General features: G+C 63.7%; 40 protein-coding genes. 23 read left to right on the top strand and 17 right to left on the bottom strand.

Features of this window, described 5'->3' with window-relative positions; translation table 11 throughout:
- Positions 1–76 precede the first annotated feature (76 nt).
- A complete protein-coding gene (menD, locus tag RIN13_RS13695) occupies positions 77–1,801 on the top strand; it encodes a 2-succinyl-5-enolpyruvyl-6-hydroxy-3-cyclohexene-1-carboxylic-acid synthase (RefSeq protein WP_309107892.1) in 1,725 nt (574 codons plus the stop codon).
- A gap of 144 nt (positions 1,802–1,945) precedes the next feature.
- Positions 1,946–2,941, top strand: coding sequence for a hypothetical protein (locus tag RIN13_RS13690; protein ID WP_309107891.1), 996 nt, complete (start codon positions 1,946–1,948; stop codon positions 2,939–2,941).
- 59 nt (positions 2,942–3,000) lie between these two features.
- On the opposite strand, the gene RIN13_RS13685 is transcribed toward RIN13_RS13690, so the two are convergent.
- From RIN13_RS13685 to RIN13_RS13670, 4 genes are all read right to left on the bottom strand, one after another.
- The gene (locus tag RIN13_RS13685) at positions 3,001–3,798 is read right to left on the bottom strand and encodes an amino acid ABC transporter ATP-binding protein (protein ID WP_309107890.1); all 798 of its coding nucleotides are present in this window, start codon (positions 3,796–3,798) and stop codon (positions 3,001–3,003) included.
- Between the two features lie 11 nt (positions 3,799–3,809).
- Positions 3,810–4,601: an amino acid ABC transporter permease gene (locus RIN13_RS13680; RefSeq protein ID WP_309107889.1), complete on the bottom strand. Its 792-nt coding sequence runs from the start codon at positions 4,599–4,601 to the stop codon at positions 3,810–3,812.
- A 118-nt stretch (positions 4,602–4,719) separates the two neighbouring features.
- On the bottom strand, positions 4,720–5,523 hold the full coding sequence (locus RIN13_RS13675; RefSeq protein ID WP_309107888.1) for an ABC transporter substrate-binding protein: 804 nt from the start codon (positions 5,521–5,523) through the stop codon (positions 4,720–4,722).
- Positions 5,524–5,717: 194 nt separating this feature from the next.
- Entirely contained in the window at positions 5,718–7,061 is a 1,344-nt protein-coding gene (locus RIN13_RS13670) for an isochorismate synthase (protein WP_309107887.1), read from the bottom strand.
- A gap of 122 nt (positions 7,062–7,183) precedes the next feature.
- Between RIN13_RS13670 and RIN13_RS13665 the strand changes: the two genes are divergently transcribed.
- From RIN13_RS13665 to RIN13_RS13650, 4 genes are all read left to right on the top strand, one after another.
- A complete protein-coding gene (locus RIN13_RS13665) occupies positions 7,184–7,969 on the top strand; it encodes a demethylmenaquinone methyltransferase (RefSeq protein WP_309107893.1) in 786 nt (261 codons plus the stop codon).
- 6 nt (positions 7,970–7,975) lie between these two features.
- Positions 7,976–9,295, top strand: coding sequence for a geranylgeranyl reductase family protein (locus RIN13_RS13660; protein ID WP_309107886.1), 1,320 nt, complete (start codon positions 7,976–7,978; stop codon positions 9,293–9,295).
- Positions 9,292–10,392, top strand: coding sequence for a polyprenyl synthetase family protein (locus tag RIN13_RS13655; RefSeq protein WP_309107885.1), 1,101 nt, complete (start codon positions 9,292–9,294; stop codon positions 10,390–10,392). The genes RIN13_RS13660 and RIN13_RS13655 overlap by 4 nt, the downstream gene beginning before the upstream one ends.
- Before the next feature lie 474 nt (positions 10,393–10,866).
- A complete protein-coding gene (locus RIN13_RS13650; RefSeq protein WP_309107884.1) occupies positions 10,867–11,706 on the top strand; it encodes a type IV toxin-antitoxin system AbiEi family antitoxin domain-containing protein in 840 nt (279 codons plus the stop codon).
- A 105-nt stretch (positions 11,707–11,811) separates the two neighbouring features.
- Here RIN13_RS13650 and RIN13_RS13645 read toward each other — a convergent pair whose 3' ends face one another.
- Together RIN13_RS13645 and RIN13_RS13640 are read right to left on the bottom strand one after the other, a co-directional pair.
- On the bottom strand, positions 11,812–12,234 hold the full coding sequence (locus RIN13_RS13645; protein WP_309107883.1) for a hypothetical protein: 423 nt from the start codon (positions 12,232–12,234) through the stop codon (positions 11,812–11,814).
- Between the two features lie 14 nt (positions 12,235–12,248).
- Positions 12,249–12,914: a TRIC cation channel family protein gene (locus tag RIN13_RS13640; RefSeq protein WP_309107882.1), complete on the bottom strand. Its 666-nt coding sequence runs from the start codon at positions 12,912–12,914 to the stop codon at positions 12,249–12,251.
- A gap of 62 nt (positions 12,915–12,976) precedes the next feature.
- Between RIN13_RS13640 and RIN13_RS13635 the strand changes: the two genes are divergently transcribed.
- From RIN13_RS13635 to RIN13_RS13585, 11 genes are all read left to right on the top strand, one after another.
- A complete protein-coding gene (locus RIN13_RS13635) occupies positions 12,977–13,714 on the top strand; it encodes a CbiX/SirB N-terminal domain-containing protein (RefSeq protein ID WP_309107881.1) in 738 nt (245 codons plus the stop codon).
- A gap of 166 nt (positions 13,715–13,880) precedes the next feature.
- Positions 13,881–15,623: a nitrite/sulfite reductase gene (locus RIN13_RS13630; RefSeq protein WP_309107880.1), complete on the top strand. Its 1,743-nt coding sequence runs from the start codon at positions 13,881–13,883 to the stop codon at positions 15,621–15,623.
- Positions 15,620–16,390, top strand: a complete 771-nt coding sequence (locus RIN13_RS13625) for a phosphoadenylyl-sulfate reductase (RefSeq protein WP_309107879.1) — start codon at positions 15,620–15,622, stop codon at positions 16,388–16,390. The genes RIN13_RS13630 and RIN13_RS13625 overlap by 4 nt, the downstream gene beginning before the upstream one ends.
- The gene (gene cysD / locus RIN13_RS13620; protein ID WP_309107878.1) at positions 16,387–17,349 is read left to right on the top strand and encodes a sulfate adenylyltransferase subunit CysD; all 963 of its coding nucleotides are present in this window, start codon (positions 16,387–16,389) and stop codon (positions 17,347–17,349) included. The genes RIN13_RS13625 and cysD overlap by 4 nt, the downstream gene beginning before the upstream one ends.
- A complete protein-coding gene (locus RIN13_RS13615; RefSeq protein ID WP_309107877.1) occupies positions 17,349–18,782 on the top strand; it encodes a GTP-binding protein in 1,434 nt (477 codons plus the stop codon). Before cysD ends, RIN13_RS13615 begins: the two co-directional genes overlap by 1 nt.
- A 233-nt stretch (positions 18,783–19,015) precedes the next feature.
- The gene (locus RIN13_RS13610) at positions 19,016–20,143 is read left to right on the top strand and encodes an ABC transporter substrate-binding protein (RefSeq protein ID WP_309107876.1); all 1,128 of its coding nucleotides are present in this window, start codon (positions 19,016–19,018) and stop codon (positions 20,141–20,143) included.
- Positions 20,144–20,188: 45 nt separating this feature from the next.
- Positions 20,189–20,914 (top strand): ABC transporter ATP-binding protein, encoded by a 726-nt coding sequence (locus RIN13_RS13605; RefSeq protein ID WP_309107875.1) that lies wholly within the window; start codon positions 20,189–20,191, stop codon positions 20,912–20,914.
- Positions 20,904–21,851, top strand: a complete 948-nt coding sequence (locus RIN13_RS13600) for an ABC transporter permease (RefSeq protein WP_309107874.1) — start codon at positions 20,904–20,906, stop codon at positions 21,849–21,851. Before RIN13_RS13605 ends, RIN13_RS13600 begins: the two co-directional genes overlap by 11 nt.
- A gap of 99 nt (positions 21,852–21,950) precedes the next feature.
- Complete coding sequence (locus tag RIN13_RS13595) at positions 21,951–22,889, top strand: cysteine synthase family protein (RefSeq protein WP_309107873.1); 939 nt, start codon at positions 21,951–21,953, stop codon at positions 22,887–22,889.
- A 150-nt stretch (positions 22,890–23,039) separates the two neighbouring features.
- On the top strand, positions 23,040–24,323 hold the full coding sequence (gene cobA, locus RIN13_RS13590; RefSeq protein ID WP_309107872.1) for a uroporphyrinogen-III C-methyltransferase: 1,284 nt from the start codon (positions 23,040–23,042) through the stop codon (positions 24,321–24,323).
- A 23-nt stretch (positions 24,324–24,346) separates the two neighbouring features.
- Positions 24,347–25,813: an FAD-dependent oxidoreductase gene (locus tag RIN13_RS13585; RefSeq protein WP_309107871.1), complete on the top strand. Its 1,467-nt coding sequence runs from the start codon at positions 24,347–24,349 to the stop codon at positions 25,811–25,813.
- 43 nt (positions 25,814–25,856) lie between these two features.
- On the opposite strand, the gene RIN13_RS13580 is transcribed toward RIN13_RS13585, so the two are convergent.
- Genes RIN13_RS13580 through RIN13_RS13570 form a run of 3 tightly spaced genes read right to left on the bottom strand, consistent with a single transcriptional unit; the run spans position 25,857 to position 28,281 of the window.
- Positions 25,857–27,146, bottom strand: a complete 1,290-nt coding sequence (locus tag RIN13_RS13580) for an SRPBCC family protein (RefSeq protein WP_309107870.1) — start codon at positions 27,144–27,146, stop codon at positions 25,857–25,859.
- A 2-nt stretch (positions 27,147–27,148) separates the two neighbouring features.
- Positions 27,149–27,976, bottom strand: a complete 828-nt coding sequence (locus RIN13_RS13575) for a DUF1206 domain-containing protein (protein WP_309107869.1) — start codon at positions 27,974–27,976, stop codon at positions 27,149–27,151.
- A gap of 20 nt (positions 27,977–27,996) precedes the next feature.
- Positions 27,997–28,281, bottom strand: coding sequence for a hypothetical protein (locus RIN13_RS13570; protein WP_309107868.1), 285 nt, complete (start codon positions 28,279–28,281; stop codon positions 27,997–27,999).
- Between the two features lie 211 nt (positions 28,282–28,492).
- Here RIN13_RS13570 and RIN13_RS13565 point away from each other — a divergent pair, with 211 nt between their 5' ends.
- Positions 28,493–29,032, top strand: a complete 540-nt coding sequence (locus tag RIN13_RS13565) for a hypothetical protein (RefSeq protein ID WP_309107867.1) — start codon at positions 28,493–28,495, stop codon at positions 29,030–29,032.
- Positions 29,033–29,091: 59 nt separating this feature from the next.
- On the opposite strand, the gene RIN13_RS13560 is transcribed toward RIN13_RS13565, so the two are convergent.
- The 6 genes from RIN13_RS13560 to RIN13_RS13535 all read right to left on the bottom strand — a co-directional run bounded on the left by RIN13_RS13560 (position 29,092) and on the right by RIN13_RS13535 (position 36,423).
- Positions 29,092–30,264 carry an AI-2E family transporter gene (locus RIN13_RS13560; RefSeq protein ID WP_375164775.1) on the bottom strand — a complete coding sequence of 391 codons (1,173 nt, stop codon included), beginning with the start codon at positions 30,262–30,264 and terminating at the stop codon, positions 29,092–29,094.
- Between the two features lie 103 nt (positions 30,265–30,367).
- A complete protein-coding gene (locus tag RIN13_RS13555) occupies positions 30,368–31,060 on the bottom strand; it encodes a FadR/GntR family transcriptional regulator (protein WP_309107865.1) in 693 nt (230 codons plus the stop codon).
- Entirely contained in the window at positions 31,057–32,397 is a 1,341-nt protein-coding gene (locus RIN13_RS13550; protein WP_309107864.1) for an MFS transporter, read from the bottom strand. Before RIN13_RS13550 ends, RIN13_RS13555 begins: the two co-directional genes overlap by 4 nt.
- Positions 32,398–32,480: 83 nt before the next feature.
- Positions 32,481–34,370 carry a VWA domain-containing protein gene (locus RIN13_RS13545; protein ID WP_309107863.1) on the bottom strand — a complete coding sequence of 630 codons (1,890 nt, stop codon included), beginning with the start codon at positions 34,368–34,370 and terminating at the stop codon, positions 32,481–32,483.
- 217 nt (positions 34,371–34,587) lie between these two features.
- On the bottom strand, positions 34,588–34,818 hold the full coding sequence (locus RIN13_RS13540) for a hypothetical protein (protein WP_309107862.1): 231 nt from the start codon (positions 34,816–34,818) through the stop codon (positions 34,588–34,590).
- Positions 34,819–34,977: 159 nt separating this feature from the next.
- Positions 34,978–36,423: a PucR family transcriptional regulator ligand-binding domain-containing protein gene (locus RIN13_RS13535; protein ID WP_309107861.1), complete on the bottom strand. Its 1,446-nt coding sequence runs from the start codon at positions 36,421–36,423 to the stop codon at positions 34,978–34,980.
- Positions 36,424–36,606: 183 nt separating this feature from the next.
- Between RIN13_RS13535 and RIN13_RS13530 the strand changes: the two genes are divergently transcribed.
- Both RIN13_RS13530 and gabT read left to right on the top strand, forming a co-directional pair.
- Positions 36,607–38,037 (top strand): gamma-aminobutyraldehyde dehydrogenase, encoded by a 1,431-nt coding sequence (locus RIN13_RS13530; protein ID WP_309107860.1) that lies wholly within the window; start codon positions 36,607–36,609, stop codon positions 38,035–38,037.
- Positions 38,038–38,192: 155 nt separating this feature from the next.
- On the top strand, positions 38,193–39,548 hold the full coding sequence (gabT, locus tag RIN13_RS13525) for a 4-aminobutyrate--2-oxoglutarate transaminase (RefSeq protein ID WP_309107859.1): 1,356 nt from the start codon (positions 38,193–38,195) through the stop codon (positions 39,546–39,548).
- A gap of 95 nt (positions 39,549–39,643) precedes the next feature.
- Here gabT and rarD read toward each other — a convergent pair whose 3' ends face one another.
- A complete protein-coding gene (rarD, locus tag RIN13_RS13520; RefSeq protein ID WP_309107858.1) occupies positions 39,644–40,621 on the bottom strand; it encodes an EamA family transporter RarD in 978 nt (325 codons plus the stop codon).
- A gap of 218 nt (positions 40,622–40,839) precedes the next feature.
- Between rarD and RIN13_RS13515 the strand changes: the two genes are divergently transcribed.
- A complete protein-coding gene (locus RIN13_RS13515) occupies positions 40,840–41,838 on the top strand; it encodes a DNA topoisomerase IB (protein ID WP_309107857.1) in 999 nt (332 codons plus the stop codon).
- A gap of 72 nt (positions 41,839–41,910) precedes the next feature.
- Entirely contained in the window at positions 41,911–43,359 is a 1,449-nt protein-coding gene (locus RIN13_RS13510; RefSeq protein ID WP_309107856.1) for an FAD-dependent oxidoreductase, read from the top strand.
- Positions 43,360–43,636: 277 nt separating this feature from the next.
- Here the strand turns inward: RIN13_RS13510 and RIN13_RS13505 are convergent, their stop codons facing one another.
- A complete protein-coding gene (locus RIN13_RS13505; protein WP_309107855.1) occupies positions 43,637–44,539 on the bottom strand; it encodes a hypothetical protein in 903 nt (300 codons plus the stop codon).
- Positions 44,540–44,678: 139 nt separating this feature from the next.
- Between RIN13_RS13505 and RIN13_RS13500 the strand changes: the two genes are divergently transcribed.
- On the top strand, positions 44,679–45,819 hold a 1,141-nt coding region (locus RIN13_RS13500; protein WP_309107854.1), incomplete at its 3' end, for a sigma-70 family RNA polymerase sigma factor.

Below are 45,819 nucleotides of genomic sequence, written 5' to 3'. Positions count from 1 at the left end.
GGGCGAAAGGTGAGGGAGGGTTTGGGTTTTGGGGGCGAAAGGTGAGGGAGGGTTTGAAGGGTGGCAGACTGGTTCGGTGACTTCTGAGAACACTGGTTCGGCCCGGAACATCCTCACGTCGCTCGCGGCGGCCCGGGTTGCTGTTGCGTCGCTGGTCGAAGGCGGGGTGCACTACGTTGTAGTCGCGCCGGGTTCGCGGTCGGCTCCCATGGCCTATGCACTGGCTGAAGCCGACGCCGCGGGCCTGGTTGAACTGCTGGTCCGAATAGACGAGCGAAGTGCCGGCTTCACAGCTCTTGGGCTCGCGTTGTCCACCGGAGCTCCGGCCGCCGTGCTGACGACATCGGGAACCGCTGTCGGAAATCTGCTCCCGGCCGTGATGGAGGCTAACCACGCAGCCGTCCCGCTGATGGTCATTTCGGCGGACCGGCCAGCGGAACTGCGGGGGACCGGTGCCAACCAGACCACCATCCAGCTGGACCTCTTCGGCGAACACGTGCGTTTCGCCGCCGACGTTCCCGCAGGCGACAATCCCCAGCGCGCCGTCGAAACCGCCCTGAGCGCGGCCACGGGGGCGTTCGACGACGTCGCGCCCGGTCCCGTTCAGCTCAACCTCGCCTTCCGGGATCCGCTGGTGCCCGCAGAGGGGGAGGGGCTGCCCGTTAGCCCCGACCGCCGCCACTATTCGGTAGGACGATCCCCGGAAGCCCTGGTCCTGCCGCCCGCCCCCACTGAGCTGCCGGAGCGGAGAACTGTGGTCCTTGCCGGGCACGACGCCGGCCCCGTGGCCGAGGCCTTCGCCCGCGCCCACGGGCTGCCCCTGCTCGCTGAACCTTCCTCTAACTCCCGCTTTGGGCCAAACGCGGTGGGACCTTACCGTTTGCTGCTCGAGCACTTCGGACCGGACTCCCCGCTGCCCCTCGAGCGCGTCGTCGTCTTTGGCAGGCCCACCCTTTCCAGGCCTGTTGCTTCCTTGCTGGCCCGCCGCGACGTTCCCAGCGCGCTCTACCAGCCGGTCGCCGTGGCCTGGTATGAGTCAGGGCGCCGGCGCGAAACACCCATCGACAACCTCACCGACCTGGCGGAATTCTCGGGACGTGGCTCGTCGGAGTGGCTGGACGCGTGGCTGCTTTCGGGGGCCTCGGCTCAGCACGCCCTGGACGAAGTCCTGTCGGCGTCAGATGCTGCGACTGGCCCCTCCGTTGGCGCAACTGTGTGGAAGCATTCCCGCGGACAGCTGGTCCTCGGATCCTCCAACGGCATCCGCGACGTCGACCTCGCCGGCCAGCCGGGCCCGGAACCGCTTGCCACCGTCTTCGCCAACCGGGGCCTTGCCGGAATCGACGGAACTGTTTCCACGGCTACCGGAATCGCCAGGGGCGGGCGGCAGGAGACAACCCTCCTGGTAGGCGATGTCACCTTCCTGCACGACGCCGGCGGCCTCCTCCTGGGGGCAGGGGAACCCGAGCCTCAACTGCGGATTGTGGTGCTCAACGACGGCGGCGGCGCTATCTTCGACCTCCTCGAGCACGGTTCTGTCCGGGCTGCCGGACAGTACGGAGACGTCGTCGAGCGTCTCTTCGGCACCCCGCACACAGTGAACCTTTCCGCGCTCGCCGCCGCGTACGGCGTCGACCATTGCTCAGTGACGACGACGGCGGGACTTGCCGAGGCGCTGTCCGCCCGGCCGGAGGGGCGCCAGATTGTGGAGGTGCGCACGGACCGGGTGGCCCTGCGCGAGCTACATGGCCGGATCAAGGCCGCAGTGGCTGCTGCGGTGGCCGGCGTGCTCGCCCCGTAGTTACCCCCTGAGGACGCGCAAACGGTCGGAGGACACCCGTATTTGCGTGTCCCTGAACCGTATGCGAGTCCTGGGCCCAGAAAGTTGTCCACATAGCCGCGCTTGACCCTCCAGGAGCAGGCATATTGGTGCGATGTTGGCACCATGAATGAGCTTCCCCAGCTGATCCTGGCCAGGAACCTGACAGAAATCGGTGCCAGCCCACGTCCGCTGTCTGTCGCGCTCAAGGCCGGGAGTCTGGTGCGGATCCGCCATGGTGTCTATGTGGATGCCGCGGAGTGGGGCGGGCTCAGCAGCTGGGAGCAGTACAGGCTTCGGATCGGTGCCGTGGCCGAAACGTGCCGGGCTCCCACGATCTTCTCGCATCATTCCGCCGCGTCGGCGTGGGAGATACCCACCATTCTGCGCAGGCAACCCGTTCATGCGCTGACCACGTTTCGGGGCGGTGGCAGATCCCGTACCGGAGTCCGGCGGCATCTGGTTGATCCCGCGAGCATGGATGCCGAGGAGCTGGACGGTCTGCTGGTCACATCCCGCATCCGGACAGTCCTGGACCTCGCCGCCTTCGTGCCGTTTGCAGAGGCGTTGGTCCCGCTGGACCACGTGCTGAAGCCCGACGGCGCCCGCGGACTTCCGGCTCTGACCAAGGAGGGGCTGCTCGGTGCTCTGGGCGGGCGATACCCCATGGCAGCAGAACGGCGCGTGGTCGCGGCCATAAGATTCGCGGACCCGGCCTCTGCCTCCGCCGGCGAATCCTATAGCCGAGGTCTGATCCACGCAGCAGGGTTTGCCGCGCCCGTCCTGCAGTATGAGGTGCGCAGCGCGGCAGGCAGGATTGCGTACTCCGACTTCTACTGGGAGGAGAGCCGGACCGTGGGGGAGTTCGACGGGATTGCCAAATACCAGAACCCCGAATACCTCAACGGCAGGACCCCGGGCCAGGTTGTGGTCGACGAAAAGCTGCGTGAGGACCGCATCCGGGCGACGGGCCGGAACGTCGTGAGATGGGTCTGGGCCGATCTCTGGAAGGCGGGCGAACTCGGCCGCAGGCTGACGGCGGCAGGGGTCCCCCGCCGTTGTCCGCTCTCCTCAGGACACGGAAACGGTGGCGGGACACAGAAACGGTCCAGGGACACCTGAATATGAGTGTCCCCGGACCGTTTGCGCGTCCCGAGGGCGTCCCAGCGCGTCCAGCGGCCCTAGGAGAGGTCGATGTGCGTCGGATCGAGGACCCGGCGCAGGAACTCCTTGGTACGGTCCTGGGTGGGGGCGCTGATGACCTGTTCGGCCGAGCCCTCCTCCACTACAACCCCGCCGTCCATGAACACCACGCGGTCCGCCACTTCCCGGGCGAAGCCCATCTCGTGCGTCACCACCAGCATGGTCATGCCCTCCTTGGCGAGGTTGCGCATGACGGACAGAACGTCGCCCACGGTCTCGGGGTCCAAAGCGGAGGTGGGCTCATCAAACAGCATGAGCTCCGGATCCATGCTCAGCGCCCGGGCAATCGCGACGCGCTGCTGCTGTCCGCCGGAAAGCTGGTCAGGGTACCGGTCTGCCAAGTGCCCCAGACCCACGCGGTCCAGGTTGGCCTGCGCCACCTGATCGGCCTCGGCCTGAGAGCGCTTGAGTACTTTGGTCTGCGCCACGGTGCAGTTCTGCAGCGCGTTCAGGTGCGGGAACAGGTTGAACTGCTGGAACACCATCCCCACCTTGCGCCGCATCCGGTCAATGTCCACGTCCGGGTGCGTGGCCTCGAAGCCGCCCACATGGACCGTGCCCTCGTTGGGCTGTTCGAGGAGGTTCACGCAGCGCAGCAGGGTGGATTTGCCGGAACCGGACGGTCCGATCAGGCACACCACTTCGCCCGGCGCCACATCCAGGTTGATGCCCTTGAGTACTTCGTTGGAGCCATAGGACTTGCGGAGACCAGTGAGGGAAACACCGGCTGCCCGTACGTGCGCGGCTTTCGGGGAGGAATTTACGACGTCGTTCATGACTGTCCTGCCTATCGCTTCGTCCGCGCGGAGCGGCTTTCGAACTTCCGGGCCAAAAGGCTCAGCGGGATGGTGATCACCAGGTAGAGTGCGCCGGCAACCAGGAGCGGGGTCAGGCCTGCACCCAGGCTCGAGATACCGTCGCGGCCGAACTTGGTCAGTTCGAACTGCGAAGCGGTGAGGCCCAGGACGTAAATCAGTGAGGAGTCCTTGGTGAGCAGGATGACTTCGTTGGTCAGCGGCGGCAGCACAATCTTGAACGCCTGCGGGATGATGATGGTCACCATGGCCCGCCACTGCGGCATGCCCAGGGACCGTGCGGCTTCGAGTTGGCCCTTGGGAACGGCCTGCAGGCCGGCCCTCAGCGTCTCGGCGATGTAGGCCGCAGCCACCATGCCGAGGGACACCATGACCACAACGGTCACGTTCCAGGAAACTCCGAATGCCAGGGGAACGCCGTAGCCGAAGGCAATGAAGACGAGCAGGGCCGGGATGCCGCGGAAGAACTCGATGTAGCCCGTGGCAATCCAGCGGTAGAGAGGGAAGGTGGAGAGCTTCATGAGGGCCAGGAGCAGGCCGCCGGAGAGGCCTACGATGAAGCCGAGGAAAGTGTAAACGAGGGTGTTCGTCAGGCCGACCAGGAAGATGTCCGGGAACATCGGGCCGATCTTGCCAAAGTTGAAGACGCTGGCGCCGATGGTCTCCCAGTCCGTGGCCAGGATCAGTGCGGCCACGGCCACAATGAAGATCCCCGCTTGGACGTTCAGGCTGACTCTGGCTCGTTGAGTTGCGGTCATTGCCATGATGTACTCACATTCATTTTGCGCAGTCTTGAGGACCCCGTGCCGCCCTTGGTGTCGGGACTTCTTTCAGGACGGTACGGGGCCTCAGCTGCTTAGGTCTCAGGGACTGGGGCGCCGGCTATTTGGCGGCGTCGCCGAACCACGTGGTCTGGAATTTCTTCAGGCTGCCGTCATCCGTCAGGCGCTTAAGGGTGGCGTTGACCTTTTCGGCCATAGCAGCGTTGCCCTTCTTGATGGAAATACCCAACTGCTCGCCGGTGGAGTAGTCCTCAACGGACTTGAGCTTGGAGTCGTCCTTGATGGCGTAACCCAGAACAGACTGGTTTCCGAGGGCTGCGTCGATGGTGCCGGCCTGTAGAGCCTGGACCAGTAGTCCGGTGTCTTCGAACTGCTGGGCGTCGATGCCCTTTTCCTTGGCGTAATCGGCGCCGGTGGTGGCCTGCTGGACGCCCACCTTCTTGCCCTTGGCATCATCGAGGTTCTTGACGCCCGAGTCCTGGGAGGCCACCAGCGCGAGGTCGTCGTCCATGTACGGCGTAGAGAAGTCCATGACCGACTTGCGGGTATCGGTGATGGAAATCGAGGAGATGGAAACGTCGCACTGGCTCAGAGCCGTGCCGGTCTCGATGGCCTCGAAGGAGCTGTCCACAACACTCAGTTCGGCGTTGAGGTCCTTAGCGACCTGCGCAGCGATGTCCATATCGAAGCCGACAATCTTGCCGTCCTTCTGGAACTCAAAGGGCTCGTAGGGGACGTCAGAGCACACGGTCAGTTTGCCCGACTCGATGAGCTGGATTCCGTCTTTTGCGGCCGGGGTGGCGCCGCTGTTGCCGCCGCAGGCAGTGAGGGTGAGTGCTCCGACGGCGAGGATTGAGGCTGCCTTGACGGCCAATTTTGCCGTGGCAGGGGACTTCGGCTGCATAGTTTTCTTACCTTTTGTTGCTGGGGGATGTGTTCTGAGACGGCTAATAGTGTATCTGCTGAAAGAGAGATGTGCGTCACAGGAAACTTTGTTTCACTATTGGATAACTATTGCAGTGCAAAACACAAGCCTGTTTTCGGCGAAGGTGTCTTAGATACCGGACAGCACTCGGGATGGACCTGCAGAAGGTGCAGTCAGCTGCTGATGCCCAGGGACTCGAGCATGGGGCGGAATTTGGCCCACGTTTCAGCAAGTTCCGCTTCGGGCTGCGAGCCTTCGACGATCCCGCACCCGGCGTACAGGCGGACCGTATCCGGAGCCTCGATCACGGCGCCGCGAAGGGCGATGCCCCACTCGCCGTTTCCTGCAGCGTCGAGCCAGCCCACCGGTCCCGCATACGGTCCGCGGTCCATGTGCTCAAGCTTCCGGATGAGCGCACCGGCCACAAGGGTTGGGGTTCCGCACACAGCAGCGGTGGGGTGGAGTGCGTTGATGAGGGCAAGGCACGTCGGCACGTGGCCCTCCACCTCGCTGAGCTCTGCCTTCACATCGGAGGCGAGGTGCCACACGTTGGGCAGCTCGAGGATGAAAGGTTCGATGTGGGCGTTCATGGCTTCTGAGAAGGGCGCCAGCTGCTTGGTCAACGACTGGATGGCGATCTCGTGCTCATGCCGCTGCTTCTCCGAACCTGCCAGCACCCGCTCGGCAAACTCGAGGGGCGAGCCTTCCATTCCATAAGCGTCGCGCCGGTCCAGCGTCCCTGCCAGAACACGGGCCTGCGCCGTGCGGCCCTCCACCTGGATGAGCATTTCCGGCGTGGATCCAACGAGGCCGTCCACCCCGTACGTCCAGCATTCGCGATACCTGATGGCCAGTTGCCGAAGGATCTCCGCAGCGTTGACGCCTTCCGGGAGTGTGGCCACGATGTCACGTGCCAGCACCAGTTTTTCCAGCTTCCCTGTGCGCACTTCGGCCACTCCCGCGGCCACAGCGGCCATCCAGTCGTGCTCGGTGAGCGACCCGGTTTCAAGCTTTGTTTGGGGCACGACGGCAGCGCCCGGATCTGCGGGCACCGCACCAAGCGGCTCCCCCTCGGGCACCTCCTCGGAGCCTTCAAGCCATCCCTTCAGCGCGGCGAAGGCGCCCGCTTCGGTGAGCTCGACGTCGTCGAACGTTAGCTGCGTAAGCCAGGCCTTGCCGTCCCTGACGCCCACCACAATCTCGGGCACAATCAACCGCGAGCGGTGAGTAGACAGCTTTGAGAAAGCGAAGGAGCCGAAGGCTACCGGGCCTGTGCCGGGGCACTCAACGAGGTCCGTGACGTCGGCCTCGAGCACCAGATGGCGCCACCAGATATCGGCTTCCAGGAAACGGTCCGGGCCGGTTGCGCTGAAGCGGGTGAGCTCCCCGAAACCCACGAGGCCTGCTTCGCGGCGGGTCCAGCAGAGGACGTCGTCCCGCGTGAGAAATGACGGCAGCCCCCGTTGCGCTGATCCTGCGTCCAGGGGGACTGTTAAAGTACGGAACGTGCTCGTCATGATGGGTCAAGAGTACTTGAAAGTACTGTGGTCCTTGGGTGCTTTCGGGTATCGCCATCTTCCGCCGCCCCCAGGCAACCCCGTGGTTCGTGAGCCTGCCTAACATTTGAGACAATGGCATGGTGAACCGAGCATCCTTGGATAAGCGTCCGGACGAAGTAGCCACGATGTTTGACGACGTCGCCCCCAAATACGACGTCGTCAATGATGTCCTCTCGATGGGGCAGACCCGCCGTTGGCGCAAAGTGGTGGTGGAGGCCGTTGATGCCCTCCCGGGCCAGCGGGTGCTGGATTTGGCTGCCGGAACCGGAACGTCAAGCGAGCCGTACGCCGACGCCGGCGTCGACGTCGTGGCCTGCGATTTCTCCCTTGGAATGCTCAAGGTCGGCAAGCGCCGCCGCCCGGATATCGACTTCATTGCCGGTGATGCGACGCGCCTCCCTTTCGCGGATAACTCCTTCGACGCTTCCACCATTTCCTTCGGCCTGCGCAACGTCAACGAGCCCAAGAAGGCACTGGCCGAGATGCTTCGCGTTACCAAGCCCGGCGGCAAGCTGGTGATCGCCGAGTTCTCGCAGCCCGTGGTTCCCCTGTGGCGCACCATGTACACCGAGTACCTCATGCGCGCGCTCCCGGCCATCGCCGTCAAGGTCTCCTCCAACCCGGACGCCTACGTGTACCTCGCCGAATCCATTCGCGCCTGGCCGGACCAGGACCACCTCGCCGCCTGGCTGCAGGAGGCGGGCTGGGAAACGGTCACGTACCGGAATCTCAGTGGTGGAATCGTGGCAGTGCACCGTGCCCACAAGCCGCTTGATTCAACGCCCGACGGCGGTGCTGCCGCCATCGCTGCCCACACCGGCCCGGTTGCCAAACTGCGACGCAACATTTCGCGCAGCACGCGCTAGCTCTCTGTGAAAGTTCTGATAGTAGGCGCAGGCCCTGCCGGATCCACCGCCGCGTACTACCTTGCCCAGGCCGGCATTGAGGTCACGGTGCTGGAAAAAACGAGCTTCCCGCGCGAAAAGGTCTGCGGCGACGGCCTGACCCCCCGGGCTGTCAGGGAGATCCGGAAACTCGGCCTGTCGCACCCGGAAGAGGACGGCTGGCGTCGGAACAAGGGCTTGCGGCTCCTCGCCGGCGGCCGCAGTATCGAGCTCCCGTGGCCGGAAGTTTCTGATTTTCCGCAATACGGCCTGATCCGCACGCGCCTCGGGTTCGACGAAGAGCTGGCCCGTCACGCCCAAGCCTCCGGCGCCGTCATCCTCGAGCGTCACAGCGTCACCGAAACACTTCGCGCGGAAGACGGCCGTGTCATAGGTGCCCGCGCCGCGATCCTGGACGAGTCCGGGCGGAAGACGGGGGAGTCGCGCGACTTCACTGCCGACGTCGTACTCGCCGCGGACGGCAACTCAACCCGCACCGCCGTTTCCCTGGGGATCCAGAAGCGCGACGACCGCCCCCTCGGCGTCGCCGTCCGCACGTACTTCACCTCGCCCCGCACCGACGACGACTGGATGGAAGGCTGGCTCGAGCTTCCCGGACGCGACGGCAAACTGCTGCCCGGCTACGGCTGGGTGTTCGGCGTCGGCGACGGCACCTCCAACGTGGGCCTCGGAATCCTGAACTCGTCCAAGGAATTCGGCAAGCTGGACTACAAGCAGGTACTCCGCGAATGGACCGCCGGCATGCCCACTGAATGGGGTTTCACACCGGAAAACCAGGTGGGGGAGATCCGCGGTGCGGCGCTGCCCATGGGCTTCAACCGCACGCCGCACTACTCGCCTGGGCTCCTGCTGCTGGGCGACGCCGGCGGGATGGTGTCGCCGTTCAACGGTGAGGGCATCTCCTACGCGATGGAGTCGGCCCGCTTCGCCGCCGAGTTCATCATTTCCTCCGATTCAGCGCACGACGCCGACTCCCACCTTGCGGGGTACGCGGACTATGTGCGGGGCCAGTGGGGCTCGCACTTCACGCTGGGCCGGGCCTTTGCCGCACTGATTGGCAAGCCGGCCATCATGAAGCTCGCCCTGCGGACCGGTATGCCAATTCCTGTGCTGATGCGGTTTGTAGTGCGGCTGCTGGCCAACCTCACCGATCCTGCCGCCAAAGGGTTTGAGGACAAAGTGATCCGCGTGCTTGAAGCGCTGGTCCCGGCAACGTCCAACACCTCGAGCCCGCCCTTAGCCACCAAACAGCGGTTTCCGCAACAAAAAGTTAGGGTTAACCCGTGACCAACTCTGCAGACCAAAGCTGGACGCATGCCGGACACGGCCTGCCGAGCTCTGAACCCGATCTAAATACGACTGCAATTGCCACGGGGCTCCAGCTGCCTACTGGCTTCGCGGCCATCGCCGAAGACCCTGAACTGGGCCCGGCGATCACCACCAATCTGGCGCGGGTGGAAAAGAAGCTCCGTGAGGCTATAGCCAACTCCGATCCCCTCGCCGACGCAACGTCACGTCATCTGGTGGAAGCCGGCGGCAAACGGATCCGCCCCCTGCTCACGCTGCTGTGCGCCCATCTCGGTGATGCTTCCCTGCCAGCGGTGGTCCAGGCCGCCGTCGTAGTGGAACTGACCCATCTCGCCACGCTGTACCACGACGACGTCATGGACTCGGCGCCCTTCCGCCGCGGAGCTCCCACGGCCCACGAGGTCTGGGGAAACTCGGTGGCCGTCCTCACCGGCGATCTCATCTTTGCCCGCGCTTCCATCCTGGTTTCGGAACTGGGCTCCCGGGCCCTGGGAATCCAGGCACGCACCTTCGAACGGCTTTGCCTGGGCCAGCTTCACGAGACCGTGGGCCCGCGTCCGGACGAGGACCCCATTGAGCACTACCTGTCCGTCATCTCCGACAAGACGGGGTCCCTGGTGGCTGCGTCCGGCCAGCTCGGCGCCATCTTCGCCGGTGCTGATGACAAATACGAAGAAGTGCTCGTGGAGTACGGCGAAAAGGTGGGCGTCGCCTTCCAGCTTGCCGACGACGTCATTGATGTCACTGGAATCAAGGTGAAGTCGGGGAAGTCGCCGGGCACGGACCTGCGCGAAGGTGTGCCAACGCTGCCTGTTCTGCTGCTTCGGGAAGCTGCTTCGGCTGGAGACCAGTCGGCTGTGGAGCTCCTTGACCTCATCGACGGCGACCTGTCCTCCGACTCCGCGTTGGCTGCTGCTGTGGCGGGCCTCCGCGAGCACGCTGTCACCGCTGAATCCTGGATCGTGGCGCGCCGCTGGGCTGACGAGGCGATTGCTGCCCTGGCTCCCTTGCCTGAAGGCGTGGTCAAGACCTCGCTGAGCAACTTCGCTTCCGCCGTGGTGGACCGCAGCAGCTAGCCTGTTTGGCTTTTCGTTTCTGTTGGGACGTTTGGCTTTGGGGCTGCCGGCTTTTTGTGGGGCTTGGCGCTCGGGTTCTTTTGGAGCGCCGGGGCATTGACGTGCCGCAGATTTCAGCTGGGCCTTAACGGAACAGCCCCGGTCCCTGCACAACGTTCGTCATCCGCTGCACTGAACCGGGGCCATTTCTCCGTTCGCATCAGATCCACCGGAGGCAATTAGTGGATCCGTGAATGAGTCTATGACAGATATGTCATGTTGGCTAACCAGTGTGTAAACGGCGTGTCACATTTCTTCGCCGCCCCTTGCAATGCCGTCCTGACCCGATATGGCTGCCCCTTTGCAGCAACACGCCGGGGTGGCAGCGTGTCCCTGCACCTGCGGGCGGAATCAAGGTCAGGACGGCAGTGCCCTTCATCCACATACGACTCCTGGCCTGTATCTACCTCGACAAAGTGCCGCAACCATTGCCTCATGGACCCTGATCATTTTCTGCGTATACGAGGCGGCGTGGCACGAGCCGGGGACTTCAGGCGAGCCGGATTCAGCCGCTCGGAGCTCTCGGCATGGGTCCGTAGCGGGAGGCTGATCCGTCCGGTGCGCGGTGTGTACGCCTCTCCGGCTGCTGACAACGACGTCCTTTCCGCTTACCGGGAAAACGGCAGGCTGACCTGCGTCTCCGGGGCGAGGTTTTATGGGCTTTGGGTCCTCCACCGGGCAGACGTCCTGCACCTCAGCTGCGGGAATGGAGTGCCTCGTTATGGAGTGGTGGACCATGCAGCCTGTGATTTCCCAAGCTACCCCGGCCTTCCTGTGGCAGGTCTGGCTGATGTGCTGGTGCACTCCCTGCGCTGTCTCCCGGAGCTGGAGGCGCTGGTCATGGTGCAATCAGCGGTTGGCCGGGGCGACATCACAGCCGGATTCCTACAGCGTGCCCTGGTGGGAAACCGCAATGGGAAGGCCAGATCGGTGCTGGGGTTGGTTCTCCCCAGGGCCGATTCACTGCTGGAGGTCCTCGCGCACACCCACTTTGTCCGGGCAGGCTTCCGGGTTCGTATGCACGTGGTGCTGGAAGGTGTGGGTGAGGTCGATTGCCTGATTGATGACTGCCTGGTGGTCGAGCTGGATGGGTCAACCCACTTCGAGCCGCGGCAGGTCAAGAAGGATCAGCGCCGTAACAACGCCAGCACGCTGGGTGGTTACCTGGTGCTGCGTTACTACTATGACGACGTCGTACATGCTCCGGAAGCGATGGTGGCAGAGATCCGGGCCGTCCTCTGGCAATGGAAGCTGGGGACCTTCGCGCCGTCATGACCCTCTTTGCCGCCGGAGGGCCGTTGACACGCCTGGTTCATGGCGTGTCGCAAGGGAATCACCCGCAAACAAGGTCGGGTAGGGCCCAAGGCGCCCACAGAAAACCTAGTCCTCGTCGTTGAAAGCCCACTCGAACATGTCAAAGACGAACTCAGAGAACGTACCCTCTTCGCTCTTCCATTGGCCTCGGGCATTGTTGCGCCGCCACACAATGGGATCGGGAACATTGAGGTCGCCGACGCGGAATCCCCACGTGAACTGCTCTTCCTCGTCCTCAAGGAACATCAGGAAGCCTTCATCGTCCACTTCCAGTTCCTCGGGGTCCCAGAAGTAGTGGTAGGCCTCCATGAGATCCTCACAGCCGCCCACAGCCTCGTAGAACTCGCGGAGCACCAGGGGGACCGTAAATTGGTGGTCTGCCAGGGCTTTTTCGAGCTCCTCCTGGGACAGCCCATCCTCTTCCTGCCATTCGTCTTCGAGATACTTCGGAACGAGCGCACGGAACTTCTCGAGGAACATGTCAGTCATGGCTCTTATCCTAGCTAATCGCGGGGCCTGCCTGCGCCGTCCAAACCCAGCCTGTGCCACCCGCGGACGGCCAGCGGAACATGCCACGAACGGCGCCAAGCGGCCACCCGGAAAGCGAAAACAACGGCCGCCACAACGCACGCGGTAATGGCGTTGAAGGAACCAGTGAGCCACAGGACGGTGGTCAGTGCGGCGCCGGCAAAAGCGGGCAAAGCGTAAATGTCCTTCGGATCGAACAGCTGTGGCACTTCATTGGCCGTAATGTCGCGCAACAGGCCCCCGCCCACCGCTGTCGTGACACCCAGGAGCACGGCCGAAAAGGGGTTTATCCCCAACGAGAGGGCCTTCAAAGTCCCGGTGATGCAGAACAGCGCCAGCCCGCCGGCGTCGAACAGGATCAGGAGGGAGGTGAAGCGCTGGACGCTGGAAAACAGGAAATACACCAGCAGCGTGGCCAGCAGGGGCGGGGCGAGGTAGGCGGGATTACTGAAGGCAGCGGGAGTGGTGTTGAGGATGATGTCGCGGATCACGCCGCCACCCAACGAGACAAGGGAAGCCAGGAGCAGGGAACCCACGATGTCGAACTGTTTGCGCGCAGCAAGCAAGGAACCCGACATCGCGAAGAAGAAGACTCCGGCGAGGTCAAGCCATACCAGGGCGATGTCAAAAGGGAAGGTCATGCAGCGGCATCCAGTGGATTTCGAAGGGCGGACGGGGCGGCTCCAACGTTACGCTAGCCCTTATGAAGAACCCGATCCTGATCGCCTGTTCCCACGGGACCTCCAACGCGCAAGGTGCTGCAGAGGTGAATGCCCTGCGCGATGAAATCGCAGCCCTGCGGCCGGGCCTGGATGTCCGGGAGTCATACGTCGACGTTCAGCAGCCGGATCTGGTGGATGTTGTGGCTGCACTTCCCGAAGATGAGCCATCCGTGGTGGTGCCCCTGCTCCTCAGCGTCGGATACCACGTCAAGGTGGATATTGCCCGGGCTGTGAAGAGCCGTCCGGGGACTCTCGCCGCCGCCCCCCTGGGACCGGATCCGCGGCTTGCCGCCCTGCTGGACCAGCGCCTGCGAGAGGCCGGGGTTACGGATCGCGACGCCATCGTTCTCGCTGCCGCCGGCTCATCCAACCCTAACGCCGCAATCAGCGTCGAAGAACTGACTGAGCAGTTGCGCGCACTCCGCCCCAACAGGATCGTTCCTGCCTATGGCGCTTCTGCCAGGCCATCGGTGCCCGACGCCGTAGCCATGCTCCGCACGGAAGCGTCGGGCGGTGCAGGGGCGGGGGAGTCCGCCGGAGCAGTGGACGACGGCGGCCGCGTGGTTATTGCGTCCTACCTCCTGGCACCGGGCTACTTCCACGACCAGCTGGCCAAGGCCGGCGCAGATCTGGTGACCGAGCCCCTCTTGCCGTCGCCGGTCGTTGCCGAGATCGCGTTGGAACGGTTCGACGCCGCGCTAGCCAAACTCCCCGCCTGACGCGCCGCATTCCTCATACACGCGCAGCATTCCTCATGGGACGCGCAGCTTCCGTTCTGGCAAGAATTGGCTGCAACAGGCCAAGAACATGACGAAATATTTCCCTAGGTGACCTCCCGTTTCCCAACCTTTGTGACGCGTTTCCGGTCCCCTCTACAGTCGATGCATGACTGATACAGCTCTAGCCGGAGCGTCCGCGGATTCCGCTCCGAAGCGACCGGCCCGCACCTCCCGCCCGGCAGCCAAGCCGCACGGCCAGTGGAAGGTTGATGGCACCGCACCGCTGAACGCCAACGAAACCTGGAAACAGGAAGACGACGGCCTCAACGTCCGCGAGCGTATCGAGTCCATCTACTCCAAAGAGGGCTTCGACTCGATCCCCGGCCAGGACCTTCACGGCCGCTTCCGCTGGTGGGGCCTGTACACCCAGCGCAAGCCCGGGATTGACGGCGGCAAGACCGCCACACTTGAGCCGCACGAGCTTGAGGACAAGTACTTCATGCTGCGCGTCAGGATCGACGGCGGTGCGCTTACCACCGAGCAGTTGCGCGTCATCGGCCAGATTTCCGTTGACTTCGCCCGCGATTCCGCAGACCTCACTGACCGCCAGAACATCCAGCTGCACTGGATCCGGGTGGAAGACATCCCCGAGATCTGGCGCCGCCTCGAAGGTATCGGCCTGTCCACTACCGAGGCCTGCGGTGACGTTCCCCGTGTCATCCTGGGATCACCCGTGGCAGGCATCGCCAAGGACGAGATCATCGACCCCACGCCGCTGATCGCCGAGCTGGGCGAACGCTTTATCGGCAACCCGCTGCTCTCCAACCTGCCGCGCAAGTACAAGACCGCCATCACGGGCCACCCGAGCCAGGACGTGGTCCACGAGATCAACGACTTCGCCCTTGTGGGCGTACGTCACCCCGAACTCGGTGTCGGTTACGACCTCTGGGCCGGCGGCGCACTCTCCACCAACCCGATGCTCGGAAAGCGCCTCGGCGCCTTCGTGAAGCCCGAGGAAGCCGCTGAGGTCTGGCTCGGCGTCACCAGCATCTTCCGCGACTACGGCTACCGTCGCATGCGCACCAAGGCCCGACTGAAGTTCCTGATGGCAGACTGGGGCCCGGAGAAGTTCCGCCAGATCCTCGAGGACGAATACCTCGGCTACAAGCTTGCTGACGGCCCCGCCGCACCCAGGCCCACCAGCCCGGGCGATCACATCGGCGTGCACGAGCAGAAGGACGGCAAGTTCTTCATCGGTGCCACCCCGCTGGCGGGCAGGCTTTCCGGCAAGCAGCTGGTGAAGCTCGCGGACACGCTTGAGGCCAGAGGGTCATACCGCCTCCGCACCACGCCCCACCAGAAGCTCGTGGTCCTTGATGTTCCCAAGGACGAGGTCGAGCCGCTGGTTGCTGAGCTGGACGCCCTGGGCCTTTCGGCCCGTCCGTCGGTGTTCCGCCGGGGCACCATCGCCTGCACGGGCATCGAGTACTGCAAGCTGGCCATCGTGGAAACGAAGGTCACCGCAGCCACCGCCGTCGCCGAGCTCGAGCGCCGCCTCGCAGACCTGGCAGCCTCCGGCGAACTGCCGCACGCCCTGTCCCTGCACATCAACGGCTGCCCCAACTCCTGCGCCCGCATCCAGACCGCGGACATCGGGCTCAAGGGCATGATGCTGCCAACGCCCGACGGCGACCCCACCCCCGGCTTCCAGGTCCACCTGGGCGGCGGGCTGGCGTCCACCGACCGCGACGAAGCCGGCCTGGGCCGAACCGTCCGCGGCCTCAAGGTCTACGTCGAGGACCTTCCTGACTACGTGGAGCGTGTGGTCCGCAGCTTCGTGGCCAAGCGCACCGAAAACCAGACTTTCGCCGAGTGGGCCCATGCAGCTGATGAGGGTGATTTGCAATGACTCCCCAACCACTCCCCAACCTCGCAAGCCTGGCCGGGGACCCCGGTGGCCGCGGCCCGACGGAGACCAAACGCTCCACCGAAGAACTCAAGGCGATCGCAGAGTCCGGCGCTGCCGAGCTCGGTTGGGACGCTCCTGCCCGTGACGTGATTGCCTGGGTGGCGCGCAACTTCGAACTGCCCGCCGTCGCCGTCGCCTGCTCCATGGCCGACGCCGTCCTCCCGGCCCTCGTCGCTGACCAGATTCCCGGTGTCGACGTCCTGTTTTTGGAGACCGGCTACCACTTCCCGGAAACCTACGCCACGCGTGATGAGGTGGCTGCGAACCTCCGCGTCAACGTGGTGGATGTCCTCCCCGAGAACACCGTGGAGCAGCAGGACCGGCTCCTGGGCAAAGACCTCTTCGCCAGGGACGCTGCCCAGTGCTGCGCCCTCCGGAAAGTGGCGCCGCTCAAGCGCACCCTCTCAGGCTACGAGCTGTGGTTCACGGGAGTACGCCGCGACGAAGCCCCTACCCGCACCAACACGCCCCTCGTCACCTGGGATGAGGCCAACGGCCTGGTCAAGGTCAACCCGGTGGCGGCCTGGAGCTTCGACCAGCTGGTGCAGTACTCGGACGACAACCTCCTCCCCGTCAACCCGCTGCTTTCACAGGGCTACCCGTCCATTGGCTGCCAGCCCTGCACCCGGAAGGTGGCGCCGGGCGATGACCCCCGTGCCGGCCGCTGGGCAGGAACCGACAAGACAGAATGCGGACTACACGTATGAGCACCCAAATCACCAACGAGGACCTGGAGCTGTCTGTGCTGGAATCTGACACCACCGTCCCAGCCACGCGCCTCTCCAGCCTGGACACTCTTGAGTCCGAGGCCATCCACATCATCCGCGAGGTTGTTGCGGAGTTCGAGAAGCCTGCGCTGCTCTTCTCCGGCGGCAAGGACTCCGTGGTGATGCTGCATCTCGCCACGAAGGCGTTCTGGCCGGGCAAGGTTCCTTTCCCCGTGCTGCACGTGGACACGGGCCACAACTTCCCCGAGGTCATCGACTTCCGCGACCGGACCGTTGAGCGGCTGGGCCTCAAGCTCGTCGTCGGCAGTGTCCAGGAGTTCATTGACCGGGGCGAGCTGGCTGAGCGGGCTGATGGCACGCGCAACCCACTGCAGACCATTCCGTTGCTGGACGCCATCCAGTCCAACAAGTTCGACGCAGTCTTCGGCGGCGGCCGGCGTGACGAGGACAAGGCCCGCGCCAAGGAGCGCATCCTCAGCCTCCGCGACGAGTTCGGCCAGTGGGACCCCCGGAACCAGCGGCCCGAACTGTGGAACCTGTACAACGGCCGCCACACCGTAGGCCAGCACGTCCGCGCGTTCCCCATCAGCAACTGGACCGAGCTGGATGTGTGGCGCTACATCGAGCGCGAGAACATCGAACTGCCCGGCCTGTACTACGCCCACGAACGCGAGGTCTTCGCCCGCGACGGCATGTGGCGCGCTGTTGGCGAAGTGTCGCAGCCCCTGGACACCGAGGAAGTCATCACCAAGACCGTCCGCTACCGGACCGTCGGCGACATGTCCTGCACCGGCGCTGTTGAGTCAACCGCCGCTACAGTGCGCGACGTCGTCATCGAAGTTGCCGCCTCCACCATCACCGAACGTGGCGCCACCCGTGCAGATGACCGCATCTCCGAGGCCGCCATGGAAGACCGCAAGAAGGATGGCTATTTCTAATGAGCACCGAAATCGATACCGCCCGCGCGGCCACACTTCTTGACGACGCACCCCTGAAGGACGCCACGCTTTTCCGGTTCGCCACGGCCGGATCGGTCGACGACGGCAAGTCCACCCTGGTGGGCCGCCTCCTCCACGATTCCAAGGCGATCCTGGCCGACCAGCTCGACGCCGTGGCCCGGACCTCTGCTGACCGTGGCTTTGGCGGTTCCGGAGCCACCGGCACTCAAGCGATCGACCTTGCCCTCCTGACCGACGGACTGCGCGCCGAACGTGAACAGGGCATCACCATCGACGTCGCCTACCGCTACTTCGCCACCGACCGCCGCAGCTTCATCCTCGCGGACTGCCCCGGACACGTGCAGTACACCAAGAACACGGTGACGGGCGCTTCCACCGCGGACGCCGTCATCGTACTCATTGACGCCCGTAAGGGTGTCCTTGAGCAGACGCGCCGGCACCTTTCCGTGTTGCAGCTGCTGCGGGTTGCCCACGTCATCGTGGCCGTGAACAAGATCGACCTTGTGGACTTCAGCGAGTCCGTCTTCCGCGAGATCGAAGCCGATGTGCAGCAAGTCGGACGCGAGCTTGGACTCGGCAGCGACGGCATTGCCGATCTCCTGGTCATCCCGGTTTCGGCCCTCGACGGCGACAACGTGGTGGACCGCTCGGAGCGCACCCCATGGTACGAAGGGCCCGCGCTGCTGGAAACGCTCGAGTCCCTCCCCGCCGCCGACGAGCTCGAAAGCCACCTGGAAAGCTTCCGCTTCCCCGTGCAGCTGGTCATCCGGCCGCAGGGCGCACTGGCTCCCGATGCCATCGAGGGTGGCCTGGACGTCGAGGCATACCGCGACTACCGCGCCTACGCCGGGCAGATCACCGAAGGCTCAGTGAAGCTGGGGGACAAGGTCACCGTCCTGACCCCGGGCCAGGGCCCCCGCACCACCACGGTGACAGGGATCGATTTCGCCGGCGCCGAGCTCATCGAGGCTGCAGCACCCCAGTCCGTCTCGATCCGCCTCGCCGATGAATTCGACGTCGCCCGTGGCGATACGATCGCAGCAGCCGGCACCATCCGGGAAAGCTCTGCGGACCTCTACGCCGCGTTGTGCTGGCTTTCTCCGAAGCCGCTCCGCGAAGGCGCCAAGGTACTGGTCAAGCACGGTACGCGCACGGTCCAGGCTCTGGTCCGGAACGTCAGCGGCAAGCTGGACCTGGCAACGTTCAAGCTTGAGGGTGCGTCCAGCCTGGAGCTCAACGACATCGGCCACGCGCAGCTCCGGCTCGCTGCCCCGCTGCCCCTGGAGAACTACCTGCACCACCGCCGCACCGGCGCGTTCCTGGTGATCGATCCCATCGACGGCAACACTCTCGCCGCGGGCCTCGTGAACGACCACCCGGGCGACCACGAGGATGAGCGCTACTCCATCTAGTTCCGCTGTCCCCAGTTCCGCCGAAGTCAAGGTTTCCGAAGTCAGGGGTCCGGGCAGCCGTCTACGGGTGCCCGGACCTTCGACTACCTATGTCCTGACTTCCGACTACGGGTTCCCGGCCAGTTCCGCTGCGGAGACACTTAGAGTGACCGAACATGACGCCACGTGAACTTGCATGACCCTGAGTTTCTGTTTCATTTAGCCCCGATTGTGACACTCCCTATGGTGAATTCATGACTAGCCCACAGCCCGGCATGAAGCGCATTGTTGCTGGTGAGAGTAACAAGCCCCAGCGCAGTCGCGCCGTGGAGATTGCGCTGGCCATTGGTCTGGTCCTCCTGATCGGAGCCGGTGCCGCGGTTTCCTCGGCAATGTCCACTGCCCAGTCGGCCGCTCCCGCCCCGGCTTCGGACGCCCAGGAACTGAAACTCGGTTACTTCGGCAACATCACCCACGCTCCCGCCCTGGTTGGCGTCAGCCAAGGCATTATTGCCAAGGAGCTCGGAAGCACGCGCCTGAGTACCGAGTCCTTCAACGCAGGCCCGGCAGCCATCGAAGCCCTCAACGCCGGAGCCATCGACGCCACCTACATCGGCCCCAACCCGGCTATCAACTCCTTTGTCAAGAGCCAGGGTGAGTCCATCAGCATCATCGCCGGGGCTGCGGCGGGCGGCGCGCAGCTCGTTGTCAGGGAAGGCATCAACTCGCCTGCCGATCTGCGGGGCAAGACGTTGGCCTCGCCTCAGCTTGGCGGAACCCAGGATGTCGCTTTGCGGTCCTGGTTGGCGAAACAAGGCTTCAAAACCAACACTGACGGCAGCGGTGACGTTGCCATCAACCCCACTGAGAACGCCCAGACGCTGAAGCTGTTCCAGGACGGAAAGCTCGACGGCGCGTGGTTGCCTGAGCCCTGGGCCTCACGGCTGGTGCTCCAGGCCGGAGCCAAGGTACTGGTTGACGAGAAAGATCTCTGGGACAAAGGCGAGTTTTCGACCACTGTCCTGATCGTGAACAAGAAGTTTGCCGCTGAGCACCCCCAAACGGTCAAGTCACTGTTGAGGGGGCACGCCGAGTCCGTGGCTTGGCTCAAGGATGCTCCGGAAGCTGAAAAGGCGTCCGTTCTGAACGCCGCCTTGAAGGAATCCGCCGGTGCCGAGCTGGAGCCGGACGTCCTCGAGCGTTCCCTTCAGAACATCGTTTTCACCGTGGACCCGCTCGCGGGAACCTACAAGAAACTGCTCCAGGACGGCGTTGAAGCCGGAACCACCAAGCAGGCAGACCTCAACGGAATGTTCGACCTCACTGCCCTGAACGAAGTTACAGGCGAGAACATCACGGCCGCCGATTTAGGCAAAGACTAGCTTTCACGTCAGCTCCACCATCATCAACTAGCAAAGGACGGGACCATGCCAGTCGTACTGGAAAACCTGGGTAAGCGCTTCGGCGACGGCGCCCCGGTACTGGACGACGTCAACGCCAGCATCGCCAAAGGGGAGTTCGTCGCCCTGCTCGGTGCCTCAGGCTGCGGCAAGTCCACCCTGCTGAACATCATGGCGGGACTGGAGCTGCCGACGTCGGGCGCTCTTGAAGTACCCAGTGATGGCGCCGCCTTTATGTTCCAGGACTCCGCACTGTTCCCTTGGCTGACGGCCCGGGAGAACGTGGAGCTTGCCCTGAAACTGCGCGGCGTGGGCAGGTCGGAACGGCGCGTCAAAGCCAACGAGCTTTTGGAGCTGGTGCACTTGGCGGAAGCCGGGGATAAGCGCCCGCACGAGCTCTCCGGCGGTATGCGTCAGCGTGTAGCCCTGGCCCGTTCCCTCGCCCAGGACCGCCAGTTGCTGCTGATGGACGAGCCCTTTGCAGCCTTGGATGCCATTACCCGCGACCTCCTCCACGACGAACTCGAGCGAATCTGGAAGGAAACCGGCCGGACCATCGTGTTCGTGACGCACAACGTGCGCGAAGCCGTCAGGCTTGGCCAGCGTGTGCTACTCCTGTCCTCCAGGCCGGGCCGGGTGGTCCAGGAATGGAACGTCACCGAGGAACACCGAACTGACGCCGGGCTTGCCGGACAGTTGACCGGGGTCATCACGGCCCGGTTGCGAGAGGAGATCCGTCGCCATGCCAAATAATCCCACTCCACTGCAGGACGTTTATGCGGAGCCGGCGGAATCGCACAAAGTCCATGCTGCGCTGACGCGTTCCTCAACCGGATCCGAGGACCTCCGCGAACTCGGCAGCGGTTTGGATTCACTGCAGTCGGACGCCGTCCGCAAGGCACGGATCGACTGGACCCGCATCCTGCTTCCGATAGCTGCAATCGCGGTTCTCATCGTCATCTGGCAGTTCTACGTGTCGTTGGGCATCAAGCGGCGCGACCTCGTGCCCGGCCCGTTGGATGTCCTCGCCCAGATGGGCACTCTGTGGGGTGAGGGCAAGGTCCAGGAAGCCGTGTGGACTTCCTTGCAGCGTGGGCTGGTGGGATTCCTTATTAGTGTCGCGATTGCGACTCCCATCGGCCTTTTGCTGGCCCAGGTTGCTCCGTTGCGCCGTGCGTTCGGTCCGCTGATCTCGGGATTGCAGGTGCTTCCTTCCGTGGCCTGGGTTCCCGCCGCCATCATTTGGTTCGGCCTGACCGACGCCACCGTGTACTTCGTCGTATTCATGGGTGCCATCCCGTCCATCATCAACGGTCTGATTTCCGGCGTGGACCAGATCCCGCCGCAATACCGCAGTGTCGGCACCGTTCTGGGCGCTTCGCGTCTCCAGATGGCCCTGCAGATCGTCCTTCCCGCGGCGCTTCCGGGCTACCTCGGGGGACTCAAGCAGGGGTGGGCCTTCTCCTGGCGCTCTCTCATGGCGGCTGAAATCATCGCCGTCGGTGGAACCATCGGCTTTGGCCTGGGCTCCATGCTTGACCAGGGCCGCATCCTGTCCGATATGTCTGTAGTTATGTCGGCGATCCTGCTGATCCTGGCAGTCGGCATCCTGATCGAACTGCTCGTCTTCGCACCGATTGAGAAGCGACTCCTGCGCAGCCGAGGCCTCCTCGCCGGCAGCACCCGCTAGGCCGCCCAGCACCCTAGCGTCTGCGCTTCGACGGGTATACCTTGACTCGTATCCCGAGTCACGGGGACGGGCGTTTTTGGGACGTGAGGAATGGTCAAGGTGCGAGCATTTGGGGCAGGAGAAGGCGTCCTGGCAGGGATCGGTTCCACCCCGCTGATTGAACTCAGCAAAGTTGTGCCGCCGGGCTCGGCGAGGGTCCTCGCCAAGCTCGAATTGGCCAATCCGACGGGGAGCATGAAGGACCGCATGGCGGCTGCGGCCATCCGGGGAGCCGAAGATCGAGGCGACCTGGTTCCGGGCGATACCGTAGTCGAGTACACCGCTGGTACAACGGGAATCTCCCTCGCGCTGGTCTGCGCAGCCAAGGGCTACGGGCTCCATGTAGTTTTCTCGGACGCGTTCAGCCCCGAGAAACGTCGAACCATGGAGGCCCTCGGGGCAATCGTGGAAAGTGTGCCCAGCGATCAGGGACGGATCACCGAACAACTGATCAAGGCCATGATCAGCCGGGCAGGGGAACTGAGCGCCGAGCCATCGCACTGGGCGTGTGATCAGCTCAATAACAAGGACGCCGTCACCGGCTACCTGGCGCTCGGCGAGGAAATCTGGCAACAGTCCGACGGGCAGGTGGACGCCTTCGTCCAGTCTGTCGGCACCGCCCACTCCATCCATGGTGCAGCCCGTGCCCTGCGTGCCCACCTGCCGGAAGTGCGGGTCGTCGCCGTGGAGCCAGCCGAATCCGCGGTGCTTTCCGGCGGCATTACCGGCTCCCACCGGATTGAAGGAATTGGCATCGGCTTCCTGCCCCCGCTGTGGGAACCGGACGAAGTTGACGCGATCGAACTCGTCTCTTCCGCCGATGCCATGGCCATGAGCCGTCGCCTCGCACGGGAGGAAGGAATCTTCGCAGGGACTTCCTCGGGAGGAAATGTCGTTGCCGCACTTCGGACAGCCGAGCAACTCGGGCCGGGCGCAACCGTTGTCACCGTAATGGTCGATTCCGGTTTTCGCTATCTCAGCACGGGGCTTTACGGCTAGGAAACCTCATCCGCCTGTTTTCCGGGGCTTGCAGGAGACCGCGGGAGATGCCGCGCAGCCCTAAACCCCAATATGACGTTGGGTTACCTTGCGTGAACTGGTGTTTCCGCGGCGTTGGTCCCCAATGTGACGCGGCCCTACCGTTGATTCATGGCTATCCAGGACATCTATCCCACAGCGCTGCGCCTCCTCGGACGCCCCGTGCTGGTGGTAGGCGGCGGCCCCGTTGCTGCGCGCCGTGCCAAGGGACTCCTCGACGCCGGAGCCCGGGTTACTGTCGTCGCTCCTGTTGCGTCAGCCGCTCTCCTGGAACTGGCCGACGCCGGACTCCTCACCTGGGAGCAGCGGACTTACCAGGCTTCCGACGTCGACTCCGTCTGGTTCGTCCAGACCGCCACTGGTGATGCCGCCGTCGATGCCCAGGTCTCCGCCGATGCCGAAGCCCAGCGCATCTGGTGCGTCAACGCCTCCAACCACGAAGCCTCAGCTGCCTGGACGCCTGCGGTCGCCGTAGTAGACAACGTCCACATCGCAGTGAACGCCGGGGGAGACCCGCGCCGCGCCATGGCACTCCGCGATGCTGTTGCCACCGCCTTGGAGACTGGCGACCTTCCCCTGCGCCGTCGTCGTGCTTCCACCGATGCCGGTTCCGTTGCCCTGGTGGGCGGCGGTCCGGGCGATTCCGGCCTCATTACCGTTCGGGGACGGCGGCTCCTTGGCCAGGCCGACGTCGTGGTTGCCGACCGCCTTGGTCCCCGCGAACTCCTCAAAGAATTGGCCCCAGACGTCCGTGTCATCGAAGTGGGTAAAACCCCGGGCCACCATCCTGTTCCGCAGTCGGAGATCAACCGGATCCTCGTTGACGAGGCGCTGCAGGGCCACCGCGTGGTCCGGCTCAAGGGCGGCGACCCTTACGTTCTGGGCCGCGGCGGCGAGGAAGCAGAGTTCTGCCGGCAGCATGGCGTCCAGGTTGAAGTGGTTTCCGGTGTGACATCCGCCATCTCCGTACCAGCGGCCGCCGGCATTCCGGTCACGCACCGTGGGCTGGCCAAGGGCTTCAGCGTGGTCACCGGCCATGAGGAGCTTGCCGAGGTCCCGGCCCGTGCCGACCATACTGTGATCTTGCTCATGGGAGTGGGGCAGTTGCGTGCCTCCGCCGCCTCTCTGGCCCAGGCCGGGCTGCCTGAAGACACTCCCGTTGGTATTGTTGAAAACGGCTATTTGCCTAACCAGCGCGTGACGATCGGCACCCTGGCGTCCATAGCGGACCAGGCCGAAGCCACCGGCGTCGCCAACCCCGCGGTAATCGTGATCGGTGACGTTGTCCGCGTCAGCCCGTTCGCGCCGTCGCACTTCAAGACTTCCGATTACAGCACCATCACCCCGAACCGCCCCCGCACCACCCTGAGCTCCGCCCGCGTTCTCACCCCCTGATGCAGAAGAAAAGGAACACAGCCGTGTCAACCAGCACCACCGTAGGATCTGCTGCCCGCCCGCTGCGCGTCGCCGTCGTTGGCTCCGGCCCTGCCGGCGTTTACGCTGCGGACATCCTCACCAAGAGCGAAGCCGTTAAGAGCGGCGAGCTGACGGTCAGCATCGATCTCTTCGACCGCTACCCGGCCCCCTACGGCCTGATCCGTTACGGCGTTGCCCCCGACCACCCCCGCATCAAGGGCATCGTGAACGCCCTGCACAAGGTGCTGGACCGCGGCGACATCCGCTTCTTCGGCAACGTGGACTACGGCACCGACCTCTCCATTGAGGACCTCCGCACCCACTACGACGCCGTCATCTTCGCCACCGGTGCCATTAAGGACGCGGACCTGAATATTCCCGGGGTCGAGCTTGAAGGTTCTTACGGCGGCGCTGACTTCGTCTCCTGGTACGACGGCCACCCCGATGTGCCCCGTGAATGGCCGCTGGATGCCAAGGAAATCGCCGTGATCGGCAACGGCAACGTGGCCCTCGACGTCGCCCGCATGCTGTCCAAGCACGCCGATGATCTGCTGGTATCCGAGATTCCCGAGAACGTCTACGCCGGGCTGAAGGCTTCGCCTGTCACGGACGTCCACGTGTTCGGCCGCCGTGGCCCTGCCCAGGTGAAGTTCACCCCGCTGGAGCTGCGCGAACTGTCCCACTCCAAGGACGTCGACATCATCCTGTACCCGGAGGACTTCGAGTTCGACGAAGAGTCCGACCGCCAGGTCCAGACCAACAACCAGACCAAGACCATGGTGGGCACCCTCACCAACTGGATCGCCGAGCAGCCTGAGGATCCTTCGGAGTTCAAGGCTTCCCGCCGCCTGCACTTGCACTTCCTGCACAGCCCGGTGGAGATCTACGATGACCCCGCAAACCCCGGCCATGTCGCGGGTATGAAGTTTGAGCGCACCGAGCTGGACGGGACCGGCAATGCCCGCGGCACTGGCGAGTTCATCGACTACCCGGTCCAGGCCGTGTACCGCGCAATTGGCTACTTCGGTTCCGCCCTGCCCGAGGTTGAGTTCGACCACAAGAAGGGTGTTGTGCCGAACGACGGCGGCCGCGTGCTGGACGCTTCCGGCTCTCACGTCCCCGGCATCTACGCCACCGGCTGGATCAAACGCGGGCCTGTGGGCCTCATCGGCCACACCAAGGGTGACGCCCTCGAAACCGTGACCTACCTCCTCGAAGACCGCGAGAACCTCCCGGTAGCTGCAGCTCCTGCGCCGGACGCCGTCGTCGAACTGCTCGAAAACCGCGGCGTAAAGTACACCAGCTGGGAAGGCTGGCTGGCGCTGGACGCCCATGAACTGGCTCTCGGCGCCGAGGCTACTGCTGCAGGCGGGTCGCACGGTGTTGAGGTCAAGCGTGAGCGCATCAAGGTTGTGCCGCGCGAGGACATGGTGGACATCTCCCGCGACGGCGTTGCCGCCAGCGTCTAGTCCCTTACTGCTTATTAAGCGCCAGCTGGCTGCCCCCCCCGCCTTAGATGTCCGGACCTTTTGCACCCGCACCGCCCGAGGCCATCAGCTCCAGCCGCTTGAGCGTCTCCTTGTTGCGGATGGTAATGAGGGGATCGAGGATAAATTTCGGGACGGCACTGCCCGGGCCCTTGATGGCGTCTTCGGTCATGGTGACCTTGCAGCCAGTGCGCTGTTCCTCAATGGTGATCACCACTTTTGCCTCACCGAGCGGCCAACCCCTGGCGATGAGCTCAATGGACTTTCCCTTGTTTGAGGCAGTGACATGGGTTTTGTCATTGATCAGGAGGGGCCAGGCTCCTACTGAATGATGGAGAACCGCGCCCTCGGCAGGCCAGAGTGCGTCGACGTCGCGAATCCTCGACGCCCCCACCACCCAGCCGGAGTAGAGCCAGCCGTCTGCAATGACGTTCCAGACGTCGTTTGCCGAGGCAAGGAAGGTTTTGCTGACGGTAACCATGTGGGTGCTCCTGCTCAGGGATTGGTGGGTGGGCGGACCAGGGGAGTGGATGGATCGACGGCGGGACGTGCTGTTGTTTGGGTGCCGATATTTTGGTTCGCGGTTACTTGGCTTACGGGCGTTTGGCTGGCGGGCAATGCCGTACGCCGGCGCCCGCAGGCGTCTGGTCCAAGTGTAGGTCCCGGCGCTTTTCAGCGGATTGAGAACCGGATCGAAGCGGAGGCCGGTGTCTTCGGCGGCCGGCGCAGGGCGCAGGGTGAGGGTGCCGAAGCGGATCCAGGGTCCGGATGGCCTGGCGTAGTGCATCGCCAGCACCCAGTCATCTGCGGAGGGCTGTGTTCCCGACGGTGCTGTTCCGTGCGCCGCTGTACCGGGGGACTCCGTGGTGAGGCCAAGCAGGACAGGACCGCGGGCTCCTTTGTAAGGCATCAGTGTGGTGAACGTGGCCTTGCCCGGATCCCGTCGGGGCAGGAGAGCGAATCGTGCTGGCCAGGACCAGCCGGTGGTCGCAAAAAGTACATCTTCCGGGCCGCCGTCGTCCTCGAGTCGCAGTGCCAGCCCCAGAATGTCAGGCAGGGGAGGGGGGAACCCTATCGAGCGCGAATGGCGGGCGGTTACAGCATGCCTCCCGGGCAAGTCGATCCACGGTACGCCGCTGGATCGGATGTGTCGGAGACTGTCGGTATTGCCGGGACCTTCCTTGGTGAGCTCGCCGGTGAGCAGGGTTCCTTTGGGGTGGATAGGCCGCTCCGGCCGGACAATCTTCAGGGCTTTGAAAATCAGGGCGAAGCCAAGACCCGCAACACCCGCCGCACTGCTGATTCCCATTGCCATGGCTACATCCTGCCGAAACGGGATCGGACGAGGGCAAAGACTCCGTAGCAGATGAAGCCCACGCCGATGGCGGAAAGGAGAAGCGGCCCCCACGGATGGTCCCGCAACGCTTTCAAGCTGCCATCAAGACCGGTCGACTCGGCAGCGTTGTTCTTCACAGCAGCCACGATGAACAACAGTCCCACCAGCTTCAAAGCAATACCTTTGGCAACATGCCCGGCGACGCCAAGTCCGCTGATGGCCCTGCCCCGCCGCGTCCCCTCGAAGTGCTGCAGCTCGTCCTTGAACCGCTTGGCGAATCCCTTGAACACGAAGTAGATGCCGATGCCGATAATAGTCAGGCCTACAATCACCAGCACCGGAGCGCCAAGGGGACGGCTGAGCAAGGAGGTGCTGAAGGCCCGGGTTGACTCGCCGGAGTCGCTCCGCGCACCTACAGCAAAGCCCGCGAAGGTATAGCCCACGCTGCCGTACACCACGCTCAAAGACCCGGAGGAGATCAGCTTTCCCAGACGCTCGCGCCGGTGTTCGCGACGTACCCGCAGTGTCGCTTCGCTCAGTTGCCATAATGCGAGACCCGCGCATCCTGCTGCGCCTGTCCACATCACAAACGGGCCCCAGGGATTGGCGGCGAGCTGTTCAATAGCACCTGTAGGTTCCGGCTCCCCGGGCTGCCCGAACGCGACGGCTATGGCAATGGCGCCCACCACCACATGAAGGATCGCCATCACGGCAAATCCCCAACGGGCGACGACGTCGAGCGCCTTGGCGTTGGAGGCAGACTCCGCGGCGCTCGCCGCTTCGCTGAGTGCCGAATCCATGTCCGTCATGTCTGAATCCGTTGACCTTCCTACCCGTTCATGGGTCCCTCGGCGTGAATCTTCTCTGAACCTGGCCCCACAAGCTTGACGGTGCAGCGGACCACGAGGCTGTCCGGGGCCGTGTGAAAGTCCACCAGCGTTTCTCCGGGAGCGAGCACTGTGTAGGTTTCCGTACCCGGCTCCACGCTGACATTTTTGGAAGCAGCAGCCTGCTGTGCGTTCTCAAGCGCTTCATGGCGAAGAGTGTCAACGTACTGCTCGTCATCCTCCCGCGAGGCATCCCCAAAGGCCCAACCGAAGAGTGTTCCACTCATTCCAGGTCCCGCCGATTCCCTAGCCCCGAGCATTCGCTTCAACATTCCCTTCCATTCCAGTTCAAGGGGTATCAGTTCTATAGTAAGTGTGCTTACCATATTAGATCACGACTATCATCCGGATCTTGTCTGAACATTCTCGCGATGAAGGTCCGGAAAGTCCTGAAGCCTAAGCCCAATCCAGGAAACGCAAACACGTTAGGAAGAGACAATGGCAGGAAATCTTATTGCCCGTTCCATCCACGATCTGACAGCAGGAGCTTGGTTCGGCGGTTCGCTGATGGGTGCCATAGGACTCAACGGGGCAGCGGCTGAGGCCAAGGATCCAACGGAGCGCACCCGGCTCTCCAGCCTCGGATGGAAGAGATGGGCACCGGTCCAGACAGCCGCCTTCACAGCGCACATCGTTGCCGGCCTCGCAGTGATCTGGGAGAACAAGGAGCGCATGGCCAAGCAGGAGGGCGTCACTCGTCTGAGTATCTACAAAACGGCCGTGACGCTGGTGGGGGCCGCCGTCACCCTTTATGCGGGCGTGCTGGGGGGCAAAGTCGAGAAGCTTGCCGCCGAAGGAGCCGAAGGCGCAACCGAGCCCCATCCTGCGGCTTCCGATGAGCTCAAAGCAGCGCAAAAGCAGCTCAAGTTGCTGCAGTGGGCCATCCCTGTCTTTGCCGGATCAGTGATAGTCATGGGTGCCAAGCACGGTGAAATGCAGCGTCCGAAGAACGTCCTGGCAGGCCTCAGGCGCTCCTGATCCAGCTGCAATAAAACCAACCCCTGGAATCAACCAACCAATGCAGCCAGCCCGGCAAGTTACACGGGCTGGCTGTTGGCTGGGGGCAGGTCGGGGTTCATATCCTGGAGTTTCGGGTCCTCGGCGGTCCAGACCTGGATGATGGCCCACGCAACGGCCGCGAGCGGGACGGACAGCACGGCTCCGATGATGCCCGCCAGAATGGTACCCGCCGTCAGTGCCATCAGGATGACCAAGGCGTGCAGCTGAAGCGATTTCCCCATAACCACCGGCTGCAGAAGGTCACCCTCGAGCTGGTTCACGGCGATAACGACTGCCACCACGATCAGCGCGACCACGGGGCCGTTGGCCACCAGTGCCACCAGTGCCGCGAGAATACCGGCAACGGTTGCTCCCACCAGGGGGATGAATGCGGTGATGAATACGATGATGGCCAAGGGTATGGCGAGGGGGACCTGCAGAATCAGCAGGGCCGCGCCGATTGCCACGGTATCCACGAGGGCCACGATGGCCGTGCCGCGCACGTAACCGCCCAGGACCTCCAGCGTCCGCTTGCCTGCCCGGCGCAGTTTCTGTTCCCGCTGCCCCTTGAAGGGCCGCAGGAAGAACTCCCAGATCTTCGCGCCGTCCTTGAGGAAAAAGAAGAGGATGACCACCATGAGGATGGCGCCGGCCAGGAACTCGGTCACCACGGACAGTCCGGTAATGGCTCCGGACCGCGCCTGGCTGCTGGTGGCAAACTCCACCAGACCTGTCCGTGCCTGTTCCAGCTGCTCCCTGTCCAGCGGGAACGGGCCCGTCAAGAGGAAATTTTCCAGTTCCTCCAGCCCTGACGCCGCTTGGGACACAAGCTCTCCCCATTGGTTGCGGACCGACATGACGATGATGCTCGTGACCCCGGCCAGGACAGTCAGCAGCAGAACAAAGGCGATGGCCGTTGCGGCACCGCCGGGCAAACCACGTCGCCGCAGCAGGTTCACGAACGGGCCGATCGCAGCGGCCAGGATGAGCGCGATCAGCACCGGAATTACTAACAGCCGGATCTGCATCAGGGCAAAGATGGAGATGCTTACCACCGCCAGGATGAGCAGAATCTGGGCAGAGCGGACGGCCACGCGCCCCAAGCTGTCTGACCAGAGGGAGCGTGGGGTTTTGGGGGTTGTCGCGGCGGTAAGGGTTGGTGCCGCGTGGGTCGTGGATTCCTGTGCCGAGGGTTCCACTGCTCGAGCCATGACGTTCTCCCCGTTGTTGGTGGGCAAAGCTGAATCAGGATTCATTGAAAAGATAACCCTGAAACAGTAAGCCTTCTGACATTTTGGGGGAAGTTCAGCGGGGTTACTCCGGAAGCCACTCCCGCAGCCACTCCGCGCAGGAGTTCAGATTGCGTTGAACGCTTTCGACGGCGGCAGTCTCGTCATGCGCTTCGATGGCGTCCAGAAGCTCGCCGTGACCCGCAACCGGAAGTCCCTCGAAACCGGGGCGGCGTTGCTGGCGCACAAGATCGCTGTGGAAGACTCCACCGAAACTGGTGTAGAGCTCATGAAGCAGCGGGTTCCCCGATGCCTGGGCAACCGCCTCGTGAAACTCCCAGTCCGCCCGCGCCCAAGTTGCATAGTCTCCTGCAGTCCAGGCCTTCTCCCGTGCGGCCAGGAGCGCCCGCATCGCGATGATGTCGGCCTCGGTGGCGTTGCGGGCGGCAAGCCGTGCCGCCTGCGTATCCAGCCCCACCCTAACCTCGAGGATGTGCTCCTCAGTGTGGTCCTTATACATCCGCCGCGCAGCTCCCGAAAGCTCGCTCGTGGCCCGGACGTAAGTTCCGTCCCCCCGCCGAACCTCCAGCATTCCACTGTGCGCCAACGCTTTAATGGCCTCACGCAGGGTACCCCTGGAGACGCCAAGCCCAGCCATCAGCTCCGGTTCAGCAGGGATCCGCTCCTGCAGGGGCCATTCCCCGGTCTGGATCATCTGCCGCAGCTTAGCGGTAACTTCTTCGGCCAGTGCCGGACGGGAGGAGGCAGTAAGGCTCATGGCTTGGCCACCGGGATCTTCTTCTCCGTCCGTTCACTGGTGAGCTGATGGGCCACCACCACCTGCACCATCGCGATGGCGAGCAAGAGTGCCAGGGGCAGGCTCCAGCTTCCGGTTGCACTGTGCAGCAGGCCCATCCCAAATGGTCCTGCTGTTGCAAGCAGATACCCCACCGACTGCGCCAGCGTGGAGATCGCCGTGGTTTCCGCCGTCGTGCGCCCGCTTCGGCTGATCATCACCATGACCAGCGGGAAAATTCCGAGCCCGAAGCCCAGTACTGCTGCCGGTACGGCGGCAAGGGATGGCGGCAGCAGGAGCATCGCAGCTATTCCCAGGACCATGGCCACGGTCGCGAGGTAAAAGGCGGGCCGCAGCATCCGGGGACGCGAGCCGATGGCAATGAGTATCATCCCTGAGGGAACGGAGACCAGCTGCATCAGCCCGAACAGCAGTCCGCTGTCAGCCGGGGAGAGGCCGACGGTGGTAAGCATGTACGGGAACCAGCTCAGGATGGCGTAGGCCAGCAATGCCTGCAGCGTGAAGATCGCCGTGATCAGCAGGCCCTTGCGCGTCCGCAGCATCTGCCAGGGCGAGAAGTGCAGTGGCATCGCCGCCTTTGTCATCCGGTGCGCACGGAGGGCAACCGGAAGGAAACCGAGGAAGGCTGCGGCGGAGAGCAGGCCGATGGCCCCCACTCCCAGGGATGGTGAACCCAGCTGATGGGCCAGGGGGACGATCAGTACGGAGGAGAGAGTGGCGCCGGTAGTCATGGTGACGGTGTAAAGGCCGGTCATGAGGGATGTCCGATGCGCATAGTGCTCGCGGATGAAGGAGGGCATCGCCACGTTGCAGACTGCCAGGCCGGACATTGCTGCCACCGTTCCCGCCAGCAGCATTCCGGTCGAGGGGATGCCCCGCAGCAGGAGCCCTGCGGTCAGCATTCCCAAGGCCAGCAGAATGGATTTTTCGACGCCCAACCGGCGGCTCAGCCACGATGTAGCGGCCCCGGCCACGGCGAAGCAAAGGGTGGGGATCGACGGGATCACTGAGGCAACGAAGGGTCCGTAACCCAGGACCTGCTGAAGATCATGGAACAGGGCCGAAGCTCCTGTGATGCCCGCGCGCAGGTTCAGCCCGATCAGCACAATGGCGACGACCCCCAGAATGAGCACCGAGCGCGGCTGCGAGGGAACGCCCGCGGGGTCGCCGGCAGCGCTGTTTGTTACCACACTGGTTGAGGAATTTCCGTCTGCTTGTGGGTCCACTGCCGGATCTGCCGCTGCGCCGCCGTAAGGAGGTGCAACCGTCCGCAGGGATGCCGTCGTCGTACTAGCCATTATCAAAGGTTAGACGTTAGACGTTTGCATCCGGAACTTAAGTGGTGCAGATCGCTCCCTGAACGAGCTGCGTAAGAACGGAGTTAGAAGCTCGTCACCAGATCGCCAAGCACTGCTTCCAGCCGGTTGGGATCGCTCGCGTCGTAGAAATGAGCTCCGCTGGCCTTGGCGATCGCCCGCAGGGAAGCGGTGTCGGCGTCGGCGCCGTAGGCGAGGGTGAAGACCAGTATTGGCGCGGTGTGGTGCTGGTCATGGAGTTGCTCTGTCAGGGTCGCGAGGGTTCCTGCGTGGGGAGTGTCGTTCTTGCCATCGCTCAGGAGCACGATGGTGTTGATCGAAGAGCTGTCGTAGGCCTCTGCCTGCTGTGCGGCAAACTTCCCCACAGCTTCGAAGAGGGGCGTGTAGGCGACGGGTTGCAGTGCGTTCAACTCCGCCAGGAGATCGGCTTTGTTTGTTTTGAGCGGGGCCACCGGACTCACCAGCCCCGGGGACAGTTCGCCGCCCTCCAGATGGGAAAAGGCAGCCATGCCCACTTGGTCTTCCCCTGTGAAGTGCTCCATGGCCTTCGTGACGGCATCCTTTGCGCCCTGCAGGCGGGACACCCCTGGGGCGATTTCCTGGCGCATGGAGCCGGAAACGTCGAGCAGGAAAAGGGCCCGCGCCCTCTTGCGTACCTCCGGGAAGCTCTTTTGAACCGCCGTCAGCACTTCATCCGAGGGCAGCGGGATCACATCAAGTGAGGATGCGTAACGTCCGGTAGTCGCCACGACATCCTCCACCTTGTCCTGGATATTCCGGTACCCGGTGGTCTTGACCACGTTCTGGCCCTGCTCGGTGCCGGTGTAGGCAATGAAGCTTTCTGCGGCGAGACGCTGCTGCGCACTGATCCAGCTTCCCTCGAGGACCACGGCCGGGCTGTCCGCCACCAGGACGCCTTCGCTAGGGTAGATGGCCAGCAGGGGTTCCTTTGGTGCCAGTCCTGTCTGTTTGGTGACGCCGTCGTTGCTGGAAATGCCCCTGTTGTAGTCCCAGACAGACTTCTCATCAACGATCACTGCTGACAGGAATTCCGAGACCTTGCCGGCGTCATCTGCCTGACGGGCATGCCAGAGGAAGTGTTCGGGAGTAGCCATGTAGTGGCTTGTGCTGAGCTCACCCGCTTTGACCTTTTCAACGACTGCAGCCTCTTTCAGCCTGGACCCGTCCAGCGCCTCCAGATTGTTTCCAGCCACACCGTAGGAGGCCACTAATCCCATCAGGCCGGAGGTCGAAACGGTGGGGCTGGCTTTGCCGAACTTGAACTTCCCCCAATCGGGGTGATTGAGGCGCTCCCAGACGTCGGGGTCTCCTGCGGCTTTGAAGACGTCGGCCCAACTGGGAGCCTTGGCGTCCCATCCGATCGCCCTGGCCATGGAAGCCGGCATGGCTACGACGATCCCGCTCCGCGCGACGCTGGTGCCGCTGGTTTCGAACCCCTTCCCGGCGTCTCCCGCCTTGTCCTTGGCTACGCGCAGCCAGGCGGTGGAATCGGGCAGCCAAATGGTGGGACGTTCGGCTGCAGGAGTTGTTGCGAACTGACCTGCCCTCTTTACTGCTGCCACGCCCGACTTCTCCTGGCTGACGTTCACGGTCACGCACAGTCCGTCTACGCTCCGGGGTTTGGCCATGTACTCCGACGCGAGGGACCGCACCATGTCGGCGTTTTCCAGGGACGCGAGTACGTTCACCGAAATGCAGGGCGCCTTGCCCGAGGCGGCAGGGGGTTGATCAGCCGGCAGAACTGCTTCCACGGTTGGCGTGGGGGTGCCGTCCATGGCCGCCCCTCCCTGGGAGGATGCCGATCCGCCCGGTCCCAGGATGGTCGGCAACAGCAGTGCCCCGCCGACCAGGCCCAACACGGCAACAGCGGTAATTGCAACGGTCAACAGCCAACGCGGGTAGCTGGGTCTGGTGGCGGCACGTCGTCGGCCCATGCTCGTCGTATCCTTTGATGTCCGCGGGGTCGGGTCCCGGGCTGCATCTCTGAAAATCAGCCGGGGGCGGCTGGGTCGCCACATTGCGCCTAGCCCCCGCCCTGGTGCCGGAACACCTGGATACGCCCCTAGAGAATATCCCAAACCTGGCAGCAGCGCGTGGCATGAGTCACAATCGAAAGCGCAGCCGCAATGTGCACGCTCATCTCATGGCGGGCTAGTGACTCCCGGCCGAGACGAATCCAACGATGACGGCAGTCCACCAACAGAGTTGCGATGCCGGGAACCGCAAAAGCAACTGTTGCCGGAACCAAGGGGCGGTGAAAGCCAGGAATGGGGCATCCCGGCCCATGGCTCTCAGCCGTTCCTTGAAAGGAACAAGCCAGATGCCGGAGACCAACAGAGCCAACAACCCGCCCCGGATGAAGGGCGTTACGAAGTTCTCCATTCGCAGGGCAGCCTGGACTGGGCGTAGCCCGGCCATCCACAAGAAGCCCCTGATATCCACTGCCAGGACACCGCTGAACGAGGCCACCATGGAGCCGGATGGACCATGAGGGAAGGGATCTGACAGCGTGCAGCGTACTGTCTTGAGGTCCCCGAGGGACTACCGTCCTGCGTGCCGCGCCCCCAGCCGGGAGACTGCGAGGGCGAGCCACAGTTGCACACGGTCCGCCGTGATCGAGGGATCGTAACCGGTCATTTCGGTGATTTGCGCCAGACGGTACCGGACAGTGTTGCGGTGCAGTGTCAGCGCTTCGGCGACGGCGGCCACAGAACCGTTGTTGCTGAGGTAACTCTCCAGGGTGGTCATCAGCTCGGCACCATGGTTGGCATCGAACGTCCGGAGCGGGTTGAGGGACTCGTTGGCCATGTCGGCAAGGGGTACGTCTTCACTGGCCAGCAGCAGCGACGTCAGGCTGAGCCGTTCCGGTTCGTTCACGGACAGGCCGCGGCTGGCGGCCTCCCGGGCCTCGAAGTAGCTCCAGCGGAGCCCGTTTGGCTTGGTGTACGCCCCGCCAATTCCTATTGTGGCGTGGATGCCGGCTTCCGCCAGGTGATCGCTCAGGCGCCTGGCGAGCGCACCGGAACCGGTACCGTCGTCGGGGATGACAGCAATAAGGTCCTTGCCAACGACGGCGGTAACTCCCTGCTCCAGCTCAGGCGGAACTGAGGAGCTGATGAGTTGTTTCTGGTGGGCGGCGGATTCGGCCAACAGGACCACGTTCTTGCGGGTGCTGTTGACCCCTATCCCGGCCAGCCGCCGGGAGGCTTCGCTTGGTTCCAGGGTTCCGTGGATAACGTCCTCAAGGACCTGCCCGGACAATGCGCGCTGGGACTGGCGCTGTTTCATCATGTTGTTCAGCTCCACGCTGATGAGGTTTTGGGCGTAATTGACGATCCCTGAATCCTCGAAGGGCCTTTTCACCCAAAGCGTGCAGGCATCCCGGCGGCCCGTCGGAATGGGATACGACGCCCACTCGTCCGCGGTGGGGGACGGGCTTCCGGCAGCGCTGTTGTAGAGCTGCGCGGTGAACTGGGTCAGGATGATTTCAGTACGCAGCATGGAACCGAGGTGCCTCAAAAGCTCCGCAAGCCCGCCGCCAGTGAGCAGTGCGCGGGCCAGGATCTGATGGCCCGCGATGAGCCGCTCAAGTTTGGCGTAGTGGTCGGCCGACTGCGCATCCGCCACGAGTTTGCCGATGGCGATGAAGGGTGTCTCATAGGGCACTTCGACGACCGGAAGTCCCCAGCGGTTAGCTTCGGCGACGAGTGCCGGCGGGACCTCCTCATGCGTCAGCCCCGTTCCAAAGCCGATCCCCACTGCCCCGGCACGTTGTACCTGGCGGACGAACCTGCGCTGCTCCGGAGCCGTCCGCAGGCGCATGCCGGTAGTGAGCACCAGTTCTCCGCCGTTGAGGAACCGCTGCGGATCCTCTTGTTCAGTCACGGCAACCCAGTGGATGTCCTGATGCCAGGTGGTCTCCGCCAGGCCGGATTTGCGGAGTTTCAGAGCCTGCACCCCCAGCAGGGCAGCGAGTGAGATTGCCATGCGTAAAGGATAGCCCCGTGCTGTGTCATCGCACTAAAGGGATCCCCCAACGGTGTGCAGGTGGCTATTCCCAGCCATGAGGGCAAGGCATAGGCTCGTTGCAGCCGCATCGGAGGCATGCTCCTATGCTCCGCATCACAAAATGGCTCTTTGCCTGAGTCAGTACGAAAGAGGTTGCACACCGTGGTTCAAACCTTGCAGAACTTCATCAATGGCGAGTTCGTTACGCCGTCCGGCATGGAGTCGCTGGACATTGTGAATCCCACCAACGGTGACGTCGTGGCCAAATCTCCGGTTTCCGGCCAGGCTGACGTTGACGCTGCCATGAGTGCCGCCGCCGAGGCGTTCAAGAGCTGGAAGCACACCACACCCGGCCAGCGCCAGCTGATGCTGCTCAAACTTGCTGACGCCATCGAAGCCAACAGCGACGAAATTGTCGAGGCCCAGCACCGCAACACCGGGCAGGTCCGCTCCCTGATCGCCTCGGAGGAAGTTGCAGCCGGAGCAGACCAAATGCGGTTCTTTGCCGGTGCCGCGCGCATCCTCGAGGGCAAGTCCGCCGGTGAGTACTTCGAAGGCCACACCTCCTTTGTCCGACGCGAGCCCATCGGCGTCGTAGCTCAGGTAGCTCCCTGGAACTACCCGTTCCTCATGGCCATCTGGAAGATCGGTCCCGCCCTCGCGGCCGGCAACACTGTTGTGCTGAAGCCGTCCGACACCACACCGGAATCTACGCTGGTGCTTGCCCGGCTTGCAGCGGACATCCTCCCGGCAGGCGTGCTCAACGTGATCCTTGGTACCGGCCAGACCGGCTCGATGATGGTGGAGCACAAGGTCCCGGGTCTCGTGTCCATCACCGGTTCAGTCAGGGCTGGGATCGCTGTGGCTTCGGGAGCTGCGAAGGGTCTCAAACGCGCCCACCTGGAGCTGGGTGGCAAGGCACCCGCCATCGTCTTCAAGGACGCTGATATCAAGAAGAGCGCCGCCGCCATCGCTGAATTCGCCTTCTTCAACGCGGGCCAGGACTGCACGGCGATCACCCGCGTGCTGGTGGAGGACTCAGTGCACGACGACGTCGTGGCCGCCATGGTGGACCACACCAAGAGCCTGCACACTGGCTCCCAGAACGATGAAGAAAACTACTTCGGCCCACTGAACAACGTCAACCACTTCAAGGCGGTCAGCGCCGTGGTGGAGTCCCTCCCGGAAAACTGCAGGATCGAAATCGGTGGCAAACGGGCGGGAGACAAGGGCTTCTTCTTTGAGCCCACCATCATCACCGGAGCCAAGCAGACGGACAGCGTGGTGCAGCAGGAAACGTTCGGCCCCATCATCACGGTCCAGAAGTTCAGCAGCGAGGAAGAAGCAGTCGGCCTGGCCAACGACGTCGAATACGCCCTCGCCTCAAGCGTCTGGACCAGCGACCACGGTACTGCCATGCGGGTCAGCCGGGACCTCGACTTTGGCGCCGTCTGGATCAACACTCACATCCTGCTCACGGCGGAAATGCCGCACGGCGGCTTCAAGCAATCCGGTTACGGCAAGGACCTGTCCATGTACGGCGTCGAGGACTACACCCGCATCAAGCACGTGATGTCTGCACTTGATGCATAATCCCCACCGGCACCCTAACCTCGCTTCGCTTCGGCCAGGGAACCCTGCCGGCGTGGCCCCACGTTCGCCGGTCCCGTCACCGGCACCCTAACCTCGCTTCGCTTCGGCCAGGGAACCCTGCCGGCGTGGCCCCAACCTGTGAAGAAGGAAACTCAATGACCGCCACAGCAAGTGAAATCACCTACCGTCTCGAGCAGAAGCGCCGCGTCCAGGCAGACTTCCCCGGCCCCAAGTCCCTGGCACTGACCGAACGCCGAAAGGCAGTAGTGGCTGCCGGCGTCGCCTCCGCCGTACCTGTTTACGTGGCGGACGCCGACGGCGGCATCATCCATGACGTCGACGGAAACTCCTTCATCGATCTTGGCTCAGGCATCGCCGTGACCAGCGTGGGAGCCTCCGATCCCGCCGTCGTCGGTGCCGTGAAGGAAGCCGTGGAGCACTTCACCCACACATGCTTTATGGTCACCCCCTACGAGGGCTACGTTGCGGTCGCCGAGCAGCTCAACCGCCTCACCCCCGGCGACCATGAAAAGCGCACGGTCCTGTTCAACTCGGGTGCCGAAGCAGTGGAAAACGCCGTCAAGGTTGCTCGCCTGGCAACCGGCCGGGACGCTGTCGTCGCCTTTGACCACGCCTACCACGGCCGCACCAACCTGACCATGGCACTGACCGCGAAGGCGATGCCGTACAAAACGAACTTCGGCCCGTTCGCGCCTGAGGTCTACCGCATGCCCATGAGCTACCCCTTCCGCGAGGAGAACCCCTCGATCACCGGCGCCGAGGCCGCCAAGCGCGCCATCACCATGATCGAGAAGCAGATCGGCGGCGATCAGGTCGCTGCGATCATCATCGAGCCGATCCAGGGCGAAGGCGGCTTCATCGTTCCGGCCGACGGCTTCCTGCCCGCACTCTCGGCGTGGGCCAAGGACAAGGGCATTGTGTTCATCGCCGACGAGGTCCAGTCCGGCTTCTGCCGCACGGGTGAATGGTTCGCGGTCAACCACGAGGGCGTTGTTCCGGACATCATCACCATGGCCAAGGGCATTGCAGGCGGCATGCCGCTCTCGGCCATCACCGGCCGCGCGGACCTGCTCGACGCCGTCCACCCGGGCGGTCTGGGCGGCACCTACGGCGGCAACCCGGTAGCGTGCGCCGCGGCACTCGCGTCCATCGGCTCCATGGAAGAATACGACCTCAACGCCCGGGCCAAGCACATCGAAGAGCTGTCCACGGGCAAACTGCGCGAACTTGCTGAGGAAGTCTCTGTCATCGGCGACATCCGTGGCCGGGGCGCCATGCTGGCCATCGAGCTGGTGCAGGCCGGATCCAAGGAACCGAACCCGGAGCTGACCAAGGCCGTGGCTGCAGCGTGCCTCATGGAAGGCGTCATCATCCTCACCTGTGGAACCTACGGAAACGTGATCCGGTTGCTGCCGCCCCTGGTCATCACCGACGAGCTGCTGCTGGATGGCTTGTCTGTGCTGGCAGCGGCAATCAAAGCCCACGCTTAAAGGTTTCTTCGACCGCACTGCAACGCGCGAACTGGCAGCAAATGCCCTCCAATCACGATTTTGAGGGCATCAACTGCCGGTTCGCGCTTGTCTTTTTAGGCGTGCGCCAGCTTCCGCGCCACTGAGTTCCTCCGTGCGTAAATCAGCATGTCCACTGTGAGTACCAGGAGTGCGAGCCAGACGACGCCGAACCCGATCCACCGTCCGGTGGTCATGGCCTCCTGGAACACCGCGAGGGCTATGACGAACTGCAGAACCGGAGCGAAGTACTGCAGCAGGCCGATGCTGGTCATGGGCAGCCGCCGGGCGGAGGCGCCGAAGAACACCAAGGGAACGGCAGTGATAATGCCGGAGGACAGCAGCAGCCAGAAGTGGGTAGCCCCGTTATTGGTCAGGGTGGCGGTGTTGGTGAAGGCAAGGAAAACCATGGTGGCTGCCGCGAGTGGTGCCAGCACAATAGTCTCGACGGTGAGGCTGGTGATGGCATCAGCCCTCGGACCCACACGCTTTTTTACGAAGCCGTACAAACCGAAACTGACGGCCAGCGTGAGGGCGATCCAAGGAAGCTTGCCGTAGGAGATTGTCAGGACCACCACGGCCACAAAACCGATTCCGACGGCGGCCCACTGCAGGGGGCGCAGCGTTTCCTTCAGCACAAACACGCCCAGCAGGACCGAGACGATGGGGTTGATGAAGTAGCCAAGCGACGCCTCAACCGCCTGGCCTGTGGTTACACCAAAGGTGTACGTCAGCCAGTTCACGGCGATGAGGCCCGCGGCTATGCCAAGGGTTCCAAAAACTGAGCGGTTCTTGAAGGCGCTTATGAGCCCATGCCAGGAACGGGTGACAGTAATCAGAAGCGCGCAAAAGATCAGAGACCACACCACCCGGTTGGCCACAATCTCCACGGCTCCGGCCGGTTGCAGCACGAAGAAGTAGATGGGAAGCAGCCCCCAGAGGCCGTAGGCGCCAATGCCGAACAGAATCCCCGCCGTCGTGTCCTTGTCCACCGCCTTCAGGCCTGGCTTTTGTCCTGCTGGCGAGGCTGAGGGGGCTCCTGAACGGGATTCCATTGACGATCCAGACTCCATTGAAGGGCCGGACACGGGGTCAGAGCTGGCAACGCTGGCAGAGGAAGATCCGTGAGGTGTAGGCACAAAGTCAAGAACATCACAGCTCCGGCCAGTATTCCGCCAACAGAGAAAAGCCGGCAATCCTAACTTGCCTGGATTCCGAAGTTAGTCAGTAGGCTTACCATTGTGATCATGATGCATGGGCAGGAAAGCATTCCATGAGGCTCCGGCGGAGCAACGCCTCGGGCCGGGGCTACCGCAGGGTGGCTGCCGGAAAAGGCTTCAGCTACAGGGACCTGAATGGCACCACGGTGCCACCGGGCCCTGTCCGTGAGCGGCTGGAGAGCATCGGGATTCCGCCAGCCTGGACCGACGTGTGGATTTCGCCCTTCGATAACGGGCATATCCAGGCAACCGGTCTGGATGCTGTAGGCCGGCGCCAGTACATCTACCATCCCGAATGGCGCGAACGTAAGGACCGGGTGAAGTTCGATCGCGCCCTGCAGCTTGCGGAGTCCCTGCCGTCCGCACGGCGGCGCGTGACCATAGACTTGCGCTCCGAAGGGTTGTCCCGCGAACGTGTGCTGGCGGCGGGGTTCAGGATGCTGGACAGCGGATCGTTACGGGTGGGCTCGGAAAAGTACACCAACGAAAATGGCAGCCATGGACTGGCCACCCTGCTCTGCGCCCATGTAAAGGTGCGGAAAGACACTTTGCTGCTCAGCTTTCCTGCCAAGAGCGGGAAGACCTGGGAATCGGAAATCATTGATCCGGACCTGGCCGCCCTGATGCGCGTCCTGAAGAAACGAGGCGGCAACGCCCGCCTGCTCGCCTACCGGGAACGCAGAAGGTGGCATCCCGTGACCAGCGCCGACATCAACGCCTATGTGAAGGAACGAACGGGTTCAGACTTCACCGCGAAAGACTTTCGGACCCTGCGCGGAACTGTTGCTGCCGCCGTCAGCCTGGCCCGGAGCGGACCACAAAGATCAGTGGCCGCCCGGAAAGCTGCCATCAGCCAGGCCATGAGGGAGGCCGCTGCCGTCCTTGGGAATACGCCTTCTATTGCGCGGAAGAGTTACGTTGATCCGCGCTTGCTGGATCATTTCGCGGCCGGCGAGACGATTGATCCCAGGCGCCTGGATTCCGCGGAAGCTGAGCTTCGGGCGCTCCTTTACCGCGAGGGGCAGGTCGTCCCCATCCAGAACGCCGGCTGACGGACAGGCCACTAGAATTGGATACTGTGCGCTGCATGAGCTCGCGCAGCCTCCAGTCTCAGAAGGGGTCCCGTGACCAGTTCGGCAGAAACAACGGCCAAACGCCCCCTCCGCGTTGCAATCATCGGCGCGGGGCCGGCAGGGGTCTACGCTGCCGACATTCTCACCAAGTCCAACGAGGTCAAGGACGGGGATTTCGAAGTCAGCATCGATCTCTTTGAGGCCCATCCGGCTCCTTACGGCCTGATCCGTTACGGCGTGGCTCCGGACCACCCTCGGATCAAGGGAATCGTTAACGCCCTGCACAAAGTGTTGGATCGAGGCGATATCCGGTTCCTTGGCAACGTGACTTACGGCCGGGACCTCACCCTTCACGATATCCGGGCCTTCTACGACGCCGTGATCTTCTCCACCGGCGCCATCAAAGACGCTGAGCTGGACGTTCCCGGTGTCGAACTTGAGGGATCCTTTGGCGGCGCGGATTTTGTGTCCTGGTACGACGGACACCCGGACGTACCCAGGGACTGGCCGCTGGACGCAAAAGAAATTGCCGTCATAGGCAACGGAAACGTGGCGCTCGATGTCGCACGCATGCTTGTCAAGCACGCGGAGGAACTGCTGACGACGGAAATCCCGGACAACGTCTACCGGGCGCTGAAGAATTCACCCGTCACCGACGTGCATGTGTTCGGCCGCCGTGGTCCGGCACAGGTGAAATTCACTCCGTTGGAGCTGCGCGAACTCAGCCACGCCAGGGACGTGGACATAGTGCTGTATCCCGAGGACTTCGAGTTTGACGAAGCCTCTGAGGAAGCCATCCGCAGCAACAACCAGATCAAGACGATGGTCAACACCATGACCAATTGGCTGGCGGAGGAGCACGCCCAGGCGGATGTTCCGTCGTCGCGGCGCTTGCACCTGCACTTCCTGCACAGCCCGGTCGAAATATATGCAAGCGATAGCGACGCCGGTAACGGCAAAGTGGCCGGCATCAAGTTCGAGCGGATGCAGCTCGACGGGACAGGCCATGTCAAGGGAACCGGCGAGTTCATCGACTACCCCGTCCAGGCTGTCTACCGCGCCATCGGCTACCACGGTTCCCCCCTGGACGAACTCGAGTACGACGCAAAGTACGGGGTGATCCCGAATGAAGGGGGCCGCGTGCTGGACGAATACGGCGAGCCAGTCCCCGGGATCTATACCACCGGTTGGATCAAGCGCGGACCGGTGGGGCTGATCGGCCATACCAAGGGCGATGCGTTGGAAACCATCGGCTTCCTGCTGGAAGACCGGCTGACGCTTCCTCCCGCGAAGAACCCTGATCCGCAGGCCATCATCGAACTGCTGGAGCAACGGGGTATCCGGTACACCACCTGGGAAGGCTGGAACCGGCTGGACGCCCACGAGTTGAAACTCGGCGTCACCTGGTCCGGCAGGACTGACTCCGGAATCGTTCGTGAGCGCGTCAAGGTGGTTCCTCGTGAGGAAATGATTGAGATTTCACGCGGACCAGAGGACTGAGGTTTCGGGAGACTGCGCTCGCGGACCAGGGCGCTCCCGGGAAAGCTAGCTGCTTTGCAAAAAACCACTTGGCGCGCCCTGTGACGTGTCGTGGATGAAGCAGAAAACGATCCCCGAACCGTCACGGGCGGTCACCGGGGAGAGCGGCACCGCCGATAGGTCGTGGATTGATGGATTGATACAAGGGAGGCCTCCTGCAATGAGCAGGAGACCTCCCTCGGTGGTACGGCTTTGCCTGACACCCCCAGCGGGCCAGGCAAAGCAGTTCTTTACGCGGTTACCGCCGCAGGCTGTCCAGGAGTCTGGCTACGTCGTGGACATCGTCCGGCAAGGGCTCGACGTCGATTCTCACCTTCGCTCCCGGGAACTTCCCGGTCAGCAGGCTGTTCAGTTCCGCGGCACAGCTGTTGATTCGGCCGAAGGCGTCCTGGGTCCGTTCCGAAAGGACGATGACGGCGTCGGGGGCCCGGCTCAAAACGGTTCCGCTCCGCGTGAAGTTGTCCGCGCAGATGTGGCCGATCCTGGCTTCCAGTTCCCACCGCCGGCCTGCACCGTGATGGCTCGGGTGCCTCAGGACAGCAAGCAGGAAGCGCCGGCTGACGTCCTCGTGGGCGCCATAAAGTTCGTAGAGCCGGTTCCTGAAATGCGGCCAGGTGGAGAGGCCACTGGCCGGGTCGGTGCAGGAGATGGCTACGCTCAGGAGCGAAGAGGCTTCCACCCAGGCCTCGGCGAAGGCGGCCGTCACGTTCATGGGCGTGGGCAGGTCATGGGCCGAGAAGAGCGCCCCGACGTCGGCCAGTGCTTCGGCGATGCCAACGCCGTCATAAGCCCTGGCCGCCCCCAACTGCCGGACGGGTTCGAGCGAGCCCGTGTCTGCTGTTTTGATTCCTGCGCCGAGTGAACCCAGGCTGAAGACTTTGCCTGTTTGCTGGCCGGCCGCGTTCTGGCCGGCAGTATTTTGGCCGGTCATGGGCTGGCCGCTGAAGTGGTCGCTGTAGGAAGAGGGCCGTGCTGGATCGAAGGACCCGCGGGCAAAAGCGGTTGCCAACGCCCGTGTTCCTGCACAAAGCCAGTCGGCCTCGACCCGCCAGTCGGCTGACATGGTGCGGCGGCGCCAGCGCGCCAGCACATCCAAGGGGTCCATTGGCCTGATGCCGGCCGCGGGCTGAAGAATGGTCACATCGGTTAAGAGCACCCAGCCCGGGAGTCATGACGCGACTTTCGAACATTTTCCCAGGACAACCCGGAACCTGATTCGCCGGCCGTAAACTGGGAGCCCTGCCCTGTCCGGCAGGGGATACGACGGACTGTCAGGAAGAATGATGCTCAGCGAAGCCACCCCCGGAGCGGAACCGGCCGAACCCAGCGATGCTGAGCTCATTGCCAAGGTACGGGCCGGCGAAGGGGATGCCTACGGTCAGCTCTTCGGGCGGCACCACAGGGCCGCCGTCGGGCTTGCCCACCGTTACGCCCGCAACGGATCCGACGCCGAAGACCTGGCTGCCGAAGGTTTCGCAAACGTCCTGGCGGCGCTGCAAAGCGGATCCGGACCGGACGCCTTTTTTCGGGCATACCTCTTTTCGTCCATTGCCCGGCTGGCAGCCCGGAAGAACATTGGAGACGGCCGGCAGACCCTCAGCGATGACCTGACTGCCTATGAGAACCCCACGGACTGCACCGATCCCGTGCTCACGTCGTTTGAGTCCAAAACCGTTGCTGACTCCTTCCGTTCGTTGCCCGAACGCTGGCAGGCAGTGCTCTGGTACACCGAAATCGATGGCATGTCGCCGGCAGCCGTGGCTCCCTTGCTGGGACTGTCCGCCAATGGTGTATCTGCGCTCGCCGTGCGTGCACGGGAAGGGCTGCGGCAGTCCTACCTTCAGCACCACATCACGGCCACAGCCGAAGATCCCGGCTGCGCGGCAGTCACCGACAAGCTGGGGGCCTATGCCCGCCAGGGGCTCAGTCCCCGGAACGAAGCAAAGGTCCGTGACCACCTGGATGAGTGCTCCAAGTGCCTGGGTCTGCTCCTGCAGGTACAGGACGTGGGCGCGGGCATGCGTGGAATCATCTTCCCGCTCGCTGCCGGGCTGGCCTTCCCTTCCACAGCCGCGATTGCCGGCGGAGGACTCTTCGGCGGGGCACTCCTGGGACTGCAGCAGGGCGCCGCACGGACCTGGGACTGGGCCCGCTCCCATGCCCTGCTCAGCTCAAGCGCCGCTTCTGTTGCTGCTGCGACCGTCGCAATCGCGGTGGCAGTGCAGTTTGGCGGCCTCAATGCCAGCGGGGCGGCACCTCAGGTGCCTGCAGCGCAATTGCCGGGACATAGCGCGCCGGCGGACACTCTGCTCCGTGGTGGGGGAGTGGCGCCCGACGCCGGGCCTTCCCCGGGAGACGTGCCGGAAGCAGGACTTCCCGGCTCACCCCGGGATGGCGAGCAGCTGCCGCCCGCGTCGGACG

Source organism: Arthrobacter sp. (genome assembly GCF_031179985.1).
Lineage (GTDB): Bacteria > Actinomycetota > Actinomycetes > Actinomycetales > Micrococcaceae > Arthrobacter.
This window is presented reverse-complemented; position numbering and strand designations above follow the sequence as displayed.

What these genes read in the sequence shown, in the direction of transcription:
- RIN13_RS13615 (WP_309107877.1), top strand. Translation starts at nt 17,349, where the DNA reads ATGAGCACCGAAATCGATACCGCCCGCGCGGCCACACTTCTTGACGAC.
- RIN13_RS13640 (WP_309107882.1), bottom strand. Translation starts at nt 12,914, where the DNA reads ATGACCTTCCCTTTTGACATCGCCCTGGTATGGCTTGACCTCGCCGGA.
- RIN13_RS13555 (WP_309107865.1), bottom strand. Translation starts at nt 31,060, where the DNA reads ATGAGCCTTACTGCCTCCTCCCGTCCGGCACTGGCCGAAGAAGTTACC.
- RIN13_RS13645 (WP_309107883.1), bottom strand. Translation starts at nt 12,234, where the DNA reads ATGACTGACATGTTCCTCGAGAAGTTCCGTGCGCTCGTTCCGAAGTAT.
- RIN13_RS13635 (WP_309107881.1), top strand. Translation starts at nt 12,977, where the DNA reads ATGAAGAACCCGATCCTGATCGCCTGTTCCCACGGGACCTCCAACGCG.
- RIN13_RS13535 (WP_309107861.1), bottom strand. Translation starts at nt 36,423, where the DNA reads ATGGCAATCTCACTCGCTGCCCTGCTGGGGGTGCAGGCTCTGAAACTC.
- RIN13_RS13550 (WP_309107864.1), bottom strand. Translation starts at nt 32,397, where the DNA reads ATGGCTAGTACGACGACGGCATCCCTGCGGACGGTTGCACCTCCTTAC.
- RIN13_RS13575 (WP_309107869.1), bottom strand. Translation starts at nt 27,976, where the DNA reads ATGACGGACATGGATTCGGCACTCAGCGAAGCGGCGAGCGCCGCGGAG.
- RIN13_RS13565 (WP_309107867.1), top strand. Translation starts at nt 28,493, where the DNA reads ATGGCAGGAAATCTTATTGCCCGTTCCATCCACGATCTGACAGCAGGA.
- RIN13_RS13675 (WP_309107888.1), bottom strand. Translation starts at nt 5,523, where the DNA reads ATGCAGCCGAAGTCCCCTGCCACGGCAAAATTGGCCGTCAAGGCAGCC.
- RIN13_RS13580 (WP_309107870.1), bottom strand. Translation starts at nt 27,146, where the DNA reads ATGGCAATGGGAATCAGCAGTGCGGCGGGTGTTGCGGGTCTTGGCTTC.
- RIN13_RS13605 (WP_309107875.1), top strand. Translation starts at nt 20,189, where the DNA reads ATGCCAGTCGTACTGGAAAACCTGGGTAAGCGCTTCGGCGACGGCGCC.
- RIN13_RS13630 (WP_309107880.1), top strand. Translation starts at nt 13,881, where the DNA reads ATGACTGATACAGCTCTAGCCGGAGCGTCCGCGGATTCCGCTCCGAAG.
- RIN13_RS13540 (WP_309107862.1), bottom strand. Translation starts at nt 34,818, where the DNA reads ATGGAGAACTTCGTAACGCCCTTCATCCGGGGCGGGTTGTTGGCTCTG.
- RIN13_RS13625 (WP_309107879.1), top strand. Translation starts at nt 15,620, where the DNA reads ATGACTCCCCAACCACTCCCCAACCTCGCAAGCCTGGCCGGGGACCCC.
- rarD (WP_309107858.1), bottom strand. Translation starts at nt 40,621, where the DNA reads ATGGAATCCCGTTCAGGAGCCCCCTCAGCCTCGCCAGCAGGACAAAAG.
- cysD (WP_309107878.1), top strand. Translation starts at nt 16,387, where the DNA reads ATGAGCACCCAAATCACCAACGAGGACCTGGAGCTGTCTGTGCTGGAA.
- RIN13_RS13650 (WP_309107884.1), top strand. Translation starts at nt 10,867, where the DNA reads ATGGACCCTGATCATTTTCTGCGTATACGAGGCGGCGTGGCACGAGCC.
- RIN13_RS13545 (WP_309107863.1), bottom strand. Translation starts at nt 34,370, where the DNA reads ATGGGCCGACGACGTGCCGCCACCAGACCCAGCTACCCGCGTTGGCTG.
- RIN13_RS13685 (WP_309107890.1), bottom strand. Translation starts at nt 3,798, where the DNA reads ATGAACGACGTCGTAAATTCCTCCCCGAAAGCCGCGCACGTACGGGCA.
- RIN13_RS13690 (WP_309107891.1), top strand. Translation starts at nt 1,946, where the DNA reads ATGAATGAGCTTCCCCAGCTGATCCTGGCCAGGAACCTGACAGAAATC.
- RIN13_RS13610 (WP_309107876.1), top strand. Translation starts at nt 19,016, where the DNA reads ATGACTAGCCCACAGCCCGGCATGAAGCGCATTGTTGCTGGTGAGAGT.
- RIN13_RS13570 (WP_309107868.1), bottom strand. Translation starts at nt 28,281, where the DNA reads ATGAGTGGAACACTCTTCGGTTGGGCCTTTGGGGATGCCTCGCGGGAG.
- RIN13_RS13600 (WP_309107874.1), top strand. Translation starts at nt 20,904, where the DNA reads ATGCCAAATAATCCCACTCCACTGCAGGACGTTTATGCGGAGCCGGCG.
- RIN13_RS13680 (WP_309107889.1), bottom strand. Translation starts at nt 4,601, where the DNA reads ATGGCAATGACCGCAACTCAACGAGCCAGAGTCAGCCTGAACGTCCAA.
- gabT (WP_309107859.1), top strand. Translation starts at nt 38,193, where the DNA reads ATGACCGCCACAGCAAGTGAAATCACCTACCGTCTCGAGCAGAAGCGC.
- RIN13_RS13560 (WP_375164775.1), bottom strand. Translation starts at nt 30,264, where the DNA reads ATGGCTCGAGCAGTGGAACCCTCGGCACAGGAATCCACGACCCACGCG.
- cobA (WP_309107872.1), top strand. Translation starts at nt 23,040, where the DNA reads ATGGCTATCCAGGACATCTATCCCACAGCGCTGCGCCTCCTCGGACGC.
- RIN13_RS13670 (WP_309107887.1), bottom strand. Translation starts at nt 7,061, where the DNA reads ATGACGAGCACGTTCCGTACTTTAACAGTCCCCCTGGACGCAGGATCA.
- RIN13_RS13515 (WP_309107857.1), top strand. Translation starts at nt 40,840, where the DNA reads ATGAGGCTCCGGCGGAGCAACGCCTCGGGCCGGGGCTACCGCAGGGTG.